This window comes from Desulfocurvus thunnarius (assembly GCF_055390965.1).
Genome location: NZ_AP042411.1, coordinates 3182843 through 3238506, shown reverse-complemented (window position 1 = coordinate 3238506; position 55664 = coordinate 3182843). Strand labels below are relative to the sequence as shown.

At 69.5% G+C, this 55664-nt stretch carries 51 protein-coding genes and 1 tRNA gene (1 of these 52 cut by a window edge); 19 read left to right on the top strand and 33 right to left on the bottom strand.

The features are described from left to right. Positions 1 to 50: 50 nt before the first annotated feature. Both ACZ5KV_RS14210 and ACZ5KV_RS14205 read right to left on the bottom strand, forming a co-directional pair. The gene (locus ACZ5KV_RS14210; protein WP_464239948.1) at positions 51 to 842 is read right to left on the bottom strand and encodes a class I SAM-dependent methyltransferase; all 792 of its coding nucleotides are present in this window, start codon (positions 840 to 842) and stop codon (positions 51 to 53) included. A 16-nt stretch (positions 843 to 858) separates the two neighbouring features. Further along, positions 859 to 1281 carry a PaaI family thioesterase gene (locus tag ACZ5KV_RS14205; protein ID WP_464239947.1) on the bottom strand — a complete coding sequence of 141 codons (423 nt, stop codon included), beginning with the start codon at positions 1279 to 1281 and terminating at the stop codon, positions 859 to 861. A 372-nt stretch (positions 1282 to 1653) separates the two neighbouring features. On the opposite strand from ACZ5KV_RS14205, the gene ACZ5KV_RS14200 reads away from it, so the two are divergent. Next, positions 1654 to 2868: an anion transporter gene (locus tag ACZ5KV_RS14200; RefSeq protein ID WP_464239946.1), complete on the top strand. Its 1215-nt coding sequence runs from the start codon at positions 1654 to 1656 to the stop codon at positions 2866 to 2868. A 131-nt stretch (positions 2869 to 2999) separates the two neighbouring features. Here ACZ5KV_RS14200 and ACZ5KV_RS14195 read toward each other — a convergent pair whose 3' ends face one another. The 10 genes from ACZ5KV_RS14195 to ACZ5KV_RS14150 all read right to left on the bottom strand — a co-directional run bounded on the left by ACZ5KV_RS14195 (position 3000) and on the right by ACZ5KV_RS14150 (position 12075). After that, positions 3000 to 4199, bottom strand: coding sequence for a Fic family protein (locus ACZ5KV_RS14195; protein ID WP_464239945.1), 1200 nt, complete (start codon positions 4197 to 4199; stop codon positions 3000 to 3002). A gap of 363 nt (positions 4200 to 4562) precedes the next feature. Then, a complete protein-coding gene (locus ACZ5KV_RS14190) occupies positions 4563 to 5120 on the bottom strand; it encodes a Fe-S-containing hydro-lyase (protein ID WP_464239944.1) in 558 nt (185 codons plus the stop codon). Next, positions 5120 to 5956, bottom strand: a complete 837-nt coding sequence (locus tag ACZ5KV_RS14185; RefSeq protein ID WP_464239943.1) for a fumarate hydratase — start codon at positions 5954 to 5956, stop codon at positions 5120 to 5122. Before ACZ5KV_RS14185 ends, ACZ5KV_RS14190 begins: the two co-directional genes overlap by 1 nt. 18 nt (positions 5957 to 5974) lie before the next feature. Further along, a complete protein-coding gene (locus ACZ5KV_RS14180) occupies positions 5975 to 6718 on the bottom strand; it encodes a fumarate reductase iron-sulfur subunit (protein ID WP_464239942.1) in 744 nt (247 codons plus the stop codon). Between the two features lie 2 nt (positions 6719 to 6720). After that, positions 6721 to 8571, bottom strand: a complete 1851-nt coding sequence (locus ACZ5KV_RS14175; protein ID WP_464239941.1) for a fumarate reductase flavoprotein subunit — start codon at positions 8569 to 8571, stop codon at positions 6721 to 6723. 12 nt (positions 8572 to 8583) lie between these two features. Continuing rightward, positions 8584 to 9237 (bottom strand): succinate dehydrogenase/fumarate reductase transmembrane subunit, encoded by a 654-nt coding sequence (locus ACZ5KV_RS14170; RefSeq protein ID WP_464239940.1) that lies wholly within the window; start codon positions 9235 to 9237, stop codon positions 8584 to 8586. A gap of 399 nt (positions 9238 to 9636) precedes the next feature. Next, positions 9637 to 10059, bottom strand: coding sequence for a gamma-glutamylcyclotransferase family protein (locus tag ACZ5KV_RS14165; protein WP_464239939.1), 423 nt, complete (start codon positions 10057 to 10059; stop codon positions 9637 to 9639). Continuing rightward, positions 10056 to 10628, bottom strand: a complete 573-nt coding sequence (locus ACZ5KV_RS14160; RefSeq protein WP_464239938.1) for a hypothetical protein — start codon at positions 10626 to 10628, stop codon at positions 10056 to 10058. The genes ACZ5KV_RS14165 and ACZ5KV_RS14160 overlap by 4 nt, the downstream gene beginning before the upstream one ends. A gap of 1 nt (position 10629) precedes the next feature. Continuing rightward, on the bottom strand, positions 10630 to 11400 hold the full coding sequence (locus tag ACZ5KV_RS14155; RefSeq protein ID WP_464239937.1) for an exodeoxyribonuclease III: 771 nt from the start codon (positions 11398 to 11400) through the stop codon (positions 10630 to 10632). Between the two features lie 9 nt (positions 11401 to 11409). Beyond that, complete coding sequence (locus ACZ5KV_RS14150; protein WP_464239936.1) at positions 11410 to 12075, bottom strand: metallophosphoesterase; 666 nt, start codon at positions 12073 to 12075, stop codon at positions 11410 to 11412. Between the two features lie 93 nt (positions 12076 to 12168). Here ACZ5KV_RS14150 and ACZ5KV_RS14145 point away from each other — a divergent pair, with 93 nt between their 5' ends. Further along, the gene (locus ACZ5KV_RS14145; protein ID WP_464239935.1) at positions 12169 to 12825 is read left to right on the top strand and encodes a 5-formyltetrahydrofolate cyclo-ligase; all 657 of its coding nucleotides are present in this window, start codon (positions 12169 to 12171) and stop codon (positions 12823 to 12825) included. Beyond that, the gene (locus tag ACZ5KV_RS14140; protein ID WP_464239934.1) at positions 12804 to 13553 is read left to right on the top strand and encodes a purine nucleoside phosphorylase YfiH/LACC1 family protein; all 750 of its coding nucleotides are present in this window, start codon (positions 12804 to 12806) and stop codon (positions 13551 to 13553) included. The genes ACZ5KV_RS14145 and ACZ5KV_RS14140 overlap by 22 nt, the downstream gene beginning before the upstream one ends. Positions 13554 to 13673: 120 nt before the next feature. Here ACZ5KV_RS14140 and ACZ5KV_RS14135 read toward each other — a convergent pair whose 3' ends face one another. From ACZ5KV_RS14135 to ACZ5KV_RS14115, 5 genes are all read right to left on the bottom strand, one after another. Continuing rightward, complete coding sequence (locus ACZ5KV_RS14135) at positions 13674 to 15059, bottom strand: sigma-54-dependent transcriptional regulator (protein WP_464239933.1); 1386 nt, start codon at positions 15057 to 15059, stop codon at positions 13674 to 13676. Between the two features lie 135 nt (positions 15060 to 15194). Continuing rightward, a complete protein-coding gene (locus ACZ5KV_RS14130) occupies positions 15195 to 16565 on the bottom strand; it encodes an HD domain-containing phosphohydrolase (RefSeq protein WP_464239932.1) in 1371 nt (456 codons plus the stop codon). Beyond that, on the bottom strand, positions 16562 to 17533 hold the full coding sequence (locus ACZ5KV_RS14125; protein ID WP_464239931.1) for a TIGR01777 family oxidoreductase: 972 nt from the start codon (positions 17531 to 17533) through the stop codon (positions 16562 to 16564). The genes ACZ5KV_RS14130 and ACZ5KV_RS14125 overlap by 4 nt, the downstream gene beginning before the upstream one ends. 227 nt (positions 17534 to 17760) lie before the next feature. Beyond that, complete coding sequence (locus ACZ5KV_RS14120; protein WP_464239930.1) at positions 17761 to 19962, bottom strand: sensor histidine kinase; 2202 nt, start codon at positions 19960 to 19962, stop codon at positions 17761 to 17763. 9 nt (positions 19963 to 19971) lie between these two features. Beyond that, positions 19972 to 20526, bottom strand: a complete 555-nt coding sequence (locus ACZ5KV_RS14115) for a DUF4390 domain-containing protein (RefSeq protein WP_464239929.1) — start codon at positions 20524 to 20526, stop codon at positions 19972 to 19974. Between the two features lie 197 nt (positions 20527 to 20723). Between ACZ5KV_RS14115 and ACZ5KV_RS14110 the strand changes: the two genes are divergently transcribed. Both ACZ5KV_RS14110 and ACZ5KV_RS14105 read left to right on the top strand, forming a co-directional pair. Further along, positions 20724 to 21194: a 23S rRNA (pseudouridine(1915)-N(3))-methyltransferase RlmH gene (locus ACZ5KV_RS14110; protein WP_464239928.1), complete on the top strand. Its 471-nt coding sequence runs from the start codon at positions 20724 to 20726 to the stop codon at positions 21192 to 21194. A 32-nt stretch (positions 21195 to 21226) separates the two neighbouring features. Next, on the top strand, positions 21227 to 21451 hold the full coding sequence (locus ACZ5KV_RS14105; protein ID WP_464239927.1) for a hypothetical protein: 225 nt from the start codon (positions 21227 to 21229) through the stop codon (positions 21449 to 21451). On the opposite strand, the gene ACZ5KV_RS14100 is transcribed toward ACZ5KV_RS14105, so the two are convergent. Beyond that, positions 21412 to 22059: a 16S rRNA (guanine(527)-N(7))-methyltransferase RsmG gene (locus ACZ5KV_RS14100; RefSeq protein WP_464239926.1), complete on the bottom strand. Its 648-nt coding sequence runs from the start codon at positions 22057 to 22059 to the stop codon at positions 21412 to 21414. The two genes, ACZ5KV_RS14105 and ACZ5KV_RS14100, sit on opposite strands and share 40 nt — an antisense overlap. Before the next feature lie 230 nt (positions 22060 to 22289). Between ACZ5KV_RS14100 and ACZ5KV_RS14095 the strand changes: the two genes are divergently transcribed. From ACZ5KV_RS14095 to ACZ5KV_RS14075, 5 genes are all read left to right on the top strand, one after another. Next, on the top strand, positions 22290 to 23240 hold the full coding sequence (locus ACZ5KV_RS14095; protein ID WP_464239925.1) for an ACP S-malonyltransferase: 951 nt from the start codon (positions 22290 to 22292) through the stop codon (positions 23238 to 23240). Between the two features lie 50 nt (positions 23241 to 23290). Further along, positions 23291 to 24946, top strand: a complete 1656-nt coding sequence (gene argS / locus ACZ5KV_RS14090) for an arginine--tRNA ligase (protein ID WP_464239924.1) — start codon at positions 23291 to 23293, stop codon at positions 24944 to 24946. A gap of 31 nt (positions 24947 to 24977) precedes the next feature. Further along, a complete protein-coding gene (locus ACZ5KV_RS14085) occupies positions 24978 to 25694 on the top strand; it encodes an SPOR domain-containing protein (protein WP_464239923.1) in 717 nt (238 codons plus the stop codon). Positions 25695 to 26137: 443 nt separating this feature from the next. Then, positions 26138 to 27781 carry a glutamate synthase-related protein gene (locus ACZ5KV_RS14080; RefSeq protein ID WP_464239922.1) on the top strand — a complete coding sequence of 548 codons (1644 nt, stop codon included), beginning with the start codon at positions 26138 to 26140 and terminating at the stop codon, positions 27779 to 27781. 258 nt (positions 27782 to 28039) lie between these two features. Continuing rightward, positions 28040 to 29482 carry a hypothetical protein gene (locus ACZ5KV_RS14075; protein ID WP_464239921.1) on the top strand — a complete coding sequence of 481 codons (1443 nt, stop codon included), beginning with the start codon at positions 28040 to 28042 and terminating at the stop codon, positions 29480 to 29482. A 323-nt stretch (positions 29483 to 29805) separates the two neighbouring features. Here the strand turns inward: ACZ5KV_RS14075 and ACZ5KV_RS14070 are convergent, their stop codons facing one another. From ACZ5KV_RS14070 to ACZ5KV_RS14060, 3 genes are read right to left on the bottom strand one after another with little or no spacing between them, the layout of a single operon-like run. Then, positions 29806 to 32919 carry an efflux RND transporter permease subunit gene (locus ACZ5KV_RS14070; RefSeq protein WP_464239920.1) on the bottom strand — a complete coding sequence of 1038 codons (3114 nt, stop codon included), beginning with the start codon at positions 32917 to 32919 and terminating at the stop codon, positions 29806 to 29808. Then, a complete protein-coding gene (locus tag ACZ5KV_RS14065) occupies positions 32916 to 34010 on the bottom strand; it encodes an efflux RND transporter periplasmic adaptor subunit (RefSeq protein WP_464239919.1) in 1095 nt (364 codons plus the stop codon). Before ACZ5KV_RS14065 ends, ACZ5KV_RS14070 begins: the two co-directional genes overlap by 4 nt. Then, positions 33997 to 34722 (bottom strand): TetR/AcrR family transcriptional regulator, encoded by a 726-nt coding sequence (locus tag ACZ5KV_RS14060; protein WP_464239918.1) that lies wholly within the window; start codon positions 34720 to 34722, stop codon positions 33997 to 33999. The genes ACZ5KV_RS14065 and ACZ5KV_RS14060 overlap by 14 nt, the downstream gene beginning before the upstream one ends. Before the next feature lie 465 nt (positions 34723 to 35187). Between ACZ5KV_RS14060 and ACZ5KV_RS14055 the strand changes: the two genes are divergently transcribed. After that, a complete protein-coding gene (locus ACZ5KV_RS14055) occupies positions 35188 to 36963 on the top strand; it encodes a long-chain-fatty-acid--CoA ligase (RefSeq protein ID WP_464239917.1) in 1776 nt (591 codons plus the stop codon). Positions 36964 to 37083: 120 nt separating this feature from the next. On the opposite strand, the gene ACZ5KV_RS14050 is transcribed toward ACZ5KV_RS14055, so the two are convergent. From ACZ5KV_RS14050 to ACZ5KV_RS14005, 10 genes are all read right to left on the bottom strand, one after another. After that, the gene (locus ACZ5KV_RS14050) at positions 37084 to 37704 is read right to left on the bottom strand and encodes an FMN-dependent NADH-azoreductase (protein WP_464239916.1); all 621 of its coding nucleotides are present in this window, start codon (positions 37702 to 37704) and stop codon (positions 37084 to 37086) included. Between the two features lie 263 nt (positions 37705 to 37967). After that, on the bottom strand, positions 37968 to 39893 hold the full coding sequence (dxs, locus tag ACZ5KV_RS14045; RefSeq protein WP_464239915.1) for a 1-deoxy-D-xylulose-5-phosphate synthase: 1926 nt from the start codon (positions 39891 to 39893) through the stop codon (positions 37968 to 37970). Between the two features lie 57 nt (positions 39894 to 39950). Then, positions 39951 to 40844: a polyprenyl synthetase family protein gene (locus tag ACZ5KV_RS14040; protein WP_464239914.1), complete on the bottom strand. Its 894-nt coding sequence runs from the start codon at positions 40842 to 40844 to the stop codon at positions 39951 to 39953. Beyond that, the gene (gene xseB, locus ACZ5KV_RS14035) at positions 40837 to 41073 is read right to left on the bottom strand and encodes an exodeoxyribonuclease VII small subunit (RefSeq protein WP_464239913.1); all 237 of its coding nucleotides are present in this window, start codon (positions 41071 to 41073) and stop codon (positions 40837 to 40839) included. Before xseB ends, ACZ5KV_RS14040 begins: the two co-directional genes overlap by 8 nt. A 10-nt stretch (positions 41074 to 41083) precedes the next feature. Continuing rightward, positions 41084 to 41959: a M23 family metallopeptidase gene (locus ACZ5KV_RS14030; RefSeq protein WP_464239912.1), complete on the bottom strand. Its 876-nt coding sequence runs from the start codon at positions 41957 to 41959 to the stop codon at positions 41084 to 41086. Continuing rightward, on the bottom strand, positions 41956 to 43449 hold the full coding sequence (xseA, locus tag ACZ5KV_RS14025) for an exodeoxyribonuclease VII large subunit (RefSeq protein WP_464239911.1): 1494 nt from the start codon (positions 43447 to 43449) through the stop codon (positions 41956 to 41958). The genes ACZ5KV_RS14030 and xseA overlap by 4 nt, the downstream gene beginning before the upstream one ends. Before the next feature lie 2 nt (positions 43450 to 43451). Continuing rightward, positions 43452 to 44063 (bottom strand): LysE family translocator, encoded by a 612-nt coding sequence (locus ACZ5KV_RS14020; protein ID WP_464239910.1) that lies wholly within the window; start codon positions 44061 to 44063, stop codon positions 43452 to 43454. 4 nt (positions 44064 to 44067) lie between these two features. After that, positions 44068 to 45825 carry a proline--tRNA ligase gene (locus tag ACZ5KV_RS14015; RefSeq protein ID WP_464241843.1) on the bottom strand — a complete coding sequence of 586 codons (1758 nt, stop codon included), beginning with the start codon at positions 45823 to 45825 and terminating at the stop codon, positions 44068 to 44070. A gap of 5 nt (positions 45826 to 45830) precedes the next feature. Then, a complete protein-coding gene (gene ispG / locus ACZ5KV_RS14010; protein WP_464239909.1) occupies positions 45831 to 46958 on the bottom strand; it encodes a flavodoxin-dependent (E)-4-hydroxy-3-methylbut-2-enyl-diphosphate synthase in 1128 nt (375 codons plus the stop codon). A 325-nt stretch (positions 46959 to 47283) separates the two neighbouring features. Then, positions 47284 to 48027 carry a phosphoadenosine phosphosulfate reductase family protein gene (locus tag ACZ5KV_RS14005; RefSeq protein WP_464239908.1) on the bottom strand — a complete coding sequence of 248 codons (744 nt, stop codon included), beginning with the start codon at positions 48025 to 48027 and terminating at the stop codon, positions 47284 to 47286. 298 nt (positions 48028 to 48325) lie between these two features. On the opposite strand from ACZ5KV_RS14005, the gene ACZ5KV_RS14000 reads away from it, so the two are divergent. The 5 genes from ACZ5KV_RS14000 (at position 48326) to ACZ5KV_RS13980 (ending at position 51698) form a co-directional block, all read left to right on the top strand. Beyond that, a tRNA-Arg gene (locus tag ACZ5KV_RS14000) sits at positions 48326 to 48402 on the top strand. 291 nt (positions 48403 to 48693) lie between these two features. Beyond that, positions 48694 to 49182, top strand: coding sequence for a hypothetical protein (locus ACZ5KV_RS13995; RefSeq protein WP_464239907.1), 489 nt, complete (start codon positions 48694 to 48696; stop codon positions 49180 to 49182). A gap of 138 nt (positions 49183 to 49320) precedes the next feature. Beyond that, positions 49321 to 50151, top strand: coding sequence for a tetratricopeptide repeat protein (locus ACZ5KV_RS13990; protein WP_464239906.1), 831 nt, complete (start codon positions 49321 to 49323; stop codon positions 50149 to 50151). Between the two features lie 68 nt (positions 50152 to 50219). Then, positions 50220 to 50438, top strand: coding sequence for a hypothetical protein (locus tag ACZ5KV_RS13985; protein ID WP_464239905.1), 219 nt, complete (start codon positions 50220 to 50222; stop codon positions 50436 to 50438). Between the two features lie 111 nt (positions 50439 to 50549). Then, positions 50550 to 51698 carry an ATP-binding protein gene (locus ACZ5KV_RS13980; protein ID WP_464239904.1) on the top strand — a complete coding sequence of 383 codons (1149 nt, stop codon included), beginning with the start codon at positions 50550 to 50552 and terminating at the stop codon, positions 51696 to 51698. 86 nt (positions 51699 to 51784) lie between these two features. Here ACZ5KV_RS13980 and ACZ5KV_RS13975 read toward each other — a convergent pair whose 3' ends face one another. After that, a complete protein-coding gene (locus ACZ5KV_RS13975; RefSeq protein ID WP_464239903.1) occupies positions 51785 to 51964 on the bottom strand; it encodes a ferredoxin in 180 nt (59 codons plus the stop codon). Between the two features lie 463 nt (positions 51965 to 52427). On the opposite strand from ACZ5KV_RS13975, the gene ACZ5KV_RS13970 reads away from it, so the two are divergent. After that, the gene (locus ACZ5KV_RS13970; RefSeq protein ID WP_464239902.1) at positions 52428 to 52643 is read left to right on the top strand and encodes a hypothetical protein; all 216 of its coding nucleotides are present in this window, start codon (positions 52428 to 52430) and stop codon (positions 52641 to 52643) included. A gap of 216 nt (positions 52644 to 52859) precedes the next feature. Then, on the top strand, positions 52860 to 53129 hold the full coding sequence (locus ACZ5KV_RS13965; RefSeq protein WP_464239901.1) for a hypothetical protein: 270 nt from the start codon (positions 52860 to 52862) through the stop codon (positions 53127 to 53129). 99 nt (positions 53130 to 53228) lie between these two features. On the opposite strand, the gene ACZ5KV_RS13960 is transcribed toward ACZ5KV_RS13965, so the two are convergent. Next, a complete protein-coding gene (locus ACZ5KV_RS13960; RefSeq protein WP_464239900.1) occupies positions 53229 to 53516 on the bottom strand; it encodes a hypothetical protein in 288 nt (95 codons plus the stop codon). Positions 53517 to 53779: 263 nt separating this feature from the next. On the opposite strand from ACZ5KV_RS13960, the gene ACZ5KV_RS13955 reads away from it, so the two are divergent. Then, positions 53780 to 55664 carry the 5' portion of a thioredoxin domain-containing protein gene (locus ACZ5KV_RS13955; RefSeq protein ID WP_464239899.1) on the top strand. Its footprint extends 377 nt past the window's final position, so 1885 of the gene's 2262 nt are visible here — the first part of the coding sequence; its start codon is at positions 53780 to 53782; its stop codon lies beyond the right edge, outside the window.

The window sequence follows — 55664 nt, the reverse complement described above, 5'->3', positions numbered from 1 at the left end:
AAATTATAGTTTTATCCTCAACAGCCTGACAGTATTTTGCGGGCCCAACACTAGTCCACCCGCGCCAGGAGCACCACCAGCAGGTCGTCGAACAGTGTCAGCGGCGCATCGCCGCCTTTGGGGCCCAGTTCGGAGAGCACCAGGTGTTCCAGGTCCGGGTCGCGCTCGGGGGCGTCCCAGTCGTCCTCATCGTCCTCACCGTCGCTCCCGGCGCCCGCGCACCGGCCGGGCTCTTCCGGAAAGCCTGCACCCCAGGCCGGGGCTCCGCCGTCAAAGGTATCGAGATCATCAAAATCATCGGGGTCGACGTAATCCTCGAACAAAAAATCCAGGAATTCCCCGGTGTCGTCGAATTCCAGGGTCGTGCGGAACAGTTCGCGGCGCACCACGGGCAGCGGCCCTTCGGCAATGGCCTGCTGGGCCCGGGCGTGGTCGGCCTCGTCGTCGCGCAGCACCGCCCGCGCCCGGCCGACCTCGCTGAAGGGCACCGGCTCCAGCACCACCACCCGCCCGCCGGGGCGCAGCACGCGCCGGGCCTCGTCCAGCGCCGCTTCGGCGTCCATACGGTGCAGGCACAGGGTGAAGAGCACCACGTCGAAGCTCTCGTCGGCGAAGTCCAGCGCCTCGCCCCGGCCTTCCACGAAGGTGGCGTCCGGCACGCGCGTTTCGGCCTCGGCCAGGGCCGCCGGGTCCGCGTCGAGCCCCACGTAGGATGCCGCCCAACCCGCCAGCCCGGCGGCCACGCGCCCGTCGCCGCAGCCGATTTCGAGCACGTCCGTGCCGTCGGGCTCGGCGAATTCCACCAGGAACTTCTGAATCACCGCGTCGCGGTCGCTGCGCATGAGGCTCCCCCTCCGGCTAGGCCCGGCGGATGTTGTAGACGCTGCGGCCCTCGGCCACGATGGTTCCGGGGTCCGTACTGCAATAGACGACCGTCACGGCGTTGCCCACGCGGTTGCCGTGCAGGCGCACTTCCGACTCGGCCACGAGGTCGCCCTCCATGGCGGGCTTCAGGTAGTCCACGCGCAGGTCGATGGTGGCGATGCGGTCCGAGGGCTGGCCCATGGTCCACACAGCGAATCCGCCGCAGGTGTCCACGAGCATGGAAATGACCCCGCCGTGCAGCGCGCCGCGCCGGGAGTCGCCCACCAGCTCCGCGCGGCGCGGCACCAGCAGCGAGCAGCGCCCGCGCTCCAGCGAGCGCACGCGCAGGCCCAGATAGCTGTTGAAGGGAATGCCGTTCTCGATCAAATCGCGGAAGGCCGCGTCCAGTTCGCTCATGGGGTGTCCTTTGGTCCGTGGCGTTGGGATCATGGAATAAAGGGGCAGGGTCGCTCCGCCCGGAGCGGGGCATCGCCGCCCGGGCCAGCCGGAGGCGCCCCCGGGCGGCCCCGCGCGCCCCCGGGCGGCCCCGGGGCCGGGGCCGGGGCGACCGACGCGCGCCAAAGCAGGCCGGGTCGCACGGGCCGTGCGCGCCGGGCGCCGGATTCTTCGGTCGGCCCCTGCCGCGCGCTCCCCGCGCGCCCCTCTGCCTACCCCGGGGCCGCGCGCAGCGCAAGCCCGCCGGGCGCTTTACTCGCGCCGGGGCCTGCTGTACACCTCGCCCATCCGTTCCATCCACCTCCTCCGGCCCATCCGTTTCAGGAGCCGCGCATGGATTGGCTGACCATCGGCGTCTTCGTCTTCGTTTACGCGGGCATGATTCTGGGCGGCGTGCCCGGGCTGGCGCTGGACCGCACCGGCGTGGCGCTCACCGGGGCCATCGCCCTGCTGGCCGCCGGGCGTCTGGCCCCGCGCGAGGCCTGGGACGCGGTGGACGTATCCACCATCGCCCTGCTCTTCGCGCTGATGGTCGTCTCGGCGCAGTTGCGCCTGGGCGGATTCTACACCGCCGTGACCCGGCGGCTGGCGGCGGTGCGCGTGGGGCCCGTGGCGCTGCTGGGGCTGGTGGTGGCCGTGGCCGGGGCGCTTTCGGCGGTGCTGGCCAACGACATCGTGTGCCTGGCCATGGCGCCCATCCTGGCCCAGGGCGGCATCCGGCGCGGGCTGAACCCCGTGCCCCTGCTCCTGGGGCTGGCCTGCGCGGCCAACGTCGGCAGCGCCGCCACGCTCATCGGCAACCCGCAGAACATGCTCATCGGCCAGGTGCTGGGCCTGGACTTCGGGGCCTACCTGCTGGCCGCCGGGCCGCCCGCGCTGCTCGGCCTGGGCGCTACTTGGGGCCTCATCGCCCTGCTCTACCGGGGCCGCTGGACCACGAACCTGCCCGAGCCGGAGGTGGAGGCGCCGAATTTCGGCGCCTGGCAGAGTGCCAAGGGGCTGGCCGTGCTCGCGGCCCTGGTGGCGGTGTTCCTGTGGGGCGGGCTGGGGCGCGAGGTGGCGGCGCTGCTGGCCGCCGGGCTGCTGCTGCTCTCGCGGCGCATGGCCTCGCGCACGACCCTGGCCCTGGTGGACTGGCAACTGCTGGTGCTCTTCATCGGCCTGTTCGTGGTCAACCACGCCGTGGCGGCGGGGGGCGTCCTGTCGCACCTGCTGGGCGCCCTGCGCGCCCTGGGCCTGGATGTCACGGCCCCGGGCCAGCTCTATGCCGCCACGGCGGCCCTCTCCAACCTCGTCTCCAACGTCCCCGCCGTGATGCTCCTGCTCCCCGTGGTCCAGCCCCTGCCCGACCCCACCCAGGCGGGTACCCTCCTGGCCCTGTCCAGCACCCTGGCCGGCAACCTCATCGTGGTCGGTTCCATCGCCAACATCATCGTCATCGACCAAGCCGCCCGCCTGGGCATCCGCATCTCCTGGACCGAACATGCCCGCACCGGCCTCCCCGTCACCCTCGCCACCCTGGCCATCGCCTGGGCCCTGGCGGGGTGAAGGGAGGCGGGAAAGGGACGAGGGTGGCGGGCAGGCCGGAGCTACGAAGAAACCGCGAAGGAAGGCGGCGCCTGCGGCGGGCAATGCCGGCGGCGGCAACGATAATCCGGAATGAGAACCGGCAAGAACGTCTAGGCCAGCCCTGGTCCGTCCTTGAACGCACCCGGGTCGCACAGCTCGGGGAAATAATACTGCACCGCATGCGCGGGCAGGCCGATGGTCAGGGGGGCCTTCTGGTTGGCGGATTCCAGCAGTCCTTCGGCCAGCAGCGCCTTCACGATGTCGCGGGCCTTGCGGTCCGAGGCGTTGATGAGTTCGTGGACCTCGCCCTTGGCGATCTGGCCATGCACGAAGACATGCATGAGGATGCGGGCCGCCTCCTTCGGCAGGGGCCCCCTCGCCGCCATGTGCCCCCTGGTTCGCAGGGAACAATAGAACGCGATGTTCCTGGCCGCCGCGTCCAGGTTCAGGAGCGCGTCCATGAACCGGGCCTGATCCAGGGCCGTGCTCAGAAAAAAGAGACAGAACCGGCGCAGGCCGTCCTCCGAAAGACTGCCGCGCCCGTCGTAATCGCCCTGGCGCGGGGCGTCCGCAGCGGCCAGGAGCGCCTTGTAGTCGCTCTCCGCCCGCGCCAGCCCCCGGCCCAGAGTCCACAGCCCGTAACCTTCCAGCCCGCAGCACTTGAGGTACACATCCGAAAACAGCCGGGCGACGCGCCCGTTGCCTTCGAAAAACGGGTGAATCCAGAGCAGCCGATGATGGCTTGCAGCGGCAAGAACCAGCCGCCCCGCACCCTGCGCCCTTTCAAAGGCATACGCCTCATGGAAGCGAGCCAAAAGCCCAGGCAGTGCCTGCCAAACGGGCGGCACATGCGCCCCCACGCGCACGTTGTCATCGCGCAGCCGCCCGGGAACGGTCTCGACCTCCCGTGTACCTTCCTGGTTTCGCTGGATGAGGAATTCCCTGGGCACACCGGCAAAGAGCAACTCGTGAAGGCGGCACAGGAAACCGGCTTCGGCCACGGCGGGCAAACCGCCTGCGCACTGCGCATCCACAGCGGCCTGGGCCTCGATGTTCTGCTTGTGCAGCAGTTGGAGCTTGCGGGTTCTGTCGTCCTGCGCAAGCTCCCTGAGGCCGGATTCGATCTCCAGAAGCGTCGTGCGGATGCCCTCGATGAGGTTCGAATAGTAGCTGTTGACGTTACGCAACAGCCCGCCGACCCGCTGGGCCGTCACCGGATGCACCCGCCCAGCCAGCTTCGCCGAGGCCTTGAAAACCTCCAAAGCCAAATCCTCCAGATCGCTCCGCCGCCCGGGGACCATGGGTTCCATCTGTGGTACTGCTGGCATAATTTTCCGAAATATTTGCCGGAATTTTTTCCGGAATCGCAGCGGCCTAATCGCACGCTATAATTTGCCTTAATGGAAAATAGAGAGACATGCAACCCCGGAATTGAACATAATTTTTGCCGAAATATTTGCCAAAATCACAACCCCCCGCCCAGCAGGGAAAATCGCGCCCCACTTCCTCCGGCGACCAAGCCACCCCGCCCAACTTTCAGGGCTGCCCTGCCAGCCGGAAAGGCAAAGAAAAGGCGCGCCCCTTGCGGGACGCGGCCTTTCAATGGCGAGGTGCAGGGGACGTGTCCCCTGCCGGGTCCAGGGCAGCGCCCTGGCCGCCGGAGGCGTTCCCCCCTACTCCAACCCCGCCGCCTTTCTGTCCGGCACGGCGTAGAGTTCGCCGCCGACGCTGTCGTTGATGACCAGGACCGGGAAGTTCTCCACGGTGAGTTCGCGGATGGCTTCGGGGCCGAGGTCGTCGAAGGCGATGATGCGGGCGGCGGTGATACATTTGGAGAGCAGCGCGCCCGCGCCGCCGGTGGCGCCGAAGTAGACGGCGGTGTGCTCCTTGAGCGCCGCCTTCACGGCGTCGCTGCGTTTGCCCTTGCCGATGGAGGCCTTTTGCCCCAGGGCGTGCAGGCGCGGGGCGTAGGTGTCCATGCGGTAGCTGGTGGTCGGCCCGGCGGCGCCGATGGGCCGCCCGGGGGGCGCGGGGCTGGGGCCCACGTAGTAGACGATGGAGCCTTGCAGCTCGAAGGGCAGCGGCTGGCCCGCGTCGATGAGCGCCATGAGCCGCTTGTGGGCGGCGTCGCGGGCGGTGTAGATGGTGCCGGTGATGAACACCACGTCGCCCGCGCGCAGGGGCGCCACGTCCGCGTCGGTCAGCGGGGTGGTGAGCTTGTATTCAGCCATCAGATGACGACCTCCTCGTGGCGGATGGAGTGGCACTGCACGTTGACGGCCAGGGGCAGGCTGGCCAGATGGCAGGGGGCCATTTCGATCTTCACGCCCAGGCAGGTGGTCTGCCCGCCCAGGCCCATGGGGCCGATGCCCAGCTTGTTGATGGCCGCGAGCAGTTCGTCTTCCAGGGCCGCGATCCCCGGGTCGGGGTGCTTTTCGTCCAGGTGGCGCAGCAGCGAGCGTTTGGCCAGGATGGGCGCGCGCTCGAAAGTGCCGCCGATGCCCACGCCGATCATGGTCGGCGGGCAGGGGTTGGGCCCGGCCTCGGCCACGCGCTCGACCACGAAGCGCTTGATGCCCTCCCAGCCCTGGGCCGGGGCGAGCATGGTCACGCGGGACATGTTCTCGCTGCCGCCGCCCTTGGCCATGAAGGCGATGCGGATGCGGTCGCCGGGCACGAAGTCGAAGTGGATGATGGCCGGGGTGTTGTCGCCGGTATTGGCGCGGGTCATGGGGTCGCAGGACGACTTGCGCAGAAAGCCCTGCTGGTAGCCCAGGACCATGCCCCGGGTCACGGCGTCCTTCAGGCTGCCCTGAACGACCACGTCCTCGCCCACGTCCACGAAGAACACGGCCAGGCCGCAGTCCTGACACAGGGGCAGGCCGGTGGCCTCGGCCATGTCGGAGTTTTCCAGCAGTTGGCGGAAAATCTCCTTGGCCGCCGGGCTGTCCTCGGCGGCCATGCGGTCCTTGAAGGCCCGCTTCACGTCGTCGGGCAGGTGAATGCTGGCGTGGCGGATCATGTCGGCCACCTTGGGCACGATGTCCGCCGCCTTGATGGTACGCATCGTCTTGTGTCTCCTGTGCTACTTCGCGCCGGGCAAAAAGCGCCGGATGGCCGTCAGGCCCATCTTGCGGCGCAGGAAGCCGAGCTGGTCCTGAAGCGGCAGTTCCTTGGGGCAGACATCCTCGCAGCCGAGCAGGCCCATGCAGCCGAAGATGCCGTTGTCGTCGCCGATGATCTCGAAGTAGTCGCGGTCGGTGCGCTTGTCGCGCGGGTCCAGGGCGAAGCGCGCAATGCGGTTCAAGGCCACGGCGCCCAGGAAGTCCTTGCGCATGCGCGCCGTGCCGCAACCCGCCACGCAGCAGCCGCACTCCACGCAGCGCTCCAGCTCGTAGATCTCGTTGGCCAGGGCGTTGTCCATGCGCTCCTCTTCGGCCAGGGGGTCGAACTCCTTGTCGCTGTGAATCCACGAGCCCACGCGGGAGTACATCTCGCGGAACCAGGAGCCCGTGTCCACGGACAGATCGCCCACCAGCTTGAACACCGGCAGGGGCAGCAGGGTGATCTCGCCCGGCAGGTCTTTCGTCTTGGTCTTGCAGGCCAGCCCCGGGCGGCCGTTGATGAGCATGCCGCAGGCGCCGCAGATGCCCGCGCGGCAGCAGAAGTCGAACTGCAACGACGGGTCCTGCTCCTCGCGGATCTGGTTCAGGGCGATGAACAGGGTCATGGAGGGGATTTCGGGCAGCACGAAGGTATCCATGCGCGGCGCGGTGCCCCGGGCCATGGGGTTGTAGCGGAAGACGTTGAATTTCAAGGTGCGGTCCATGGCTAGTTCTCCTTGCCGGGCCGGGCTGCGCCGTCCATGGGAATGATCTTGCCGCCGCCGTAGCCGCGCTCGCCCGGGGGAATCTCGAAGACGTGGGTGGCCGGTTCGTAGTCCAGGGTCGGCAGGTCGTCGTCCGGGGTCTTCCAGGTGGCCAGGGTGCGGGTCAGCCAGTCGCGGTCGTTGCGCTCGGGGAAGTCCTCGCGGGCGTGGGAGCCGCGCGACTCCGTGCGCATCAGCGCGCCGTGGGCCACGCACAGGGCCAGCCGCACCAGCCCGGGCATCTTGAGGGCCAGGGCCAGCTCGGGGTTGGCGCCCACGCCGTCGGACTTCAGGCCGATGCGCTTCGCGCGGGCGTGGACCTCCTGGAGGGTCGCCACCGCGCGCTCCAGGCCGCCCTTGTTGCGGAAGATATGCACCCCGTCCTGCAAGGCGTCCTGCATGGCGGCGCGGACCTTGTACACGTCCTCGTCGCCGTCGGCGCGCTCGGTCAGGCGGCGGATGCGCTCGCGGTCGCGCGCCACGCGGTCGGCCACCACGGCGGTGCCGTACTCGGCGCTGGCGCCCCGCAGGTACTCCACGACCTTGACGCCGATGACCCCGCCCGCGACCACGGTCTCCGCCAGGGAGTTGCCGCCCAGGCGGTTGAAGCCGTGCATGTCCCAACAGGCGGCCTCGCCCGCGCTGAACAGGCCCGCCAGCCCGTAGGCCGCGCCGTCCTTGTTGGTGCGCACGCCGCCCATGGAATAGTGCTGCACGGGCTTGACGGGGATGAGGCTCTGCACGGGGTCCACGCCCAGGAAGTTCTGACAGATTTCGTCCACCTCGCGCAGCTTGACGCGGATGTGCTCCTCGCCCAGGTGGCGGATGTCCAGCCACAGGTGCTGCCCGTAGGGGCTCTGCACGCCCTTGCCCTCGCGGATGTGGTGCATCATCCAGCGCGAAACCACGTCGCGCGAGGCCAGCTCGGCCTTGTCGGGCTCGTAGACGTGCATGAAGCGCTCCTGGTTCACGTCCAGCAGGGTGCCGCCGTCGCCGCGGCAGCCCTCGGTGACCAGGATGTAAGTGGGCACGATGCCCGTGGGGTGGAACTGCACGGCCTCCATGTTGCCCAGGGGCACCGCGCCGGTGTCGAGCACCGCCGCGTGGGCGCCGCCGTCGCAGATCACCGCGTTGGTGGACTCGCGGTAGATGCGCCCGAAGCCGCCCGCCGCGATGAGGGTGGCCTTGGCCAGATACACGCGCAGCTCGCCCGTTTTCAGGCAGCGGGCCACGGCGCCCAGGCAGCGCCCGCCGTCGTGGATCAGGCTGATCATCTCCGTTTTGTCGTGCACGGCCACGCCGAGCTGGGCGGCGCGGTTGTCCATGGTGTAGAGCACGGTGTGCCCGGTGCCGTCGGAGGTGTAGCAGGTGCGCCATTTGGCCGTGCCGCCGAAGGCGCGGGCGGTGATCAGCCCTTCCTTCTCGGGCTTTTCATACTTCTCGAAGCGCTCGCCGCCCTTGTAGTAGAAGCTCTTGCCCGCCACGACGCGGTTCCAGGGCACGCCCCAGTGGGCCATCTGGCGCATGGCGATGGGCGCGTTGTCGCAGAAGATGCGCGCCACTTCCTGGTCGCAGCCCCAGTCGGAGCCCTTGACCGTATCCATGAAATGCACGTCGGGGCCGTCGCCCTCGCCCATGACGCTGTTGCCAAGGGCCGCCTGCATGCCGCCCTGGGCGGCGGAGGAATGGGAACGCCGCGCCGGGACGATGGACAGGCAGATAACGTCGAACCCGGCTCCTGCGGCCTCGATGGCCACACGCTCCCCCGCCAGGCCCGCGCCGATGCACAGCAGGTCCGTCACGAAAGTCTGCATGGTCTCTCCTTGTCAGTAGGCCAGAAGCAGGAAACGGATCAGGGTCAACAGCCCGATACCGATGAACGCCAGGGTCAGGATGTTCTCCACGCGCTTCATTTTCGCGCGGCGCGAACGCTTGATGAACCCCCATTTGACCCCGATGCGGTAGAAGCCGATGCCCACGTGCAGCTCCACCAGGGGCAGCAGCACGAGGTAGAAGGCCAGCCACCAGCCGTCGGCCACGCGCGCGGCGCTCTTGGCCGCCGAGATGGGCAGGTCGGTAAGCACCACCCACATGTGGATGGCGCCCATGATGAGGATGATCATGGCGCTGCCGGCCTGTACCAGCCAGAGCCAGGTGTCGCGGTGGCGCAGGGTTTTGGCGTGGGCCCAGATGGTGCGCTGCTCGTCCAGCCGGAAGGGCAGCTTGCGCGCCGCCAGCACGAAATGCAGCAAAAAGGCGAACCCGATGAGGGGTCCGCCGACCTGGGCCATGTAGGTGGCCTCGAAAAATCCGGCCAGGGCGTTCATCACGCCGGGGCCGAGGATGACGCTGGACACCAGGATCATGTGGCTCCACATGAACAGCACCAGCCCAGCGCCGGTGAGCATCTGCAACCAATCCAGATACGCCGAAAGCATCGACGGCCTGGGCACGTGCAGGGTCGAATCGACAACCGCCATGTCTTCCTCCAGGGATAGGCTCCAGGAACCGGCTCCAGGGGCGGCCCAACGGCAAGGCCCCGGCCAGGGAAACGGATACAGCCAACCAACCAGCAGCCCCCCGGGCCCGTCCGCCTCCGCGCGCGGACAATCACCCGGGGGCCCCTGCCCAGCGCCCTCCAGGGGCCCACGCCCCAGCGCCGGACAAAAGCTCCTGATTCTTGACCCGTGAACGACCGATTGTCAATTGTTGATGGAATATCAATGCACCATGACACGAAATACACGTGGGAAAGGGCACGGCGCTGCGCTGTGGCGGCACATCCGCAGCACAACGCCCACGCCGTTGCGGGCCGGGGGCGGGCCCGTTGCAGGCCCGGCGCGCCCCGGCGCGCCTCGGTGCGGGCCGCAGGGCCGGGCCTAGAGGGTCACGTCGCGGAAGTCGCCCGAAGGGATGGGCTCCAGGTCGTCGGTGGGATAGTTGAGCAGATAGGCCTGACAGGCCAGGGTCGCGCCGTCGTCCAGGGTCACGTCCACCACGGCGCGGCGGTAGCGCGAAATGTCCGGCTTGCCGGGGATGACGCCCTCGAACTCGTCCAGCAGCGCCCAGGCCCGCCCAGGGTCGGCCAGCCGCCAGACCTCGCCCTGCACGCGCTGGCCCGGCCCGTCGGCCTCGACCATGCCCGGATACCAGCTCACGCGGAACAGCCGCCCGGGCGTGCCGCCCCGGCCCAGCAGTTCGCCCATGGCCTCCAGCCGCTCGGCCCACGGCCCGCCCGCGCCGCGCATGAGCGTGCCATAGGCGAAAAACAGGTCGTCGGAAGTGGATGCGGGGGCGGTCATGACGTTCCGGCCTCCTTGTCGTGCATGAATTCGTCCAGCATGTCGGACTTCTTATGAAACCGGCACTGAATGAGGCGGGTGCAGCCCAGCCCGAAAAGGCCGAGGCAAGACAGGGCCGTCTCCCCAAGCAGGAACAGCACCAGAGCCACCAGCCCGGAAAAAAGATAGCTGGCCCCGAACACGGCAAATTCCTCGAAGCCGAACAGCCTGGCGCCGCCGTTGCCGTTCCGCCGCAGGCTGGCGATGCAGTCCTCGTAATCCGTCAGGAGCTTCCACCGGCCCCGGTGGCGGATGAAGGCTCCGATGGCGCGCATGCGCAGCAGCAGTGTGCAGAGCATGAGGTCGCAGTAGGCGCAGACGAAAGGAATGAGACAGAGCACATAGTGGGCGGGCAGGGCCGTGCGCCCCCCGGCGCCGGACAGGCCCACGCCCTGGAAGCCCAGGCCCACCGCCCCCAGGGCGGCCACGAGCATGATCTTCCATTTGACCATGTCCAGGTGCCCGCGCTGGGCCTCGATGATCTCGTCGCGCAGCTTGTCCATCCCCGCCGGGCCGTCCGTGTCGCTCATCCTAGGCCTCCAGGTCCAGCTCCAGGCCCACGGGGCAATGGTCCGAGCCCATGACCCCGGGCTCGATCCAGGCCCGGGTCACCTTGCCCCGCAGTTCCTCGCTGACGAAGAAGTAGTCGATGCGCCACCCCGCGTTGCGCGCGCGGGCCCCGTAGCGGTAGGTCCACCACGAATAGTGGTCCGGCCCGGGCTCGAACAGGCGGAAGGTATCCACATAGCCGTGGGCCACGAAGCGGTCCATCCAGGCGCGCTCCACGGGCAGAAAACCCGAGGTGTTCTCGTTGGCCTTGGGGTTCTTGAGGTCGATTTCCTTGTGCGCGGTGTTGAAATCGCCGCAGACCACGATGGGTTTGTCGCGCCGCAGGGCCTCGCTGTGGGCCAGGAAGCAGTCGTAGTAGCCGAGCTTGAACTCGAGGCGCTCGTCGCCCTGCTGGCCGTTGGGGAAGTAGATGGTGAAGAAGTGGAAGGACGGGTATTCCAGATGGATGCAGCGGCCTTCGCCGTTGAAGCGCTCGTCGGGCAGGCCCGTGCGCACGGCCAGGGGCGCCACGCGGTACAGCGCCGCGGTGCCCGAGTAGCCCTTGCGCTTGCGGCAGGGGTTCCAGGCCACCTCGTAGCCCAGGCGGCCCCGGTGCTCCTCGTCCAGTTGCTGCGGCTCGGCCTTGATTTCCTGGAGGCCGACCACGTCGGCGTCGCAGGCGTCGAACCAGTCCCAGAAGCCTTTCTGGATCGCGGCCCGCAGGCCGTTGACGTTCCATGAATAGAGTTTCATTCCACCGCCTTACAGGGTGCGCAGTTTCACGGTCAGGCTCCGCCCGGCCAGGCCGATGACGGCGTAGCCGCCCTGGGCCAGCATGCCGGGGTTGACCAGGGCCGTGCGGCCCACGAAATCCAGGGCGCGCGACTCGTGGATGTGCCCGGACAGGCATACGTCGGGCTGCACGCGCTCCACGAAGGCGCGCACGGCGCGGCTGCCGACATGGCGCTGGCCGATCATATCCACGCCCGTGCCGTGGGGCGGGTCGTGGGAAACCACGAGCATGGCCTCCCATTGCCCGGCCTGGGTCAGGGCCTGGTCCAGCAGCTCGCCCAGGCGTTCGTCGGGCAGTTCACTGGGCGTGCCGAAGGGCGTCGGGCCCGAGCAGCCCACGCCGAGCAGCCCCACCCCGGGGGCCAGCTCGCGGGCCCGGCCATGGATGGACAGACCTTCGTCCTCCAGCCAGCGGTGGACCCCGGCGGTGTCCATGTTGCCGATCTGGGCGAAGACCACGGGGTTGACGCGACGCACGGCGTCCACCACGCGGCGGGCCGCGTCCACCCCGCCGTTGGTGGTCAGGTCGCCGCTGATGATGATGCCCGCCGCCTCGGCCACGTCCGGAATGCGCGCCGCGTTGGCCGGGTCGTCGTGAATGTCGCCGATGCCGATCCAGAACTTGTCGTATTGCACTCGAATTTCCCCTCTTTTCCCTCGGGCCCGAAGCGGGTAGACTCCGGAGTTGTTCCCGGACCGAGAGCCCGAAGTCTAGAACAAAAGCCCGCAATGGAAAAGCCCCGCACACCCCCGCCCGCCGCCCCGGACGCCCCCGGCTCCGGAGGAGAAACCGCCCCCGGGGGCGACAAGAAAGCCCTGCGCGCCGCCCTGCTGGCCCGGCGCCGGGCCCTGGCGCCCGCCGAGGCCGCCGCGCGCTCGGCGCGGGTGCTGGCGCGGCTGCGGGCCCTGCCCGCCTGGGCCGGGGCCCGCGAGGTGCTGACCTACATGCCCGTGCGGGGCGAGGTGGACGTGACGCCGCTCATGGCGGAGCTGTGGGCGCGCGGGGCGCGGGTGTTGCTGCCGCGCTGCCGCCCCGGGGAGCCCGGGGTCATGGACGTGGCTTGCGCTCTGGAGCTGGCCGTCCTGCGCCCCGGGGCCCACGGCATTGCCGAGCCCGACCCCGACGCCTGCCCGGCCGAGGCCGCCCCGGCGCCCGACGTAGTGCTCGTGCCGGGGGTGGGTTTCGACCGGCGCGGCCTGCGCCTGGGCTTCGGGGGCGGGTTTTACGACCGCTTCCTGGCCCGGCTGGGGCGGCCGGGGCCGCTGCTGGTGGCGCCGTGTTACACCTTTCAACTGCTGGACACCCTGCCCGCCGACCCGTGGGACGTGCCCATGGACGTGATCGTTACCGAGGAGGAAACCCTGTGGCCCCGACCCCGCGCCTGATTCCCTTCACCTTCCCCGGGCTGGACCGCGTGGGTTGCGCCTTCGGCGCACGCGCCGCCGGAGCCCGCACGCCGCTGGACGGCGGCAACATCTCCCTGGACGTGGACGACCTCCCCCGGGCCGTGCGCGCCGCGCGCCGGGCCATGCGCGCGGCCCTGGGCTTCGAGTCGTGGGAGGAGGTGCGCCAGGTCCACGGCACGCAGATGCTCTTCGACCCCGAACCCGGCGACATCGACGCCCCCGGGGCCATCGAGGCCGACGGGCTGGCCACCGCCGAGCCGGGCCGGGCCCTGGTCATCAAGACCGCCGACTGCCAGCCCGTGCTGCTGGCGCACGAGAGCGGGAGCGTGGTTGCCGCGCTGCACGTGGGCTGGCGCGGCAACGTGGCCGATTTCCCGGGCCTCGGGGTGCGCGCGCTGTGCCGGGAGTACGGGCTGGCGCCCGCCGAGCTGCTGGCCGTGCGCGGCCCGAGCCTGGGCCCGTCGGCCGCCCAGTTCACCAGATTCGACGCGGAGTTCGGCCCGGACTTCGCGCCCTACCACGATCCCGCCACGCGCACCGTGGACCTCTGGCGCCTGACGCACGACCAACTCCTGGCCGCCGGGCTGCGGCCCGAGCGCATCCACGGCCTGGACCTGTGCACCCGCTCCTTCCCGGAGCTGTTCTTCTCCTACCGCCACGACCGCGACTGCGGCCGGCAGGCCAGCGTGATCTGGATACGGAAATAGCCGCCGCAGGCACACCCGGAAAAGCCCAAAGCGCAGGGCGCCGGAGCGCAGGAATCGCCCACGGCCTGCCCCGCTTTCCGGAAGCCCCCCAATGCCGGGCAATGTTGCCCGGCGTGGCCCTCACCCCGTCTGGATGCCGTAGGCCTTGAGTTTGCGGTAGAGATAGGTGCGTTCCAGGCCGATGGATTCGGCCAGGCGGCTGACGCTGCCCTCGAACTCCTCCAGCTTGCGGCGCAGGAATTCGGCCTCGAACTCCTGGCGCGCGGCCTTGAAGTCCACCGCGCCGGAGGGGATGGGCAGGTCGCGCGGCGGGGCGCCCGGGGCGGCCATGGCGGGGGCGGCCAGGATTTCGGAAGGCAGGTCCTCGGGGCCGACCTCGCTGCCCGCGTAGAGGATGAGCATGCGCTCCACGAAGTTCTTGAGCTCGCGCACGTTGCCCGGCCAGGGGTAGGTGCACAGCACCCGCAGGGCGTCCTCGGTGAAGCTCAGGGGCCGGAAGCCCTGCAGGCGCGTCAGGCGTTCGAGGAAGTCCTCGATGAGCAGAGGGATGTCCTGCGCGCGCTCGCGCAGGGGCGGCACCACCAGCGGGAAGACCTTCAGCCGGTAGTAGAGGTCCTCGCGGAAGCGCCCCTCGCGGATTTCCTCCATCAGGTCCTTGTTCGTGGCGGCGATGACGCGCACGTCCACGGTGACGGTCCGCCGTCCGCCGACGTGCTCGAACTTCTGCTCCTGGAGAATGCGCAGAATCTTGGCCTGGGTCTTCAGGCTCATGTCGCCGATTTCGTCCAGGAACAGCGTGCCCCCGTCGGCCTGCTCGAAGCGCCCGGAGCGCGCGGTTTCGGCCCCGGTGAAGGCGCCCTTCTCGTGGCCGAACAGCTCGCTTTCGATGAGTTCCTCGGGGATGGCCGCGCAGTTCACGGCCACCATGGGCCGCGCCCCGCGCCGCGACTGGGAGTGGATCATCCGGGCCACGATTTCCTTGCCCGTGCCGTTTTCGCCGGTGATGAGCACCCAGGCCTCGGTGGGCGCGACCTGGGCGATGTGCTGGCGCAGGGCCAGCACCGCCGCCGAGCGCCCGGTCAGGGTGCTGATCTGCTCCGAGCCCAGGCGCAGGCGCAATTCCTGGTTCTCGCGCTGGATGGTGTTGAATTCCAGCGCCTTGTTCACGCACAGGATGACCTTTTCCAGGGACAGGGGCTTCTCGATGAAGTCGAAGGCGCCCTTCTTGATGGCCGCCACGGCGGTTTCGATGTTGCCATGGCCGGAGATCATTATCACCGGCAGGTCGGGCATCCGGGTGCGCAGGGTGTCCAGCACTTCCAGCCCGTCGATGCCCGTGAGCCAGATGTCCAGGAGCACGAGGTCGGGCGCGCGCTCGCCCACGAGGCGCAGGGCCAGCTCGCCGCTTTCGGCCTCGTGGACCTCGTGGCCCTCGTCCTCGAGAATGCCGCGCAGCGAAAAGCGGATGTCCTGTTCGTCGTCGACTACGAGAATCCTGGCCTGCACCCTGCTCTCCCCCGGCTTGCGGTTGCCCGGGCCACCACGGCCCGGCCCCCTGTGCATACCCGCAAAAAGCCCGGCAGGGCAAGGCCGGGCACCGGGCCGCGGGCACAGGCCCGCGCGGCGGCCAGCCCCCGGGCTCTAGCCCTCGAAGGAAAAGCTCCCGGCGGCGAACAGCTCCAGGCAGGCGTCGACCACGGTTTCGTCGTAGCGCGTGCCCCGGCCCTTGCGCACCTCGTCCAGGGCCACCTCCAGGCCCAGGGCCGCGCGGTAGGGCCGGTGGGAACTCATGGCCTCCACCACGTCGGCCACGGCCAGGATGCGCGCCTCCAGGCTGATGGCCTCGCCCGCCAGGCCGTTGGGGTAGCCCGTGCCGTCCAGGCGCTCGTGGTGCTGGACCACGAAGTCCGCAATGGGCCAGGGGAAGGGCACGCCGCTCAGAATCTCGTAGCCCACCCCGGGGTGGGTCTGCATGAGCCCGAACTCCATGGGCGTCAGCCGTGCGGGCTTGGAAAGGATTTCGGCGGGGATATAAATCTTGCCCAGATCGTGCAGCAGCCCGGCCACGCGCACGCCTTCCAGGCGCTGGCCGTCCATGCCCAGGCGCGCGGCCAGGGCCACGGCCAGCCGCGCCACGCGCTGCTGGTGCCCGGCGGTGTAGGGGTCGCGCTTCTCGGAGGTCAGCACCAGCGCCTGCACCGTGGCGTCCACGGTCTGGCGCAGGCGCTCCACGGTGCTGCGCAGGCGGGCCATGGTCTCGCGGCGGCCGGACACGTCGCGGAAGGCCATGACCACCCCCCGGCCCTCGCCGTTTTCCCCCGGAACGGCGCAAGCCGTCAGATCCACGGGAATCTCCCCTGCGGGCCCGCGCAGCACCAGCCCCTCGGCGCGCAGGGGGCATTCGGACCCCAGGGCCCCGGGCAGCAGGTCCACGGGCTGGCCGTCCTCGCCGCGCAGCGGAAAAACGCGCTCCAGGGGCCGGTGGCGCGCCTGGTCCAGCCCCAGGCCCAGCAACCGCCCGGCCATGGCGTTCAGGTAGTTCACGCGGCCCGTGGCGTCGGTGGCAACGATGCCCTCGCCCACGCTGTCCAGCGTGGCTTCCAGCCAGCGGCGCTCCTTGCGGCGGAGGCGTTCGGTGGAGTGCTTGTAGTGGGCCATCTCGATGGCCGTGTACACCTCGCGGTCGTTGAAGGGCTTGATGACGTAACCGAAGGGCTGGGTCGCCTTGGCGCGTTGCAGGGTCTCCTCGTCGGCATAGGCCGTGACGAAGATCACCGGGATGTCGCAATTTTGAGCGATGGCCCCGGCGGCCTGCACGCCGTCCATGGCCCCGGCGAGCATGATGTCCATGAGCACCACGTCGGGGCGCAGGCGCTGGGCGGCGTCCACGGCCTGTTCGCCCGAGGGCACCACGTCGGCCACCGCATAGCCCAGGTTGCTCAGGCGGTGGCGGATGTCCATGGCCACGATGGTTTCGTCCTCGACGACGAGAATGGTCGGCTTGGCGGTCACGAGGAGACAGTCCTCCCACCCGGCGGTTCTGCGTGCCCGTCCAGGCAGGCGGCCAGGGCCTGCCCGAGATCGGGCCGGATGAAGCGGTAGCCTTCGGCGTCCAGGCGCAAGGGGGCGGCGCGCTGGCTGGCCAGGACGGTTTCGCGGGCCATTTCGGCCCCCAGCAGCAGCGCAAGCGCCGCCGCGGGCACCGGCAGCCACGACGGGCGCCCCAGGGCCCGGCCCAGTTCCCGGCAGAACGCGGCCATGGTCACGGCCTTCGGGGCGCAAAAATTGTAGACTCCGTGGGCGGTGGCGTTGTCGAGCAGCCACAGCACGGCGCCGACCGCATCGTCGCGGTGGATCCAGGACAGCCACTGCTCCCCGCCGCCCGCAGGCCCGCCCAAAAAGAACCGGAACGGCGGCACCAGCCGCGCCAGCAGCCCGCCGCCCGGCCCGAGCACCACCCCGAGGCGGGCCACGGCGCGGCGCGTGCCCAGGCCCTCCACCAGCTCGCTGGAGGCCTCCCACTGGCGGCAGACCTCGGCCAGGAAGCCCGGCCCGCAGGGGCGGCCCTCGCCGAGCACGTCGCCCCGGCGCGAGGCCTGGGGGCCATAGAAACCCACGGCGCTGGCCTGGACGACCACCGCGGGCGGGCGCTCCGACATGCCCGCGGCCTCGGCCACGGCCCGGCCCGCCAGCACGCGGCTGTCCAGGATGCGCGCCTTGCGGGCCGGGGTCCAGCGCCCGGCGGCGATGTTTTCGCCCGCCAGGTTGACCACCGCGCACGGTCCGGGGCCGGAAAGCAGCCGCGCCAGGGGCTCGGGGTCGCGCCCGTTCCAGGCGGCGACTTCCACGCCGGGGCCCAGCAGGGCCCGGGCCCGGGCGGGGTCGCGCGCGGGCACGCCCACGCCGGCCCCACGCGCCAAAAGCGCGCCGACCAGCGCCCGGCCGATAAAGCCCGTTCCCCCCGTGACGACCACGCGCATTGCTGCCTCCCGGCCCGCCGCCCGGCGGGCGCCAAAGGATTCTACACTATCGGGAAGCATACAAAAAGACACCCGGCAAGGGAAGGCGAAAGAGAAAAACATGCGGGCCCGCCGCGTTTTCCGGAAACGCTCCGGACCGCGGGGCGGCGGACGGACCCAAGGGCGGGCAGCGAGGCGAAACCGAAGGGCGGCGGCCGCCGGGCGTGACGCCGCCCGGGGGCGCAGGCTCAGGCCGTGGGCAGCTCGACCACCAGCACCGAGCCCCGGGGCTTGTTGGGCACGGCGCGCACGTAGCCGTGGTGGTCGCTGACGATGGAACGCACGATGGTCAGCCCCAGGCCCGTGCCCCCGCGCTTGCGCGAGAAATAGGGCTCGAAGAGCCGCGAACGCTCCTCCTGAGTCAGGCCCGGGCCGTTGTCGCGGAACTCCACGCGCACCCAGCCCGTCACGCCGTCATGGCTGACCACCACCTCCACCTGCCCGTCGGGCTCCCCGTTCAGGGCCTCGGCGGCGTTGGTCAGGATGTTCAGGAACACCCGGCGCATGGCCTGAGGGTCGACCTTGATGGGCGGCAGGCCCTCGGGGCAGTGCAGGGTCCAGCCGATGTCGCTGTGGCTGTTCTGGAAGGTGCTGACCACCTCTTCGAGCAGCGGCGCCAGCCGCCCCAGGGAGAGCTTGGCCTCGGGCAGCTTGGCGAAGGCCGAAAACTCGGCCACCATCTGTTGCAGGTGCTCGACCTGGCGCACGATGAGCCCGGTGCACTGCACGAACACGGGATCCTCGATCTCGGGGCCGAACTTGCGCTCGATGCGCTGGGCCGAGAGCTTGATGGGCGTCAGGGGGTTCTTGATCTCGTGGGCGATGCGCCGGGCGACCTCGCGCCAGGCGGCCACGCGCTGCATCTTTTCCAGTTCGGTGATGTCCTCGAACACGGCCACGAGGCCCGCGTCCTTGCCCTCGCTGGTGCGCAGGGTCACGCAGTTGATGAGCAGCTTGATGTCGCGGCTGCCCAGGGTCAGGTCCACCTGGCGCTGCCACTGCGAGCCCGGGCTTTCCAGGAACTGCTCGAAGATCTCGCGCAGCATGCCCAGGTACTCGCCGCCCAGCAGCTCCAGCGGCCTGCGGCCCTGGACGGCCTTGCCGTCCAGGCCGAGCATGTCCTCGGCGGCCTTGTTCACGGTGCTGATGCGCCCTTCGCTGTCCAGGGAGATGACCCCGGCGGTGATGTTGTCCAGCAGGGCCTCGATGTAGCGACCCCACTGCTCCAGCTCACGGTTCTGCTGGTTGAGCTGGAGGTTGGCCTTGGTCAGCCGGGCACGGCTCTGTTGCAGGTCGCAGGCCATCTGGTTGAAACTTTGGACCAGGAATCCCAGTTCGTCGCTGGACTGGTCCTCCAGGCGCACGGAAAGATCGCCCCGGGCCACGCGCTGGGTGCCTTCGGCCAGGGCCTGCACCGGGGCCGAAAGCTCCTTGGCCAGCCGCATGCCGAACCAGATGGCGCCCATGACGATGAGCAGCGTGACCACGGCCAGCAGCACGTACAGCGCGAGCTTCCACTGGTGTTTCATGGTCCGTATCTGCTTGTACTCGCTGACGCCGCGCACGATGTGGTCCAGCTTGTAGAGCAGGCCGTGGCCGATGGTTTCGCCGAGCACGAGAAAGCCCTCGGCCCCGCCGTCCACGGGCAGCACGCCCACGACCATGTCCGCTCCCGGGCCGGGGCGGATGGTCGACCAGAACTCCGGGCGCTCGCGCAGGCCGTCCCAGTCCACGCGGTCCCTGATCTCCGGCCAGACCTCGGCCCAGGGGGCCTCGGCGTGCCAGGAGCGCTCGGCGCGGTCGGGCCCCAGCAGGCCCAGCAGCCCGAGGTCGTACTCCGCGCGCTTTTCGCCCAGGTAGGTATCCATGGCCTTGCCGCCCCAGGTCATGCGTCCGGCCAGGGCGCTGTCGAGCACGTGCCCGGCGCGGCGCTCCAGGCGCTCCTGCGACGAGGCGTAGAAGGCCTGGCCCACCTCCAGGGCCTGTTCCAACGACTCCTCCACCTGGGTCTTGAACCAGAAGTCCACGGAAGTCTGCACGAACAGGGCGCCCAGGCCGAACATGAGCACCGTGGGCACGATGGACAGCGTGAGAAAGGAGATGACCAGCCGCGTGCGCAGCTTGGAGCCGAGCACCCGGCGGCGGCGCTCCAGCACCAGCTTGACCATGTTGCGCACGACCACGAAGAGCACGACGCACAGCAGGATCACGTTGATGTTGAACAGCGCCAGGAAGGCCAGGGAGCTGATTTCGCCGAAGTATTTCAGCTCCACCCCGGTCAGCACCACGACGATGAGCAGCAGCGCGAGGGCCAGCATGATTTCGCGCTGGCGACGCTTGCGCTCCCGCACGGAGCTCACGCTGACCTTGATGGATTCGGAAGTTTCCACGGCGCCCGCCTAATAGTTGAAGTCGAGCTCGTAGCTCACGGGCGAATAGAGGTCGAAGGACAGAAAAAAGACCACGTAGCGCATCCAGACCGGCACTTCCAGGCGGTCCATGGAAATTTCCATGCGCAGGCGGTACTGGTGGCCGGGCAGCAGGCTTTCCCATGGGCCGAGATCCAGGGCCAGGGCGCCCCAGCCCTTGGCCAGCAGGGCCCCCAGGTCCTTGCCGCGCAGGGGCCGGGGCTCGCCGGGAATCTCCAGGATATAGTCGTTGGCCAGGGCATCCTTGCGCAGGGGGCTGACGAACGAGGTTTCGGCCACGTTGGTATCGGTCCACAGGCTCTTGTGGCGATAGACCACGGCCCGGCATTTGAGGCCCACGGTGGTTCCGGCGGCCAGTTCCTCCTCCAGCCCGTGCAACTCGGGCACGCCCACGCCGAAGCGCACGGTGATGTCTCCGGCCTGGTTGTCGAGGATGAGGTTGCGCAGATCCAGGGCGCCGTCGGCGGCCAGGGCGCGCGGGGCGGGCAGGGCCGCCAGCAGGGCAAGCAGCAGGGCGAGCGCCAAAAGCAGGCGCGCCGGGGCGCGCCGTGCGGGAGGGCGGGGATATGCGGTGCGTCGGAGCAACGTGGTTCCGGTGCCTTTTCTCCTGCGCCGCCAGGGGCCCCGGGGGGACCGGGTTGCACTGGCGGGCGTTTCCTGACAAGTAAACCAAGGCCCGCGGCTTGGCAACCGGCGGGGGAAAATCCTGGCCGGGAGGCAGCGTGCGGCGCATCCGTTTCATCTGGGTCGGCAAACTGCGCAAGGGCTGGTGGCAGGACGCCGCCGCCCTGTACCTGGGGCGCGTGCATCCGCTGGTGCCCTGCGAGGAGGTCGTCGTCCGCGACGCCCCGGCGCAACTGGCCCCCGAGGCCAAGAAGGCCTGGGAGGGCGCGAAGATCCTGGAAAAGCTCGGCCCGCAGGACTACCCCGTCGCCCTGGACGAGGGCGGGCGGACCATGACCTCCCCGGCCCTGGCCAAGCGGCTCACGGGCTGGATCGACGACCCGGCCGGTGCGCCGTGTTTCATCGTCGGCGGGGCCTTCGGGCTGGCGCCCGAGGTGCTGGCGGCCTGCCGCGAGCGGCTGTCCCTTTCGCCCATGACCTTCCCCCACGAGTTGGCCCGGGTCATCCTGCTGGAGCAGGTCTACCGCGCCCTGGCCATCGCCCGGGGCCTGCCCTACCACCACGCCTGAGCCCGCGCCCCGCGCGGCCCGAGGAGCATCCCATGGCACTGACCGATCTGGCCTACCTGGAAAAAATCGAAGCCTTCATGACCTCGGGCGACATGGCCTTCGAATTCGAAAACGGCGACGAGACCCGGCGCCTGGAAATCCTCGAATTCCTGGAACGGCTCATGGACCTGGCCGAACTGGCCGATGCCCAGGCCACGCGGCTGATCTTCAAGGACGGCTACATGGAGATGCTTTCGGACGACAGCGCCCAGAAATAGCGCCGCCCGGCGCCCGAGGGATAGTCCGCCCGGGCGCGCAGGCCCCAGCCCGGGGGCAGGTCCGCCGGGGCCGGGGCGTCCTGGTTGGCCATGACCACGCACACCCCGCCCGGGGCCAGCATGGGCCGCACGAAATCCAGCAGCTCGCGCCAGGGCATGAACGCCCGGCTGAGCACCAGGTCCGCAGGCAGGTCCGCCCCGGGCAGTTCCTCGGCGCGGCAGGCGCGGACCTCGGTCCCCGCGAGGCCCATGCGCCCAAGGGCCGTGCGCATGAAGGCCACGCGCTTGCGGCGCGGCTCCACCAGCAGATAACGCCCCGGGGCCCAAAAGGCGCGCAGGGGCAGCCCCGGCAGCCCGGCGCCCGCGCCCAGGTCCAGGCAGCGCGGGGCCCCGGGCAGGCCCAGCCCGCCCAGAAAATCCGCCAGATGCCAGGAGTCGGCCACGAGGTTGGCCAGGGCGTCCGGCCAGTCGCGCGCGCTGACGAGGTTCACGGAATCCTTCCACTGCATGAGCACGGTCAGATAGGCCGCCAGGGCCGCCGCCTGGGGCGCGGCAAGCTCGCGGCCCAGGTCGCGGGCCAGGGTGGCGACTTCGCCGGGGCTGGGCATTCCCTGCTTTCTCCTTTATAAGAGTGCGGACCGGGCGCAGCGGGGGCGCGGGCCTCTCCGGGCGGCCCGGCGCCACCGCCGGTTCCGCCGGGGCGGCCGGGCCGCGCCGCAGGGTTGACAGGCCCCCCCGCGCCGGGCTACCCCGCCGGGCACACGCCGAAGTGGCGCCCGCGAACATCCGGCGGCGGGCCAAATCGCGCCGTCCCGGCTCTGATACTGGAGGAACGACCATGAACGCAACCACCCCGCTGGTGGCCGTGAATTTTCCCGGCCAGGGCTCGCAGGTCAAGGACATGGGCCGCGACCTGGCCGAGGCCGACGACCGCTACATGTACTACTGGACGCTGGCCGAGAACATCAGCCGCCAGCCCCTGCGCGAAATCTACTGGGGCGGCGACGACCACGACATGGCCGACACCCGCGCCCTGCAACCGGCCCTGACCGTGGCCGCCCTGACCCTGTGGATGCACGCCGCCGGACGCACGGCGGCCCACTGCTTCGGCGGGCACAGCCTGGGCGAATATCCGGCCCTGGCCGCCGCCGGAGCGCTTGCGGTGGAAGAGGCGCTGGAGCTGGTGTCCCTGCGCGGGGCGCTCATGGCCGAGGCGGGCGGGGCCGACCAGGGCATGACCGCCCTGCTCAAGCTCGGCCAGGACGACGCCGAGGCCATCGCCGCCCAGGCCCGCGAGGCCACGGGGTGCGAGCTGCTGGTGGCCAACTACAACACCCCGGGCCAGTTCGTGCTCTCGGGGCACAAGCAGGCCCTGGAGGCCGCCGCCGCCCTGGTCAGGGAGCGCAAGGGCCGGGCCATTCCCCTGCCCGTGTCCGGCGCGTTCCACAGCCCGCTCATCGCCGAGGCCGCCGGGGAGTTGGAAAAGCGTCTGGCCAAGGCCGACTGGCGCCGCCCCAAGGCGCCGGTGTTCCTGAACGTCACCGCCGACGCCCAGACCGGGCCCGAGGCCATCGCCGCCGCCATGGCCCGCCAGATGACCTCCCCCGTGCGCTGGATCGAAATCAACCGCAACCAGTACGCCATGGGCGCCCGCACGTTCCACGAGCCCGGGCCCAAGGGCGTTTTGACCAAGATGCTCGGCCAGAACCTGGGCGGCCTGCCCGCCGACTGGACCGGCCACAGCCTGGACACCATGGCCGCCGTGGACGATCTGCCCGGCGCCGACTAACCAACCAAGCCCCCGCGCCGCCCGGCGGCGCCACGAGACACGAACGCACCATGCGCGCATACGACACCCTGCACTCCCTGCTGCTTGCCTGCGTCACGGACATGGGCCTGACCCTGCCCGAAAAGCTGACCATCGAACCGCCCAAGGACGAACGCCACGGCGACCTGGCGACCAACGTGGCCATGGTCCTGGCCAAGCAGGCCGGGCGCCCCCCGCGCGAGCTGGCCCAGGCCCTGGCCGACGCCATCGCCGCCCGCTCCGCCGACGTGGCCCGGGTGGACATCGCCGGCCCCGGCTTCCTGAACGTGACCTTCACCCCGGCCTTCTGGCAGGCCACCGTGGCCCAGGCCCTGGCGGCCGGGGAGGCCTTCGGCCGCACCGACACGGGCCGGGGCCGCCGCGTGCAGGTGGAATACGTGTCCGCCAACCCCACCGGCCCGCTGCACATCGGCCACGGGCGCGGCGCCGCCGTGGGCGACAGCCTCGCCCGCGTGCTGCGCGCGGCGGGCTACGATACGCAGACCGAATATTACATCAACGACGCCGGACGGCAGATGCTCATCCTCGGCCAGAGTGTGTGGTACCGCATGCAGGCCCTGCTGGGCCGCGAGGTGCCCGAGCCCGAGGACTATTATCGCGGCGACTACATCATCGGCATCGCCCGCGAGCTGCTGGAGGAAAAGGGCCGCCCGTTCTTCGAGGCCGCCGGGGAAGACGCGGCCGTGGACGCCTGCCGCGAAAAGGCCATGGCGGACATCCTGGCGGGCATCCGCAAGGATCTCGAAGAGTTCGGCGTCGAGCATCAGGTCTGGTTCTCCGAGCGCAGCCTGCTGGAGCGCGGCGCGGTGGACAGCGCCTTCGAGCACCTGCGCGCGCGCGGGCTGGCCTTCGACCAGGACGGCGCCTTCTGGTTCCGCTCCACCCAATACGGCGACGACAAGGACCGCGTGCTGCGCAAGTCCGACGGCCTGCTGACCTACTTCGCCTCGGACATCGCCTACCACCACGACAAATACGAACGCGGCTTCGACATGGTCGTGGACATCTGGGGCGCGGACCATCACGGCTACGTGCCGCGCATGAAGGCCGCCGTGCAGGCCCTGGGCCGCGAGGCCGACGACCTCCAGGTCATCCTGGTGCAGCTTGTGAACCTGCTGCGCGGCGGGGAGCAGGTGGCCATGTCCACCCGCGCCGGGGAGTTCGAGACCCTGGCCGATGTGGTGCATGAAGTGGGCGCCGACGCGGCGCGCTTCATGTTCCTGTCGCGCAAGAGCGACAGCCCCCTGGATTTCGACCTCGAACTGGTCAAGCAGCAGTCCATGGACAACCCGGTGTACTATGTGCAGTACGCCCACGCGCGCATCCATTCCATCCTGCGCAAGGCCGCCGAGCGCGGCGTGGCCCCCGGGGCGGCCGACGCGGCCGCCCTGGCGCCGCTCACCGCCGCCGAGGACCTGCGGCTGGCCAAGCTCGTGGAGCAGTTCCCCGACACGGTGGCGGCGGCGGCGGCCAACCTCGCCCCGCACCACGTCAGCCACTACCTGATGACCCTGGCCGGGGCGCTGCACAGCTACTATCACTCCACGCGCATCCTGGGCGAGGCGCCCGAGGTGGAGCGCGCGCGGCTTTTGCTGCTCACCGCCGTGGCGGGAGTCATCCACGCCGGGCTGGGCCTGCTGGGCGTCAGCGCGCCGCAGTCCATGTAGCGCGCGGACGCAGGCAACGGAGACAAGGAACATGGCCGCCAACACCAGACGCAAGACCAAGGACGGCGGGGACGGACAGCCCCGGCGCTTCGCGTTCAGCTTCTCCACCGGAGGGCTGGCCTCGGCGGTGGTCATCGCCGCCGCCGCCCTGGCCTGGGCCTTCGTGCTCGGGGTGCTCGTGGGCCGGGGCTACAAGCCCGAGCAGGCCGTGCCCGAGCTGGCGCGCATCATGCCCAAGGCCGAGGCCAACGCCACGGCCCCGGCGCCGCCCGAGGTGCTGCGCGCCGAGGATCTGGACTTCTACGACGCCCTGAACCGCAAGCCCGGCGAGGCCGCCGCGCCTGCGGCCAAGGTCGCCCCCGCCCCCAGGGGCCCGGCGCCCGCCGCCCCGGCGGCTGCGGCGGCTGCGACGACGACGGCAAAACCCCAGGCCCCCGCTGCCACGGCCCCCGCCCAGGCGGCGCCCGCGCCCGTCGCACCCGCCATGCAAGACGCTCCGGGCCAGCGCTTCGCTTACGTCTATCAGGCGGCGGCCCTGCGCGACGCGGCCGACGCCCGTCAGTTCGCCGCGCGCCTCCAGGCCAAGGGCCTGACCACGAGCATCGAGACCGCCCAGTCCCAGGGCAACACCTGGCACCGCGTGCTGGTCCACTTCCAGGGCACCCCCGAGCAGACCCGGACGCTCAAGGACACCCTGGCCGGGGTCGGGGTCCAGAAGCCGATCATGAAATCCAAGACGCCGCTGTAGCCCGGCGCCCGCGCGGCGACGGCCCGAAGCGGTGCCGGGCTGCCCTCCGCACCGGCCACAAGCCCGGTCCGCCGCCATGCGCCGCGCGCCACGTGAATCGGTCACCGCCGCCGCGTGGCACCCCTCCCGCTGTCCACGTCCTCGCGCCATGCCCGGCCCTCGCCGCCCCGGGTCTGCCGCCCCTGCCCGCCGGGCAGCAGGGCCGCGCCCCCAGGGGTAGTGGCGCGCCGAGACCGACCGAGCCCGTTCCCGCCGCGCCGTGGGGGATGCCCCTGACGGTTCCAAGCCCGGCCCCGGCCCCGCCCGCAGTCATTCCTGCCCCTCTCCCTGCCCGTTTTTCCCGCAGCGTGCCCCGCACCCCGCGCGAAGCTTGCAAAAATGTAAGCTTTGGCCTAGTTCTTCTCCGTTTTGTAAATACTTTTTTCACACAAGAGGATTCCCGCATGAACCATTGGTCGAAGCAAAACGACGTGCTTGGCACCACGAACCGTGGCAACGCCATAGAATCCGGCCTGTGCACCCTGTGCCGGGCCGACTGCAAGGGCAAATGCGAAACCTGGCTGTCCAGCCTCAAGGGCCGGGAAACCCTCTACCCCCGCGACTTCGGCTTGGTCACGGCGGGCAGCGGCAACACCGCCCCGGTGGGCGTGTCGTACAACGCCCTGCGCATCCAGGGCTCCTGCCACGGCGCGCAGGGCATGAACGGCCACGAGGACAAGGCCCGCTCCGGCGACTGCCTGTTCACCGACGTGAGCCTGGGCACTTCCTTCGGCAATACCGTCAAGACCCACTGCCGCCTGCCGCTGATGACCGGCGCCCTGGGTTCGACCTTCATCGCCGCGAAATACTGGAATTCCTTCGCCGTGGGCTGCGCCCTGGCGGGCATCCCCATCGTCATCGGCGAAAACGTGGTCGGCGTGGACCGCGCCTCGGACCTGACGGGCGGTCGCATCCAGAGCGCCCCCGAGCTGGAGCGGCGCATCGAAACCTACCTGCGCTACCACGACGGCATGGGCGCCATCATCGTCCAGCTCAACGTGGAGGACGCTCGCAACGGCGTGGCCGAATATCTGGCCGGGAAATACGGCGACCGCATCATCATCGAGCTCAAATGGGGCCAGGGCGCCAAGAACATCGGCGGCGAGATCGAAGTCAACAGCCTGGACTACGCCCTGTTCCTGAAAAAGCGCGGCTACCTCGTGGACCCCGACCCCGAGGCCCCCGGCGTGCGCGAGGCTTTCGAGTCCGGCGCGGTGCATTCCTTCGCGCGCCACAGCCGCCTGGGCTACACCGCTCAGGACGGGTACGCCCAGGTCCGCGAAACCTTCCTGGCCAGCGTGGCCCACCTGCGCGAGCTGGGCTTTGCGCGCATCACCCTCAAGACCGGCGCCTACGGCATGGAGGGGCTGGCCATGGCCATCCGTCTGGCCAGCGAGGCCGGGCTCGACCTGCTGACCATCGACGGCTCGGGCGGCGGCACGGGCATGAGCCCCTGGAACATGATGGAGCACTGGGGCGTGCCCAGCCTGCTGCTGCACGCCAAGGCCCACGAGTACGCCAGCCTGCTGGCCTCGCGCGGCCAGCGCGTGGTGGACCTCGGCTTCGCCGGGGGCATCGCCAAGGAAACCGGCATCTTCAAGGCCCTGGCCCTGGGCGCGCCCTATGCGAAGATGATCTGCATGGGCCGGGCGATGATGATCCCGGGCTTCCTGGGCACGAACATCGAGGGCGCCCTGCACCCCGAGCGCCGCGAAGCCATCCACGGCAACTGGGACAGCCTGCCCGCCACCGTGGCCGAGCACGGCCGCACCCCCGAGGAAATCTTCGCCGCGTGGCACAGCCTGAGCGAGCGCCTGGGCAAGGACGAAATGCCCAACATCCCCTACGGCGCCGTGGCCATGGTCACGCTCATGGACAAGCTCTCCGCCGGGCTCCAGCAACTCCTGGCCGGAGTGCGCAAGTTCGACGTGTCCGCCATCCGCCGCGAGGACATCGCCTCGGCCAACCGCGAAACCGAGCGCGAGACCGGCATCCCCTTCATCACCACCGCCGGCGACGAAGCCGCGCGACGGATACTGTTGGGCTAGGACAAACGCCAGAGCTGGAACGTCCCGGCTCCCACCGCCAAACGAACAGGCCGGACCCTTGCGGGTCCGGCCTTTCATTTGGCATACGCAAGGCGACTGAATATCAGCCCGGTACAATTGGACACAAATGGGAATCCAAGGCGGTGTGTGTTTTGCTTCCGCCCAATATCCAACCCAATGGAATATGTACGCCTATCAATTGACTATTAGCGCACGCGGTGTATAATAAATATTAATTTTTACCGCTGAGAGGCCATCATGTCCCCTAGATTTTCAGAACATTTTAGGCTTGAGCTTTCACAGGCGGAACTCGATTTCGTTGATGTCGAGCTTGATGGCGACCTACCACTATTTGTTGACCCATATGCGTTAAGCATCTGTCCAGGGCCATGGTACGAAGAGTGTAATGCCCTCCTGGTTCACTTCTTTTCTCTTCTGCTATCCAGAATCAGAACTGGAGACCACGAGAGTGCGATTGAAATGCTGGGGCACCTAAGCGAGCCCAACGATACGCGACTGGGACTTTCCAAGGGGAAACCGAGTGGAAGAGGGTTTGGCCCCAAATATGCTTCAGATCTTTACGATAGAATTTTAACCAGTCGGGCTGCTCGAACAGGACAACTCACAGACATCTCGGATTGTGAACTCATGATTGAAGGCGTAGGTTCCGACAGAATATCGGACATGACCATCAACATCATCAGAAGCAAGCTGCTTGAGTACACCCAGAACCAATGCACGATCTGGAAAGTACAATTACAACAAGCTCCTTCTGGATTTTTCTGGAATATGGGAAGATCGGAATGGGCAAATACATTCACAAGTCTTCCAATATATAATGGATCAACAATTGTATTAGTTCCAAGAAATGCAGTTCGATATAGGAGTATTATTGACCACAGGCAGTACTACAATGGATTTGTGCTCAATTTTTTGCAGGCTGAGCATCTCACTGCGAATTCGAGTCTTGTTAAGGTGTTGAAAAATGAGAAACGCGTTGTATACAAAAAAGACCTCAAAAGTGCTTACCCCCTCAACAAAGACTACATATCAAAATTTGCAGAAAAAAGGCCAGAAACGCTTGTACAATATAAAAAAATGGTAAAATCAAAAGACTGCACAGTCGCTCCAGAAGGAATTGAGTCTCTCCAGAATGAACCGAAACAAATTATCTATGAAGATATCTCCGCTGCCTTGCAAGCAGTACCGAAAGGCAGAGAGCACGCTGATGAATTTCACACCGTGATAATGGGAGCCTTGGAGGCGATTTTCTCACCTGATTTAATGAACCCTACGAAGGAAGAAAAAATCCATGAAGGGAGAAAACGTGTCGACATAGTTTTTGACAACAGTTGTCGCCGGGGTTTTTTCAGGTCGCTTCACGCTCTTCACAATATCCCCTGCCCATATATTTTCGTTGAGTGCAAGAATTACGCAAGCGACATGCGAAACCCTGAATTTGATCAATTGACTGGGCGGTTTAGTCCAAAACGAGGACGCTTTGGCCTGCTAGTATGCCGCGACAAAGGGAATATTGACGCATGCGTCGCTCGATGCAAGGACACAATGAATGATGATCGCGGCATCGTAATCGTCCTTGACGACAACGATATAATCGCATTACTCGCAAAACGATCAATGCAAATGAGAGAGCATGTAAACGCATACATGTCTTCTTTGTTAAGAAAAATAATTATGTAATAAAAATTATATTTCTTCGACGAGGATACCAATCGAACTGTATAAATAGAAATAGTATGTACAGAGATAGTATTCACCTGACACTGCCGCCCCTGGGGTGATGATTCATAGGCGATCTTCTCGGCCGCCTTTCCCTATATTCTCTCCGGCTTGGGCAGGCCGCCCAGAAAGGCTTGGTTCTGGGCTCTGCCAACCTGTCCCGCCCTGGTAGGCTGTTCACGACTGCAGGCACTCACGCCCCACTCCTCTCACTGCCCCGCAAAAAAGCGCCCCGACACCTTGCGGCATCGGGGCGCTGGGCGTTGCATCGTTTGGGTCCGGGCTCAGGCCCCCTCGCCCTCGCGGCGGCGGCGCAGGCCTTCGTCGGTCAGGGAGCAGAGCACGGGGACCACGACCAGGGTCAGCACCGTGGCCACCAGCAGGCCGAAGATCACGGCCACGGCCATGGGGCCCCACCACTGGGCCGTTTCGCTGCCCACTTCCCAGGAGAAGTTCAGGAAATCGAAACTGACCCCCGTGGCCATGGGCAGCAGGCCGAGGATGGTCGTCACGGCGGTGAGCAGCACGGGGCGGAAGCGCGTCGCCCCGGCCTGGGCCAGGGCCTCGCGCGGCGCCAGCCCGCGCGCCCGGAGCTGGTTGTAGTAGTCGATGAGCACGATGGCGTTGTTGACCACCACGCCCGCCAGACTGATGACGCCCACCCCGGTCATTATCACCGAAAACGAGGTGCCCGTAAGCACCAGCCCGGTGAACACGCCGATGAGCGACAGGAGCACCGAACTCAGGATGATGCACGGCGCGCGGAAGGAATCGAACTGGGTGACCAGCACCAGGAAGATCAGGAACAGCGCGGCGATGAACGCCTTGCTCAGAAAGTCCGAAGCCTCCTGCTGGTCCTGCTCCTCGCCGGTGAAGGAGTAGGACACGCCGCGCGGCAGGTCGACGGTGCGCATGATGGCGTCCACTTCGGCGCGAACCTGCCCGGCCGGGCGCCCGGTCACGTCGGCGGACACGGTGACCACGCGCTTCTGGTCGATGTGCCGGATGCCGCCGATGCCCCCGGTCATGTCCACCCTGGCAAGGCTGGTCAGCGGGATGGGCTCGCCGTCCGTGCCCGAAACGGTCAGCCGCTCGATGCCTTCCAGGGTGCTGCGGTCCTTCTTGGGCAGCTTGGCCACGATGTCGTATTCGTCCTTGCCCTCGCGGTAGGTGCCGACCTTGGTGCCGCCCACGGCGGCCTTGACGGTCTGGGCGATGGTGCTGGCCGTCAGGTCCATGAGGGCGGCCTTTTCCTTGTCCACGGCCACGCGGATTTCCGGCTTGGCCTGGATGAAGTCGGACTTGAGGTCCACCAGCCCGGGCACGCCCTTGATGCGCTCCATGACCTGGGCGGCCACCTGACCGAGCACGGTCAGGTCCGAGCCCTGAATCTCCATGTTCACCGGTTCGCCCGCCGAGGGCGGACCCATGGTCTCCTTTTCCACGCGCACGGTGGCGCCGGTGATGGCCGTCAGCAGGGTCGCGCGCAGTTCGTCCACCAGCTCCGTCGAAGGCCGGGTGCGCTCGTGGAAGTCCTTGAACTCCACCGTCAGCTTGGAGACGTGGGTGCCCGAGGTGGTGCTGCCGAAGGGGTTGCCCCCCGTGGCGCCGACCTGGGTGATGACGTGCTGCACGTCGGGCTGGGCCAGACAGATGGCCTCGGCCTGCTGCACGATGCGGTCCGCGGCGTCCAGGTTCGTGCCCACGGGCGCCTCGATGTGGACCCAGGCCCGCTCGGGGTCGGAGCTGGGCATGAACTCCACCCCGCGCCCGAAGGCCCCGAAGGCGCCCACCGAGGCGACCAGCAGCGCCACGGCCAGCAGCACCACCGGCAGGCGGTGGTCCAGGGCCCAACCCAGGGCGCCCAGGTAGCGCCGCTGGAGCCAGTCCAGCGCGCGGTCCTGCGGGCGGGGGGCGGCGGTCGCCGAGCGCACGGTCTGATAGCGCGCCGAGAGCACGGGGTTGACCACCAGGGCCACGAACAGCGAAGCCGACAGGGCGACCATCACCGTCAGCGGCAGGTAGGACATGAACTGGCCCATGACCCCGGGCCAGAACATCATCGGCGCGAAGGCGCCCAGGGTCGTCAGGGTCGAGGCCACCACGGGCCAGGCGACCTCGTCGGTACCCGCCAGGGCGGCCTGGGTGCGGTCCGCGCCCTCCTGCATGTGGCGGTAGATGTTCTCCACCACCACGATGCCGTTGTCCACAAGCATGCCCAGGGCCAGGATCAGGGCGAAGAGCACGACCATGTTCAGGGTCACGCCCATGGCCTGGAGCACGGCGAAGGTGATGAGCATGGACAGCGGGATGGACAGGGACACGAACAGCGCCGAGCGCCCGCCGATGAACAGCAGGACCACGGCCAGCACCAGCACCAGCCCGGAGATGATGTTGTTCTCCAGGTCGGCGAACATGCTCTTGATGTCTTCGGACTCGTCGGAAGTCAGCGTCACGGTCAGCGAGGGCGGCATCTCCTCGTGCAGCTCCTGCACGGCGGCGCGCAGGGCCGCGACGATCTCCACCACGTTCTCGCCGCTGCGCTTGGTGACGGACACGGTGACGCTGTTCTGCCCGTCCATGCGGGCCATGGTCTCCTGGTCCTTGGCGGCGTCCTCGATGCTGGCCACGTCGCGCAGGTACACGGGCTTGCCTCCGCGCGTGAAGGCCACCAGGGAGCGGATTTCGTCGGGGTGCTGGAAGTCCTCGGGCACGCGCACCTGATAGCGCTGGTCGCCGATGTCCATGGACCCGCCGGGCACGTTGACGTTGCCCTCCTCCACCGCCGTCAGCAGACTGGAAAACGGCATGCGATAGAAGGCCACGCGGTCCAGGTCGAACAGCACGTGGATTTCGCGCTCCAGGCCGCCGAGGATGTCCGCGTCGAGCACGCCTGGGATGGCCTCGAAGCGGTCCTCGTAGGACTCCGCCAGCGACTTCAAGCGCTTGAGACTGAACGGACCGGACAGGACCACGTTGATGATCGGCCGGTCCGAGAAGTTCATTTCGGCGATGCTCGGATCGTCGGGCAGGTCCGAGGGCAGGTCGGTCTTGGCCTGGTCCACCTTGTCGCGCACCTTCTGCAAGGCGTCGTCGATGTCGATGTCCGGCAGGAACTTCAGGGCGATGACGCTGGCGCCGTCCTGGGAGATGGAACGCATCTCCTCCAGGTCCGACAGGCCCTTGAGCTTGCGCTCCAGGGGGATGGTCACCAGTTTTTCCATGTCCTCGGGGGCCACGCCCTCATAGGTCGTGTTCACGAAGACATAGGGGATGGTCACGTCGGGGTTGGACTCCAGGGGCAGGGAGGTGTAGGCCGCCGCCCCGGCCAGGGACAGGAAGACGGTCAGCACCAGCACTGCGGATTTGCGGGACAGGGCCGTACGGTTGACGATCATTGCACATCCACCCGGACGCCGTCTTCCACGGCGCCCTGCCCGGCGATGATGAGGTTTTCCCCAAGGGCAAGGCCCGAAAGTATCTGGACCACCCCGCCCTGGATCACGCCCAGTTCCACCGTGCGCGCCCGGGCCGTGCCGTCCTCCTCCACGAAGAGCAGGCGCTCGCCGCCCTTGTCCTGCACGGCGGAGAGCGGCGCGGTCACGGCGCCCTCGATCTCGCGGCGCAGGAACGACGCCCGCGCGAGCATGCCGGGGCGGATGGCGCCGTCGGCATTGTCCACCAGCACGCGCACGGAGAAGGTGCGCGTGGCGCTGTCGGCCTTGGCGGACACGAAACTCACCCGGCCCTTCCATTGGCGGCCCGGCCAGGCGTCCACGGTCACACCGGCCTCGCTGCCGGGGCTCAGGTAGCGCACGTCCAGTTCGGGCACGCTGACGATGACGCGCACCACGTCGCGGTCGACCAGCTCCATGAGCTGCTGGCCCTTGGAGACGTACTCGCCCGGGTCGGCGTCCAGGCTTTCGACCACGCCCGCAATGGGCGCGCGGACCTCGCCCTGCACGAACTCGGCGCGGGCCTCGGCGGCCGTTGCCCGGGCCACTTCCATGGAGGTGCGCGACTCGTCCAGCTCCTCGCGGGAAAGCACGTTCTCCTGGTAGAGCCGCTCGCGGCGCCCGGCCTGGATTTCGGCCAGCCGACTGGACACCTCGGCCTGCTCCAGCAGGGCGCGCTTGGCGGCCACGTCGATACGCATGAGCACCTCGCCCTTGGCCACGCGCTGGCCTTCCACGGGGCCGACCCATTCCACGGCGCCATCGGTTTCCGCCGAAAGCACCACGTCGGCGTCGGGTTCGGTTTCGCCCGGCAGGGTCAGCACGTCGCGCAGCAGCACGGGCTCCACGCGCTGCACGCGGACCTGGACCCGGTGGGCCTCGTCGGCCGCCCCCGCGTCGGGGGCCGGGGCCTGCCCCTTGTCCGAGCAGGCGGCAAGCATGACGCCGAGCCCCGCGAGCCCGGCCGCAAGCAACAGCGCCGCGAGCCTCGGGGCCCGGCCCCGCGCGCGCCGCGCATTCCTATACATGAGCATTGTCGTTCTCCTTCATCGCCCGGAGTCCTCCCAGGGCGAATTGCGTCATCCGGTCGGCCATGCGCTCAAGTTCCCCCTCCCGCGACAACAGGCAGGAGAAGGCCTGCGGGGCCGAAACGAACCCGACGAAATAAATGACGATCTGAGCCAGGCTCGCGTCCACGGCGTCGCGCAGCCGCTGGCCCTCAACGGGCCCCAGCGCGGCCTGCACCAGGGGGCGCATCTGCTCGTCCATGACACGGTAGTTTTCCTGGCTCTCCGGCGACTCCTGCATGCCGCCGCCGCGAAGCAGCTCCCCCAGCCAGACCCGGGCCCGGCCATGGGAGCGCTCCAGGCTGCCAGCGCTCCGGAAAAGGCGCCGCAACATGGCCCGGTAGAAGCGGCGGAACCGCTCGGGCACGGGCGCGTCCGGGTCGACATCGTCCAGGGGGAAAAGCGCCTCGGCCTCGGCCTGCCAAGCCTGGAGCACCATGCGGTACAGCCCGCGCTTGTCGCGGAAGTGGTAGTTCACGGCGGCCACGTTGGCCCCGGCCCGGGCGCAGATGTCGCGCACGGTGGCGCCGTCGAAACCCTCGGTGGCGAAAACTTCCGACGCGGCGGCCAGGATGCGCTCCCGGGTCGGTGCCTGGGCCGCGCCCGGGCCGTCGGCGCCGGGGCGGGCCGGGTCGGCCCCGAAGGTCTCGGCCGCGCCGGAAGCGGCGCTGGCGGCCATGCCGGGGATTGAGGCTGTCTTGCGTGCGGACATTGATTTTCTCCCGCTGAATTCAAACTGTGTTTTAATTTTGGTTTCAATCTTTGTATGAACTCCGCTCCGGAAAGTCAATGTCGAGACGGTTAAGATTGATTTTTTGCCATTCTTTTCAAGTGCATAAACTTGCACAAGCCGGACTCTGCCCCCAGAATGCCCCCGGCTGACCCAGGCGCCGGAAGCGGACGGACTATACAATCGGCGCGCGATGATTTACAGGCCAATGGATGCGTACGCCGCGACCTTCGGGCCGCAGGCGCCGCGCGCGGCGGCGGGAGGATGGGACCCGCCGTCGTGATTCCAAAACGCTTCACAGATTCCGATTTTCAGATTATGAAACCCTGCCCGGCGCGTGGCCGGGCCCGGGGCGCCCCGCGACGGCGCGGGCCCCGCCCCCAGGCATGTCCCTCACCCGGCTGCGAGGCACGCATGACGGAATTTCCGCGCCCCTGGATGGATCACTACGACCGCGAGGTCGATCCGCACATCACCTACGAGAACATCCCCATCTTCGGCTACCTGGACCGCGCGGCGGAGAAATTCCCCAAGCGCAAGGCCGTGATCTTCCGCAACTGGTCCATGACCTTCCGCAAGCTGCGCGAGCAATCCGAAGTCATCGCCGCCAACCTGCGCCACCTCGGCCTGCAACCCGGCGAGCGCATCTCCATCATGCTGCCCAACCTGCCCCAGACCATCCTGTCTTACTGGGGCGCGCTGAAATCCGGGGCCGTGGTGGTCATGACCAACCCGCTGTACATGGAAAAGGAGCTGATCCACCAGATCAACGACGCGGGCTGCCGCTTCATGATCGTGCTGGACCACCTCTGGCCGAAGATCAAATCCGTGCAGGACCGCCTGCCCGGGGTGGAGAAGTTCATCGTCACCTCCATCGCCGACTGCCTCGGCCTGCCGCTGAACCTGCTCTACAAATTCAAGGCGAAGAAGGACAACCTGTTCACCGACGTGCCCGTGGACGGCACGCGCGTGGTGCGCTGGAAGCCGCTGCTCAAGGGCAGCGAGCGCATCAGCCGCCCTCCGGCGGACCCGCGCAAGGACATCGCCCTGCTGCAATACACCGGCGGCACCACCGGCGTGTCCAAGGGCGTGATGATCACCCACCGCAACATGACGGCCAACGTCCAGCAGTGCCACGCCATCCTGCACAACCTCGGGCTCGAACATCACACCTTCCTGGACATCCTGCCCTTTTTCCACATCTACGGCCTGACCGTGGGCCTGAACCTGCCCACGAGCATCGGCGCCACCATGCTGCCCGTGCCGCGCTTCGTGCCGCAGGATCTCATCAAGACCATCAGGACCGACAAGCCGACCATCTTCCCGGGCGCCCCGGCGGTCTATGCCGCCCTGCTGCACCAGAAGAATCTCGACCCGGCGGACTTCAAGTCCCTCAAGGTCTGCGTGTCGGGCTCGGCGCCCATCCCCGTGGAGTCCATGCGCGAGTTCGTGCGCCTGACCGAATCGGAGATCGTCGAGGGCTACGGCCTGACCGAGGCCTCGCCCGTCACGCACTTCAACCCCCTGACGGGCGTGAAAAAGCCCGGGTCCATCGGCCTGCCCGTGCCCGGCACGGACTGCCGCATCGTGGACATGGACGTGGGCCAGATCAACCTGCCCCCGGGCAAGAAGGGCGAACTCATCGTGCGCGGGCCGCAGGTCATGTCCGGCTACTGGCAGCGCCCCGACGAGACGGCCAACGTCCTGCGCAACGGCTGGCTCTACACCGGCGACATCGCCACCATGGACGAGGAAGGCTATTTCACCATCGTGGACCGCAAGAAGGACCTGATCATCTCCAGCGGTTACAACATCTATCCGCGCGAAATCGACGAGGTGCTCCACGAGCATCCCAAGATCAAGGACGCCGTGGCCGTGGGCATCCCCCACGCCTCGCGCGGGGAAATCGTCAAGGTCTACGTGGTGTTGCATGAAGGGCAGGAGATGACCAAGAGCGAGGTCATCGCCTGGTGCCGCCAGAAGCTGGCCAAGTACAAGCTGCCCCGGCAGGTGGAATTCCGCGCCGAGCTGCCCAAGACGATGGTCGGCAAGGTGCTGCGCCGGGCCCTGCGCGCCGAGGAGGCCGAAAAGGCCCAGGCCCGCCTCGCGCGCCGCGCCGCGCGCAAGGCCGCCGGGGCGCCCGACGCCCCCGACGACGACGACGGCCCCGACGACTCCGACCTGGATTAGATTAGACCGGAACCCGCCCGCCCCGGGCCGGAACGCACAGGCGCCCCGCGCGGCCAGACCGCACGGGGCGCCCGCATTTTCGCGCGCCGGGCGCCGGAGCAGGGTCGCCCGCCCGGGCGCCTAGAAGCCCCGGGCCAGCTCCGCCGCCTGGACCACGGCGTCCGAGCGCCGCGCGTCGCGCCCGTCCAGGAGCATGCCCCGGGCCTCGGCGCTGACGACATCGGTAATGCCGATGAACCCCAGGATCATGCGCATCCAGGTGGACTGGTAGTCGTAAGTCTCCACCGGGTTGCCCGCTCCGTAGACCCCGCCGCTGGAATAGGCCACGAAGGCCTTCTTGTCTTCCAGCATGCCGAAGTAACCCTTCTCGTTCATGCCCACGGTGTACCCGGGCTGGATGAGGATGTCGAAATACTGCTTCAGGCGGTAGGGCACGCCGAAGTTCCACATCGGCACGGCGAAGACGTAGCGGTCGAAGGACTTGAAGTCCTCGATGATGGCCTCGACCTCGGTCCAGGCGCGCTTCTCGTCCAGGGAGTGCCCCCGGCCATGCATGATATTGTACTTGGCCATGATCCGGTCGCCGTCAAAGGGCGGGAGCTCCATCTCGAACAGGTTGCGGACCACCACCTCGGCCCCGGGGTTCACGGCCTTCCACTGCTCCACGAAGGCGTCGGCCACGGCCACGGAATGCGAACGCGACCCGCGCGGGGACGCCTTGAGATACAACATCCGGCTCATTTGTGCCCTCCTCGGTCTGGCCCCGCCTCGCGGCGAGGAAATTGCAATTCTGAGCAAGACTATAGTGTTCGTGGGCTTGGCGTCAACGTGAAGGGGTGACGGGAACCAAGGCGGGGCAGGCGGGAGAATCAAAAGAGCAAAGCGGAGCGCGGGCAGCCGGGCGAACGCACCGGGCGCGACGGCACCCTGCCCCGGGCGCAAAAAAACAGCCCGGTCGCCCGGGCTGTCTCGATCCGTTCGGATGCTTCCGCCGGAGCCGCGCCCTACGCGCCGAGCAGCCCCAGCAGCGCGGCCTTGATGCCCGCGCGGTCCAGCCCCAGGCGGGCGCGCAGTTCCTTCTGCCCGCCGTGCTCCACGAAGGCATCGGGCAGGCCCAGGCGGCGCACCGTGCGCCCGGACAGCAGGTCGCGGTCGGCCAGGGCTTCGAGCACCGCCGAGCCGAAGCCTCCGGCCAGGGTGTTCTCCTCCACCGTGAGCACGCGGGTCGCCCCGGCCACCAGCTCGGCGATCTGCTCCACGGGCAGCGGGCGCACGAAGCGCGCGTTGAACACGGCCACCCGTTGCCCGGTCTCGGCCTCGATCTCCCGCGCGGCTTCCAGGGCCGGATGCACGCGGCTGCCGATGGCCAGCACCAGGGCGTCGGCACCCTCGCGCAGGAGCTCGCCCCGGCCCAGGGGCAGCGGCCGGGGGTCGGCGTCCAGGGGCGCGCCCACGCCCACCCCGCGCGGGTAGCGCAGGGCCACGGGCCCGTCGTGCCCGATGGCCGTGACCAGCATCCGCGCCAGCTCGGCTTCGTCCGCCGGAACCATGAAGGTCAGGTTGGGGATGTGCCGCAAAAAGCTCAGGTCGAAGGCGCCGTGGTGCGTCGGGCCGTCCTCGCCGACCAGCCCGCCGCGGTCCAGGCACAGGGTCACGGGCAGGTTTTGCAGGCACACGTCGTGGACGATCTGGTCGTAGGAACGCTGCATGAAGGTTGAATAGATGGCCACCACGGGCCGGAAGCCCTGGCTGGCCAGCCCGGCGGCGAAGGTCACGGCGTGCTGCTCGCAGATGCCCACGTCCACGAAGCGGTCGGGCATCTGCTCGGCGAAGGCCGCCAGCCCCGTGCCCTCGGGCATGGCGGCGGTGATGGCCACCACGCGCTCGTCGGCCTCGGCCAGCCGCAGCAGCGTCTTGCCGAACACCTCGGTGTACGACGGCAGCGAGCACGGGCCGAACTTCAGGGCCGCGCCCGTTTCGGGCTCGAAGCAGCCCACCCCGTGGAAATACGTGGGGTTGGATTCGGCGGGCTGGTAGCCCCGGCCCTTGGTCGTCAGCACGTGGACCAGCACCGGGCCGTCCATGTCGAGCACATGGCGGAACACGTCCGTCAGGCCGTCCACGTTATGACCGTCGAAGGGCCCCAGGTAGTTGAAGCGGAAGGCCTCGAAAAGGATGCCCGGGGTGAAGAAATGCTTGAAGGCCTCCTCGGACTTGCGCGCGTAGTCGGCCAAGTCGCTGCCGATGCGCGGCACCTGCTTGAGCAGGGCCTCCACGTCCTTCTTGAAGCGCACGACCCAGCGCTTGGTGATGCTCTTGGAGATGAACTGCGACAGGGCGCCCACATTGCGCGAGATGGACATTTCGTTGTCGTTGAGCACCACGACCATGTCGCTGCCCATGCCCCCGGCCTGATTCAGGCCCTCGAAGGCCTGCCCGGCGGTCATGGAGCCGTCGCCGATGACGGCCACGACCTTGCCGTCGCCCCGGCGCAGGTCGCGGGCCATGGCCATGCCCAGGGCGGCGGAGATCGACGTGGACGAATGGCCCACGCCGAAGTGGTCGTACGGGCTTTCGCTCCTTTTAGGAAAGCCGCTGATGCCGCCCAGGGTGCGCAGGGTGCCGAAGCGCTCGGCCCGGCCCGTGAGCAGCTTGTAGCCGTAGGCCTGATGGCCCACGTCCCACACGATGCGGTCGTTGTCGGGGTCGAAGACCCGCAGCAGGGCCAGGGTCAGTTCCACCACGCCCAGGGAAGGCGCCAGGTGCCCGCCGTTGGCGGCCACAGTCTCGATGATGCGCGCGCGCATTTCCGCCGCCAGGGCGGTCAGTTCGGCCGCGGTCAGGGCCTGCACGTCCCGAGGCCGGGCAATGCGCGGCAGGATGGGGCCCTGGGGGGATGTTTCGTCCTTCGTCTTTGCTTTGCGAGGCATGATTCGGCTTGGTCCTTGTGGCCGGGCGGGCAGAGGCGGACCCGCCCGGGGTTGGCGTCAGTTGGTGCGCTCCACCACGTATGCCGCCAGATGGCTCAAAAAGTCCACCTGCGCGCCCCGGTAGTCTTGCAGGGCCTTGTTGGCCTGCATGGCGCATTGGATGGCCATGACCCGGCTCTGTTCCAGGCCCACCAGGGAGGGATAGGTGTTCTTGCCCTGGCCCTCATCGCTGCCCACGGGCTTGCCCAGCTCCTGCTGGTCGCCGACCACATCGAGGATGTCGTCGGCGATCTGGAAGGCCATGCCCAGGTGCTTGCCGTACTCCATGGCGTTCTGCATGTCCTTTTCACCGCCGCCGCCCAGGATGCACCCCGCCAGACAGGAGGCGGTAATGAGCGCGCCGGTCTTGAGAGAATGCATGCGTTGCAGGTCGCGCAATTCCACGCCCGTGCGCCCGGTCAGTTCCATGTCCACCTGCTGGCCGCCGACCATGCCGCTGGGGCCCGCGCCGTAGGCCACCACGGCCGTGGCCTGAAGCACCCGCTCGGCGGGCACCTCCGTGACCCCGAGCATCAGGCTGAAGGCCTCGGTCAGCAGGGCGTCGCCCGCAAGGATGGCGGTGGCCTCGCCGAAGACCTTGTGGCTCGTGGGTTTGCCCCGGCGCAGGTCGTCGTTGTCCATGGCCGGCAGGTCGTCGTGGATCAGCGAATAGGTATGAATGCATTCGATGCCCGCCGCGAAAGGCACCACGGCCCGCGAAGGCACGCCCGCCACCTCGGCCCAGACCATGCACAGCACGGGCCGCAGGCGCTTGCCCCCGGCCAGCAGGCTGTACTGCATGGCCTCGGCCAGCCGGGGCGCGATGTCGCGGCCGTCCAGGCAGGTTTTCAGGTGTTCTTCCACCGCCGCCGCATAGTTGGCCAGGGTCTTCTTCACGTCCACGTCAGGCATCGCCGTCCTCCGGTTCAAACTCGCGCAGCACGCCGTCGGCCAGGATGGTCACCTCGTTGCGGGCCTTGTCCAGGCTCTCGCGGCAGCTTCTGGCCAGGGCCACCCCCTCGCGGAACAGGGTCACGCCCTCCTCCAGCGGCAGGTCGCCGCCCTCCAGCTTCTCCACGATCTCCCGCAGTTTGGCCATGCGGGCCTCGAAGCCGTCCTTGCCGTCCTTGTCCTCGCTCATGCGCGCTCTCCTATTCTGGTCTGAGCGTGCCGGTGACCAGCGGGGTGGGGTCCACCAGTTCGCCGTACACCGACAGGCCGAAATGCAGGTGCGGGCCCGTCACCCGCCCGGTGCTGCCCACCTTGCCGAGCACATCCCCGGCGGCCAGCACGTCGCCGGGGCGCACCAGAATCTCCGAGAGGTGGAAATACATGCTCACCAGCCCCTGGCCGTGGTCCACATACACGCTCTTGCCCGCGAAATAATGCTCCGCCGCCAGCACCACCGTGCCCGGGGCCATGGTCCGCACGGGCTGGCCCTGGGGGCCGCGCAGGTCCAGCCCCCGGTGCGGCGCGCGGGGCTCGCCGTTGAAGAACCGCCGCAGCCCGAAGGTGCTGGAGACCCCGCCCGGCACCGGGCGCACGAACCCGCCGCCCCAGGCGCGCGGCCGGGAAAAGTCGGCCAGCACGCGGCGGACCTCGGCCCGCTCGGCCTCGTGACGCGCCAGGGCCTCGGGGGTCAGGTGGACCATCTCGCGCGCCACGGCCAGCCGCTGCTCGGGAAAGCTGCGGGCCGCCACGCGCACCTCGCGTTCCAGCGCCGAAGGTCCGCCCGGGCCGTCCACCCGCGCCGCGAGGCGCACCGGGCCCGGGGCCGCTTCCAGGTCCACGCCCAGAAGCACCGGCGCCTCCCAGTGCCCGTTCCGCTGCTCCAGGGGCACCCGGGCGCGCACGGGACCGAACTCCACCTCCGCCGTGCCGGGGCCTGCGTCGGCCACCACGCGAACCACGAAGGGCAGGCCCTGGCCCACCTCGTCCGGGCATTCCAGGGCCGCTCCGGCCCAGGCGGACGCCGCCCATACCGCCAGGGTCAGGGCCGCCAAAACAAAAATCCGCAGCCGCTTCACGCCCTCTCCCCGCCCGGTGCGTTCGGTTCTTCCGGTGCGCCCGGGCCGGGGCGCACCTCCAGCACCCGCGCGCCCACGGCGCCGTCGGCCACGCGGATGTCCAGCTCCTGGCCGGGCGCGGCCTCGGCCACGCTGCGCAAAAGCCGCCCCGTGCCCGCCACGCGCACCAGCCCGTAGCCCCGGGCCAAAGGCGCCTCGGGGTCCACCGCGCCCAGGCGCGATTCCAGCAGGGCCAGGGTCTGGGCGGCACCCCGAAGCCCGGCCGGTCCGGCCAGGGCAAGGCGCCGTTCCAGGGCTCGGGCGCCCTCGCCCTGGCGCAGCAGGGCCCGCGCCGCCCGGGGCAGCCGCAGGGCCAGGGCGCGGACCTCCGCCCGCCGCCGATCCACGGCCCGGGGCCCGAAGGCCGCGCCCAGGGCCGCTTCGCAGCGCTCCAGGGCCACGGCGCGCCCCCGGGTCAGGGCCGCGCCCGCGCGCAACAGGTCGCGCAGGGCCGTGCCCAGGCGCTCTTCCATGCGTGCCAGCCGCTGGGCCGGGGAAAGCCAACGCAGGGCCTTTTCCATCTGCCCCAGGGCGGCCTCGCGGCGCTCCAGCAGCCCGCCCGCCGCAGCGAACAGGCCCTGCTCCAGAACGTCCACCCGCTGCATGAGCGCCCCGCGCTCGGGCCACAAAAGCTGCGCCGCGTGGCTGGGCGTGGCCGCGCGCACGTCGGCCACCAGATCGGCGATGCTCGTGTCCACCTCGTGGCCCACGCCGCAGACCACGGGCAGGCCCGAGCGATAGACGGCCTCGGCCACGGGCTCGGTATTGAAGGCCCACAGGTCTTCCAGGGAACCGCCGCCGCGGATGAGCACCACCACCTCGGCCCAGCCGTCGGCGCAGGCCGCGTCCAGCGCGGCGGCCACCCGCGCCGGGGCCTGCTCGCCCTGCACCAGGGTCGGGTAGATGCGGATGGCGCTGCCCCAGCCGCGCTCCCCGGCCAAGCGCAGAAAATCGCGGATGGCCGCGCCCGTGGGCGCCGTGACCACGGCCACTCGCGCCGGATGCGGCGGCAGGGGCCGCTTGCGCCCGGGGTCGAAATAGCCCAGCCCGGCCAGCCGCGCCTTCATGGCCTCGAACTGCATGGCCAGTTGCCCGGTGCCCTGCTCCTGCACCAGTTCGGCCACGAGCTGGTACGCCCCCTGGGGCTCGAACACCGAAAGCCGCCCGGCCACCAGCACGGTGGTGCCCTCGGTCAACTCGGTGGTGCAGCCGTGTTCCAGCACCTCGCCGGTGCGCGGGTCCACTCCGCCGGGGGCCACGCAGCGCTGGCTGCGGCGGAACCAGACCACCGACAAGCGCGCCTGGGCGTCCTTGAGGTTGAAATAGACGTGCCCGCTGGCCGGGCGGCTCACGCCGCCGACCTCGCCGCGCACCCACACGAAGGGGAACTGGCTTTCCAGCACGTCCTTGACGGCGCCCGTCAGCTCGCGGACTTCGAAGATGTGCGGCATGGCTACTCCGCCGCCACCGCCACGCCGCAACCGATCATCACCGTGCCCGCGCCCCGGTTGGCCACGGTCCACAGCCGGGTGGAGCGCACGGCCCGGCGGCCCCGGGCCGCGAGCCACGCATAGCCCACGGGCACCAGGAAGACGATGGGCAGGATCACGGCGACCACGGCGCCCATCCGCGCGGGGGTCAGGGCGGTCATGTCCACGAAGGCGGGCAGGAAGCCGCAGTAGAAGGCGATGGCCTTGGGGTTGCCCAGGGAGACGCACATCCCGCCCAGGAAAAAGCGCCCGCCCGCCCGGGGCGCGGGCGGGGGCGAGCCCGCCGCCGGGGGCCTGGCCGTCCAGGCCTTGAAGCCCATCCAGATCAGATACGCCGCCCCCGCGTAGCGCAGGACCACGAACCCGTCGCCAAGCTGCGCGGCCACCCAGCCCAGGCCCAGCAGGGCCGTCAGCAGATAGACCATATCCCCGGCGGCCTGCCCGGCGATCCACAGCACCGCCGGGCGGAAGCCCCGCGCCAGCGCCTGGGCGACCACGGCCATGACGCCGGGCCCTGGGATGAGGGCGAAAACGGTCGTCGCCCCGGCCAGGGCAAGCAAAGATTCCGTGCTCATGGCGCTACCTGCACTGCTCGACGCCGTCTCCGGCGCCCAGGCCCCAGCCGTTCCACACGGTCTTGCGCCACAGGGCCACCTCGCGCCCGAAGCTCTCCACGGGCAGCTCGGTCTTCTCGCCGCTGCGGCGGTCCTTGCACTCCACGATGCCCCGGCCCAGGCCCTTGCCGCCGACCACGCACTGCAACGGGAAGCCGATGAGATCGGCATCCTTGAACTTCACGCCCGGGCGCTCCTCACGGTCGTCGAGCACCACGTCCGCCCCGGCGGCGCGCAGGGCGGCGGCGACCTCCTCGGCCCGGGCGAGCACGGCCTCGTCCTTGGGGTCCAGGCAGAGCACAACGGCCTCGAAGGGCGCCACCGGCGGCGGGAACACGATGCCCGCCTCGTCGTGGTTCTGCTCGATGCACGCGGCCACCACGCGGGTCACGCCGATGCCGTAGCAGCCCATGATGATGGTCCGCTCCTTGCCTGCCTCGTCCAGGAAACGCGCGCCCAGGGCCTCGGAATACTTGGTGCCCAGCTTGAAGACGTGGCCGACCTCGATGCCCCGGGGCAGGCCCAGGGGCCCGCCGCAACGCGGGCAGGGGTCCTTGACGGTGATGGTCCGCAGGTCGCGGTACTCGATTCTGGCCTGCACGTCGCGGCCCAGGCACAGGTGGCGCACGTGGGTGTCGGCCTTGTTGGCCCCGGCCACGTAGTCCGTGGCCGTGCGCAGCTCCTGGTCGGCCACGATGCGCGACACGCCGAGGCCCACCGGCCCGGCGAAGCCCACGGGGGCGCCGGTCCACTCCTGAACCTGCTCGGGGCTGGCCATGCGCAGCTCGGCGCAGCCCAGGGCGTTCTTGAGCTTGATCTCGTTCAGCTCGCGGTCGCCGCGCATGAGCGCCGCCACGGGCTGGCCGTCGGCGTCGTACAGCAGGGTCTTGACCACCTGGGTGACGTTCACGTCCAGCATGGCGGCGACCTCCTCGACGGTGCGCACGCCGGGGGTGGCCACCTCGGTCAGGCGCGGGCCCTCCTCGGGGGTCGGGTCGAACTTGCCGCGCACCTCGGCCTTCTCCAGGTTGGCCGCGTAGTCGCAGGCCTGGCACACGGCGATGGTGTCCTCGCCCGTATCGGCCAGGACCATGAACTCGTGGGAAAAACTGCCGCCGATGGACCCGGAGTCGGCCTCCACGGGCCGGAACGCCAGCCCCAGGCGCGAAAAAATAGCCATGTAGGCGTCGTACATGGCGCGGTAGCTCGCCTCGGCTCCGGCCTCGTCGGCGTCGAAGGAGTAGGCGTCCTTCATGATGAACTCGCGGCAGCGCATGAGCCCGAAGCGCGGGCGGATCTCGTCGCGGAACTTGCCCTGGACCTGATAGAGGTTCAGGGGCAACTGGCGGTAGGAGCGCACCTCGCCGCGGATGAGGTCGGTGACCACTTCCTCGTGGGTGGGGCCGAGGCAGTAGTCGCGCCCGTGGCGGTCCTCGAAGCGCAGCAGTTCCTTGCCGTAGTGCTCCCAGCGGCCCGACTCGCGCCACAGGTCGCCGGGCTGGACCATGGGCATGAGGATTTCCTGGGCTCCGGCGCGGTCCATTTCCTGGCGCACGATGGCCGCGACCTTGTTCACGGCCCGCAGGCCCAGGGGCAGGATGGTATAGATGCCCGAGGTCAGCTTGCGGATCATGCCCGCGCGCACCAGGAGCTTGTGGCTCACAACCTCGGCGTCGCCCGGGGCCTCCTTGAGGGTCGGGGCGTACAGGGTGCTCATCTTCATGGTCGTCATGGGGTCTCCTTCTTGCGTTCTTCGAGAAATTTTTCCAGCTCGGCCATGAACTCGGGCAGCAGGTTCTCCGCCCCGCGCACGGTACGGACCACCTCGCCCCGGCGGAAGATCAGGCCCTTGCCCCGGCCTCCGGCGATGCCGATGTCGGCGCCCCGGGCCTCGCCGGGGCCGTTGACCACGCAGCCCATGACCGCCACGGTGAACACGTCGGTCACCGGGCGCAGGCGCTCCTCCACGGCCCGGGCCAGCTCGGCCAGGGCGATCTCCGTGCGCCCGCAGGTCGGGCAGGAGACGATCTCCGGGCCGCGCGCGCGCAGGCCCAGGGCGCGCAAAAGCTCCCAGGCCACGTCCATCTCGGCCACGGGGTCGCCCGTGAGCGACACGCGCAGCGTGTCGCCGATGCCGTGATAGAGCAGCACCCCCAGGCCCACGGACGACTTGACCGTGCCGCGCCCCGGGGTGCCCGCCTCGGTGACGCCGATGTGCAACGGGTAGTCGCAGCGCCCGGCCAGCAGGCGGTAGGCCGCGATGGTCGCGGGCACGCTGGAGGCCTTGACCGAAATCTTGATGTCGAAAAAGTCGCGCTCTTCGAGCAGGCGCACGTGTTCCAGGGCGCTTTCGACCATGGCTTCGGGCGTGGGCCCGCCGAAGCGCGCCAGCAGGCGCTTGTCCACCGAGCCGGAGTTGACCCCGATGCGCATGGGCACTCCGGCGGCCTTGGCCGCGCGGACCACGGCGTCGACCTGGGCCGCCCCGCCGATGTTGCCGGGATTGATGCGCAGGCCGTCCAGGCCCGCGTCCACGGCCATGAGCGCCAGACGGTGGTCGAAATGGATGTCGGCCACCAGGGGCACGGGCGCGGCGCGGCGGATGGCCGCCAGGGCCCGGGCGGCGTCCTCGTCCAGCACGGCCAGGCGCACGATCTCGCACCCGGCCTCGGCCAGGGCGTCGATCTGGGCCAGGGTCGCGGCCACGTCGCGGGTGTCGGTGTTGGTCATGCTCTGCACGGCCACGGGGTGCCCCCCGCCGATGGGCACGCCCCCCACGCGCACCACGCGCGAGGCCCGGCGCGGGGGCCGGAAGGGGTCGGTCACGGGGGTGTGGGTGTGCTCTGCGGCGCTCATGGTTCGGCTCGTGGGCTGCGGCGTGTGGAAGAGATGCGTTGTTATCCCATTTCCCGCGCCAAGCCAAGGACAACCCGCCCCCCGGCCCCGGGCCGGGTCGGGCCGGTCGGGTCAGGCCGGGTCTGGAAAAACACGGCGAAGAGCCACGCGGGGCGGGCACCCTGCAAGCGGCGCCTGCCGGGCGGGAAAATCCCCGGCGCCTGCCGCTCCGCGCCCGAAGCACGGGCAGCCGTCATGCGGACGAGTTTTTCCCCTTCCAGCCCGTTGGCGCCGGAAGGCGACGCGCCGGAGCCAAGCACGACACGGGCGCGGCACAGGCGCGGCGCTAGAAATAGCCCAGGCTGCGCAGGGTCTCCATGTGCCGTTCCTTGTCCTGGTCGCGGCCCGAGCGCTCCCCGGCGCCGGGGTCCGGCAGGGCCGTGCAGGGCATGCAGCCCAGGGAGCGGTAGCCCTGGCCGTAGAGGGAGCAAAAGGGCAACCCGAGGTCCAGGGTGGCGGCCCAAACGTCGAACTCGCTGAAGTGCCACAGGGGCGCGAGCCGCAGGTGGGGCGGGTCGGCGTGAGCCTCGGCAGCCGGGCGCGCGGCGCGGGCCGGGTGTTCGTCGGCGCGCACGCCGGTGACGAGCACGGCAAGGCTCAGGGCCTCCACCGCCGCCGCCAGGGGCCGGGCCTTCAGGTCGCGGCAGCAGGCCACCTTGTCCGCGGCCACGGGGTAGGCGTCCAGGTCGACCTCCGGCCGGGCCACGTGCAGGTCCACGCTCCACCGGCGGGCCAGGGCGTCGCGCAGGGCCAGCACCTGGGGGAACTTGCAGCCCGTGTCCAGGTTCACGGCCCGGGGGCGCACTCCGGGGGCGACCTCGGCCAGCACCTCGCGCCACAGCCACAGGGCCAGGGTCGAGTCCTTGCCGCCGGTCCAGGCAACGGCCACGCGCCGCGGCCCGGCGGCCAGGGCCGCAGCGCGCAAAAAGGCCCGGGCCGCCTCCAGGCGGTCCTCCAGCACGGGCCCGCCCGGGGCCAGGGGCGGCAGGGCCGCCAGCAGGGCGCGCGATTCGCTCGTCTGTCCGTTCATGGGGTCCGCTCACGCTCCTTGCGCCGCTGAAAACGGCGCAGGGTCCGGATACCCCAGGCCCGGCCCCATGGCAACGCCGGGGCGGGCGGCCCGTCTCGCCCGCCCCCGGGCCCACGTCGCCGGCCCCGACCATGGCCCCCGGCCTGGGATGCACGGCCCGGAACACACGGCCGGATGCCCCTCCCGTGGTCCCAGCCTTCCAGAATCTCCCCTGCCCGGCAAAAAAAATGCGGCCCGATGAAAATTCCTCCTTGACGCCCACGGCAAAGGAGCCTAAAAACCGACCTCTCGACAGCGTGGGCTCGTAGCTCAGTCGGATAGAGTGCCTGGCTACGAACCAGTAGGTCGCAGGTTCGAATCCTGCCGGGCCCACCACAAAAGAAACGGGGATTTCAGATGGCGCAAGCCGACTGAAATCCCTTTTTCCTTTGGTGCGCACCCTCCCCGGCCCGCCGCCTTCCCCCGGTTTGCCGCCCTTTCGCCCCCGCCGCCCTCTCTCGGCGGTGCCGCCCGCCTTTTCGCCGCATTTCCCGCCCGGGGTTGCGCCGGGGCGCCGAAGCTGCTAACAAGGAAAACTCGCGCATCCTCCTTCGCCCGTTCCCCTCCCCGGCTCCGCCTCCGCTCCCACGCGCGCCCGAGCAACCCGCAACCGGCAGGTGAGCCGCCATGAGCCTGCAATGCAAGACCATCGTCATCGGCCCCACGGGCAGCCCGCTGTGTGTGCCCGCGGCCGTATGGGACGAACTGCTCCTGCGCCGGGGGCCGCACCCCTTCCGCGCCGGACGCCCGGCACAGGCCGCCCGGGCGCTGCTGACCCTGAGCCCCGGGCGCGCGCCGCGCCTGGCCGGGCTGCAATGCATGCGCGTGTATTTCGACGACGCCGGGCTGGCCGCGACGTGGCACCTGTCCGCCGTGCTGGTGGCTCCGGCCTGCCCGCTGGGGCCCGGCGCCGCGCCCGAGCCGGTCTACGACAAATTCAGCCGCGACCCGTTGTTCTGGTACCCGACCCGCGCCGAGCTGCGGGCCATGGCCGAGGCGCTCACCGCCGCCTGGGCCCAGCCGCCCGCCGGGACGCGCCTCCGGCAGGCGGCCCCGGCCCTGGCCGCACCCCTGCCCGCCGCCCCCCTGGCTCCGCCGCTCTTTCCGCGCGGCTAGGGCCGCCGCAGGTCCGAACGCGGCCTCGAACCAGTAGTTCCCTGGCGCAAGAGCCTTGATTCAAACACGGTTTCATGCCATTATTTTCCAGACCGTCATCTGGCCGTCACATTCCGGACCGGACTGGAGCGCACCCGCATGGGACCCGGACCAAGCCTCGACTCGCCCTACCACCGCGTGAAGCGCAACCTGGCCCGGGCCAACGGCTACCTGCGCCGCAAGGAATACCGCAAGGCCGTGCAGGCCGCCGCCGTCGCCTTTTCGGCCAAGCCGGACTGCGCCCAGCTCGTGGGCCAGCACAAGCACGAGCTGGAATTCCTGTGCATCGAGTTCTGCGACAATTTCAACACCAACCCCGGCGTCATCGCCTTCATGCACGGCATCAAGATCCGCGCCCGGCCCTTCCTGGCCTATGCTCCGGGCGGCGAGGACATGGTGCGCACCAAGCTGGAAATCGTCGAAGAGCGCATGGACGCCAAGGAGCGCGAGCGCGAGGCCCGGCGCCTGGCGGCCCTGGCCGAAAAAAAGGCCACCTGGATGGAGCGGGGCCAGCGGGCCCTGGACGAGGGCAACTACCCGCGCGGCAAGGCCTGGCTGCGCCGGGTGGTGGACGACTTCGGCCACGAGCCCGGGGTGTTGGCCGACATCGGCTCGCGCCTGCTGGACAAGGACCTGCTGCCCGAAGCCGCCGACATCCTGGCCCGCGCCCGCGGCGCCGACCCCCGGGACCACACGGTCTACACCCTGGCCATCCGCGCCTACCAGGGCCTGGGCGAAATGGGCAAGGCCGAGGAGGTCTACCTCGCGGCCATCCGCCAGTTCGGCGGCCACCCGCTGACCTACCTGAACCTCGCGCGGCACTACATGGCCTGGCGCAAGCGCGACAAGGCCTACGAATACGCCCGCAAGGCCCTGGAGGCCGACCCCGGGCTCGACGAGGCCCGCGAGATCGTCCGCCGCACGGGTTGACCCGCGCCCCGGGCGCGGGTATCCCTGCACACGCCCCGCCCACGCACCCCAACGCCCGGAGCCCCGCCATGGACCTCAAGGCCAGCCTGCGCCGCGCCCAGAACCTCGCCCGCGAACAGGCCCGCGACATGGTCGTCGGCGACGACGGCTCGGGCGCCTGGGTCATCATGACCCTGGACGACCCGCGCTCCGACGCCCTGCGCCCGGGGTTCATCGTCGGCGCCCAGGGCCTGCGCTACCCCGAGGACCACGAACTCGCCGTGCGCCTCATGACCCAGGGCCGCTGAGAGCCGCGGGCCGATTTTGACCTTGCCTTCGACCCGGAAAACGTGGAGCCTGGGCTCCGGCGCCACCCGCCGCCCGGCAAATACCCGAAGAATCGGACCAGCAGGCACGCCATGACCGCCACTCCCCTGCCCACGGCCTTTGCCCCCGCCGAGCGTTCGCCCGAGGAGGACATCCTCGCCGACGCCCGCCTGTTCGAGAGCTCCCCGGCTCCCGAGGTTCTGGACGCCATGCCCTCGCCGGTGCTGGTGCTCAACGATTGCCGCCAGCTCGTGCACGGCAACCGCTCCCTGTGGCTCTACCTGGACCGCTCCGGGGCCGACCGCTCCCTGGGCCTGCGCCCCGGAGAGCTGTTCGACTGCGTCCACGCCCGCAAGACCCCCGGCGGCTGCGGCACCACCGAATTCTGCCGCGAATGCGGCGCCGTGGGCGCCATCCTGTCCAGCATCCGCGGCCTGGCCGCCACCCGCGAGTGCAACATGCTGCGCGAGGCCGGCGGCGAGGTCACGGCCCTGGACCTGCTCGTCCACGCCGAGCCCTACGCCGCCCTGGGCCGCCCGCTGACCATCTTCACCATCCACGACGTGAGCCACGCCAAGCGCCGCCGCTACCTGGAGCGCATCTTCTTCCACGACATCATCAACAGCGCGGGCAACGCCACCGGGCTGGTGGAGTTGCTCCACGAGCAGACCCAGGGCGAGCTGCACCACGAGTTGGGCCTGTTGCTGCGCACCCTGAGCAACCTCGTGGACGAAATCCAGAGCCAAAAGATCCTGCTGGCCGCCGAAAGCCAGGAACTGGTGGCCCGCCCGGGCCCGGTGCGCTCCGACGAGTTGCTGGACGCCCTGGCCGGGCAGTACACCCTGCACCCCCGGGCCGAGGGCCGCTCCATCGTCGTGCCCGAAGACAGCGAGGCCCTGGCCCTGGTCACGGATCAGGCCCTGCTGGGCCGCGTGTTGGGCAACATGCTGAAAAACGCCCTGGAGGCCACGCCCGCCGGGGGCTGCGTGCGCGCGTGGTGCCGCTCCGAGGGCGAGCGGGTGCGCTTTTTCGTGCACAACCAGGGCTGCATCCCCAAGCGCATCCAGCGCCAGATCTTCCGCCGCTCCTTCTCCTCCAAGGGCCAGGACCGGGGCCTGGGCACCTTCAGCATGCTGCTGCTGGCCCAGAACCACCTGGGCGGCAGCGTGGCCTTCACCTCCACCGAGGCTGGGGGCACGACCTTCCACGTGGACATTCCCCGCGTGCTCACGGCACCCTGAGGCCGCCCGGCGCGGCGCGCAAAAAGAGAGGGACCAGCCCGCGCATGGGCCGGTCCCTCCGGTGATGGTGACGTGCCGGGGGAGGGTCACTCCCTGGAAATGGCCTCGGCGGGGCAGGCGTCGATGGCTTCCTGCACGCAGTCCAGAGTGCTGTCGGGGTCCTTGCAGGTCGCCATGTTCCCGTCGGCGTTCATCTCGAAGACATCGGGGCACAGTTCGACGCAGGATTCGCAGCCCATGCACTCGTCGCTGATGACAATACCCATTTCTCGGACCTCCGTATTGGGTTGAAAGGCTTCCCAGGCCTATAGCCCATCCGGCCCGCTTTTTCCAGGGCTTTTTCAACGATACCGACAGGGCGGAGGGTATTTTCGCCCCGCCGCGAGGGGTTTGCGCCCGGGCGGCGCGACGCGGGAGCCCCGCATGGCGGGAAGACCACCCGCCCCGGCCTGCCGCACACCGGACGCAGGGACGCCGCGCTTCCGGCGCCCCCCCCTGTAACCCCGGCCGCATTCCGGGGCGCCCGGGGCGGGGCGCCTGCGGCCCCCCCCCAAACCCGCCACACCTCGAACACCCCGGCCGGGGCCCGCCGGGCGCGGCCCCCTCCCGCCCCCGGCGGCACCCTTTGTGCGAATTTTTTTGACCGAAGCCCCTAAAGTTCTCTCAAGGCCTGCCGATAAAGCAGGGACAAGGCGTTTTTTTTCGGCAGGCGACAAGGAGGGGAGGCCTATGGATTTCAGCATCAGCTCGGACATGTCCGCGACGACCATCAGCACGGGCATGAGCAGGCAGGAATTCGGCGCCCAGGTGGTCAGCAAGACCTTGGATTACATGAATTCGAACTCGTCGTCGTCCTCCGGTTTCAATGCGGACTACGACTTCCAGACCAGCGTGCTCGGCGCCGCCTACAGCGGCACCGGGACCGTGCTCGACACGTCGATCTAACGCCGCCGCCCGCCGAACCGGGCGCCTTGGACGGCAAGGCCCCGCCCCCCGCGTTGCGTGGGGACGGGGCTTTCCTTTGGCCGCGCCGGGTCGGGGCGAACCCTGCGCGCGGGCGACGAAGCCGCCGCCGGGCTTTGACCTGGCGGCCCGGGTGTGGCACACCCCAGGCAGGGCCCGGCAGGGCCGCACCGACACCGCCAACCCGATGGAGGCGCCATGAACCGCACCCGCACCCTGGGAGCCCTGGGGCTCCTGCTGGCCGCCTGCCTGCTGGCCGCCTGCGGCCCGTCCCAGGGCTGGTCCAAGAAGGGCACCCACCCCTCGGCCTGGGCCGTGGACGAGGAGAACTGCGCCTGGGAGGCCCGGCACGAGTTGCGCGCCGACGGCACCTACGCGCCCGTGGCCCGCGACGACGAGGAAATCCAGGTCCGCGTGCGCCGTTGCATGCACGAGCTGGGCTACACCTGGGGGTCCGAGGACGACTAGGCCGCGCGGGGTCGCGCGGAACCGCGCGCGGCTGCGCGCCGATGCGCCGCCCGGGCCGGGCCGCTGCGGGCGTCCGGCCCGGCGGGGTCCGTGCCGGGGCTACTCTTCCTCTTCGTCGTCCCCGGGCTCCAGCAGGCCCTTTTCCACGGCGTGGCGGATGAACAGCGACAGCACCTGCTCGCCGTCCTCGAAGAGAATCATCAGCCGGTCCCTGTCCAGGTGACCGAGTTTGGCGGTGACGAAATCCTTGATGCCCAGGGCGGCGGCGACCCGGAACAGGTCGGCGTAATCCTCGGACGAATTCAGCAGGGCGTAGATGCCGCCCTCCATGCGCCCCAGCAGTTCCTCCGCGTCCATGGAACCCAGGTCCGCGATTTCCTCGCTCATATGTCCTCTCTTGGGGGGTGACGCGGCCCCTGCTCCGGGGCCGCCGGGCGCGGGGCACGGTGCCCCGCTCTCCCCCCATACGCTGCCGCCGGGGGCGCGTCAAAACCATTGTCCCCCGAAGCGCGGCCGCAACACCGCGCGCCGGATTGCCCCGGGGCTGGACGCCGCGCCCCCAAGCCCTGTAAGAACCACGGCGAGCCGCGCGGCGCCCCGCGCCTCCTGAGCCCTCGCGCCGCCGGACAATCGCCGCCAAGGAGCCGCCCATGCCCCAGCCCCCCGCCGCCAACCTGCTGGCCGCCGAAAAAAGCCCCTACCTGCTGCAACACGCGCACAACCCCGTGCACTGGCGCCCCTGGGGCGAAGCCGCCCTGGCCGCCGCCCGCGAGGCCGACCGGCCCCTGTTCATCTCCATCGGCTACTCGGCCTGCCACTGGTGCCACGTCATGGAGCGCGAATCCTTTGAAAACGCCGAGGTCGCCGCCGCCCTCAACGCGCACTTCGTCTGTGTGAAAGTGGACCGCGAGGAACGCCCGGACGTGGACGCCGTGTTCATGACCGCCTGCCAGATGACCACCGGGCGCGGCGGCTGGCCGCTGACCATCTTCGCCACGCCGGACGGGCAGCCCTTCTTCAGCGCGACCTACCTGCCCCCGCGCGCCGTGCCGGGCCGCCCGGGGCAGCCGGGGCTCATGGAAATGGCCCTGCACATCGGCCGCCTGTGGCGCGAGGACCGCACGACCCTGGCCAAGGCCGCCGCCCAGGTCGCCGAACATCTGGCGGGCTACTACGCGGGGGCGGCCAGGGGCGGCGCCCTGCCCGGCGCGCAGGTGGCGGAGCAGGCCGTGCGCGAACTGACCGCGCGCTACGACCAGCGCTTCGGCGGCTTCGGCTCCGGCCCCAAGTTTCCGGCGCCGCACATTCCGGCCTTCCTGCTGGCCGAGGCCCGGCGCGGCGGGCAGGCCGCCCCGCGCCACATGGCCCGGCACACCCTCGCGGCCATGCGCCTGGGCGGCATGTTCGACCACGTGGGCCTGGGCTTCTTCCGCTACAGCACCGACGAAAAATGGCTCCTGCCGCACTTCGAGAAGATGCTCTGCGATCAGGCCGGGCTGGCCCTGGCCTGCCTGGACGCCTTCGCGGCCACGGGCGAGCCGCTTTTCGCGCGCACGGCGCAGGAGACCTGCGACTATGTGCTCCGCGTGCTCACGGCGCCGGGCGGAGGCTTCCACAGCGCCGAGGACGCCGACAGCCCCGACGGCAAGGGCGGCCACGGCGAGGGCGCCCACTACGTCTGGACCACCGCCGAAATCATGGACCTGCTGGGGCCCGACGACGGCGCCTTCGTGACCACGCGCTTCGGGATGCAGGCCGGGGGCAACTACCGCGACGAGGCCACGGGCCAGCCCACGGGAGCCAATATCCTTCATCTGCGCCAGCCCCTGTCCGCCGCCGAGCAGGCCCGCTGGGAGGGCATCCGCCCCCGGCTGCTGGCCGCGCGCGACCTCCGCCCCCACCCCGGGAAAGACACCAAGATTCTGGCCGACTGGAACGGGCGGATGATCGCCGCCCTGGCACGCGCCGCGCGCCTGCTGGACCGCCCGGACCTGCTGGCCGCCGCCGGGCGCGCGGCGGATTTCGTGCTCACGGCCATGGTCCGCCCAGGCGGCGGGCTGTGGCATTCGTGGTGCGACGGGCGGGCCGCCGTGCCCGGCACGGCCGACGACTACGCGGCCCTGGTCGGCGCCCTGCTGGAACTTTACGCGGCGGACCACGACCCCGGGCGACTGGCCCGGGCACTGGACCTGCAACGGCGCATGGACCGCGACTTCTGGGACCCGGCGGCACCCGGCGCGGCGGAGGCGACGGGCACTGCGCCGGAAACGCCGGGTGCAACGCCCCCGGCGCCCCAGGGCGAAGGCACCCCCGAAAATGCCGAAACGCCGGAGGCCACACAGAAGACGCCGGAGGCACAGGACCCTCCGGGGACGACCGGTACGGAAAACACCACGCCCACGGGCAGCGGCTATTTCCTCACCGCCGGGCAGGACGCGGGCCTGCCCGCGCGGCCCAAGGAGGTCTACGACGGCCCACACCCCTCGGCCAACTCCCTGGCCCTGGAGAACCTGCTGACCCTGGGGCGGCTCACGG

Bases quoted from the DNA above. Each gene is read 5' to 3' on its own strand.
- ACZ5KV_RS14210 (WP_464239948.1), bottom strand. From the start codon at position 842: ATGCGCAGCGACCGCGACGCGGTGATTCAGAAGTTCCTGGTGGAATTC.
- ACZ5KV_RS14205 (WP_464239947.1), bottom strand. From the start codon at position 1,281: ATGAGCGAACTGGACGCGGCCTTCCGCGATTTGATCGAGAACGGCATT.
- ACZ5KV_RS14200 (WP_464239946.1), top strand. From the start codon at position 1,654: ATGGATTGGCTGACCATCGGCGTCTTCGTCTTCGTTTACGCGGGCATG.
- ACZ5KV_RS14195 (WP_464239945.1), bottom strand. From the start codon at position 4,199: ATGGAACCCATGGTCCCCGGGCGGCGGAGCGATCTGGAGGATTTGGCT.
- ACZ5KV_RS14190 (WP_464239944.1), bottom strand. From the start codon at position 5,120: ATGGCTGAATACAAGCTCACCACCCCGCTGACCGACGCGGACGTGGCG.
- ACZ5KV_RS14185 (WP_464239943.1), bottom strand. From the start codon at position 5,956: ATGCGTACCATCAAGGCGGCGGACATCGTGCCCAAGGTGGCCGACATG.
- ACZ5KV_RS14180 (WP_464239942.1), bottom strand. From the start codon at position 6,718: ATGGACCGCACCTTGAAATTCAACGTCTTCCGCTACAACCCCATGGCC.
- ACZ5KV_RS14175 (WP_464239941.1), bottom strand. From the start codon at position 8,571: ATGCAGACTTTCGTGACGGACCTGCTGTGCATCGGCGCGGGCCTGGCG.
- ACZ5KV_RS14170 (WP_464239940.1), bottom strand. From the start codon at position 9,237: ATGGCGGTTGTCGATTCGACCCTGCACGTGCCCAGGCCGTCGATGCTT.
- ACZ5KV_RS14165 (WP_464239939.1), bottom strand. From the start codon at position 10,059: ATGACCGCCCCCGCATCCACTTCCGACGACCTGTTTTTCGCCTATGGC.
- ACZ5KV_RS14160 (WP_464239938.1), bottom strand. From the start codon at position 10,628: ATGAGCGACACGGACGGCCCGGCGGGGATGGACAAGCTGCGCGACGAG.
- ACZ5KV_RS14155 (WP_464239937.1), bottom strand. From the start codon at position 11,400: ATGAAACTCTATTCATGGAACGTCAACGGCCTGCGGGCCGCGATCCAG.
- ACZ5KV_RS14145 (WP_464239935.1), top strand. From the start codon at position 12,169: ATGGAAAAGCCCCGCACACCCCCGCCCGCCGCCCCGGACGCCCCCGGC.
- ACZ5KV_RS14125 (WP_464239931.1), bottom strand. From the start codon at position 17,533: ATGCGCGTGGTCGTCACGGGGGGAACGGGCTTTATCGGCCGGGCGCTG.
- ACZ5KV_RS14105 (WP_464239927.1), top strand. From the start codon at position 21,227: ATGGCACTGACCGATCTGGCCTACCTGGAAAAAATCGAAGCCTTCATG.
- ACZ5KV_RS14100 (WP_464239926.1), bottom strand. From the start codon at position 22,059: ATGCCCAGCCCCGGCGAAGTCGCCACCCTGGCCCGCGACCTGGGCCGC.
- ACZ5KV_RS14095 (WP_464239925.1), top strand. From the start codon at position 22,290: ATGAACGCAACCACCCCGCTGGTGGCCGTGAATTTTCCCGGCCAGGGC.
- argS (WP_464239924.1), top strand. From the start codon at position 23,291: ATGCGCGCATACGACACCCTGCACTCCCTGCTGCTTGCCTGCGTCACG.
- ACZ5KV_RS14085 (WP_464239923.1), top strand. From the start codon at position 24,978: ATGGCCGCCAACACCAGACGCAAGACCAAGGACGGCGGGGACGGACAG.
- ACZ5KV_RS14080 (WP_464239922.1), top strand. From the start codon at position 26,138: ATGAACCATTGGTCGAAGCAAAACGACGTGCTTGGCACCACGAACCGT.
- ACZ5KV_RS14075 (WP_464239921.1), top strand. From the start codon at position 28,040: ATGTCCCCTAGATTTTCAGAACATTTTAGGCTTGAGCTTTCACAGGCG.
- ACZ5KV_RS14070 (WP_464239920.1), bottom strand. From the start codon at position 32,919: ATGATCGTCAACCGTACGGCCCTGTCCCGCAAATCCGCAGTGCTGGTG.
- ACZ5KV_RS14065 (WP_464239919.1), bottom strand. From the start codon at position 34,010: ATGCTCATGTATAGGAATGCGCGGCGCGCGCGGGGCCGGGCCCCGAGG.
- ACZ5KV_RS14060 (WP_464239918.1), bottom strand. From the start codon at position 34,722: ATGGCCGCCAGCGCCGCTTCCGGCGCGGCCGAGACCTTCGGGGCCGAC.
- ACZ5KV_RS14055 (WP_464239917.1), top strand. From the start codon at position 35,188: ATGACGGAATTTCCGCGCCCCTGGATGGATCACTACGACCGCGAGGTC.
- ACZ5KV_RS14050 (WP_464239916.1), bottom strand. From the start codon at position 37,704: ATGAGCCGGATGTTGTATCTCAAGGCGTCCCCGCGCGGGTCGCGTTCG.
- dxs (WP_464239915.1), bottom strand. From the start codon at position 39,893: ATGCCTCGCAAAGCAAAGACGAAGGACGAAACATCCCCCCAGGGCCCC.
- ACZ5KV_RS14040 (WP_464239914.1), bottom strand. From the start codon at position 40,844: ATGCCTGACGTGGACGTGAAGAAGACCCTGGCCAACTATGCGGCGGCG.
- xseB (WP_464239913.1), bottom strand. From the start codon at position 41,073: ATGAGCGAGGACAAGGACGGCAAGGACGGCTTCGAGGCCCGCATGGCC.
- xseA (WP_464239911.1), bottom strand. From the start codon at position 43,449: ATGCCGCACATCTTCGAAGTCCGCGAGCTGACGGGCGCCGTCAAGGAC.
- ACZ5KV_RS14020 (WP_464239910.1), bottom strand. From the start codon at position 44,063: ATGAGCACGGAATCTTTGCTTGCCCTGGCCGGGGCGACGACCGTTTTC.
- ACZ5KV_RS14015 (WP_464241843.1), bottom strand. From the start codon at position 45,825: ATGAAGATGAGCACCCTGTACGCCCCGACCCTCAAGGAGGCCCCGGGC.
- ispG (WP_464239909.1), bottom strand. From the start codon at position 46,958: ATGAGCGCCGCAGAGCACACCCACACCCCCGTGACCGACCCCTTCCGG.
- ACZ5KV_RS14005 (WP_464239908.1), bottom strand. From the start codon at position 48,027: ATGAACGGACAGACGAGCGAATCGCGCGCCCTGCTGGCGGCCCTGCCG.
- ACZ5KV_RS13995 (WP_464239907.1), top strand. From the start codon at position 48,694: ATGAGCCTGCAATGCAAGACCATCGTCATCGGCCCCACGGGCAGCCCG.
- ACZ5KV_RS13990 (WP_464239906.1), top strand. From the start codon at position 49,321: ATGGGACCCGGACCAAGCCTCGACTCGCCCTACCACCGCGTGAAGCGC.
- ACZ5KV_RS13985 (WP_464239905.1), top strand. From the start codon at position 50,220: ATGGACCTCAAGGCCAGCCTGCGCCGCGCCCAGAACCTCGCCCGCGAA.
- ACZ5KV_RS13980 (WP_464239904.1), top strand. From the start codon at position 50,550: ATGACCGCCACTCCCCTGCCCACGGCCTTTGCCCCCGCCGAGCGTTCG.
- ACZ5KV_RS13975 (WP_464239903.1), bottom strand. From the start codon at position 51,964: ATGGGTATTGTCATCAGCGACGAGTGCATGGGCTGCGAATCCTGCGTC.
- ACZ5KV_RS13970 (WP_464239902.1), top strand. From the start codon at position 52,428: ATGGATTTCAGCATCAGCTCGGACATGTCCGCGACGACCATCAGCACG.
- ACZ5KV_RS13965 (WP_464239901.1), top strand. From the start codon at position 52,860: ATGAACCGCACCCGCACCCTGGGAGCCCTGGGGCTCCTGCTGGCCGCC.
- ACZ5KV_RS13960 (WP_464239900.1), bottom strand. From the start codon at position 53,516: ATGAGCGAGGAAATCGCGGACCTGGGTTCCATGGACGCGGAGGAACTG.